General features: G+C 56.3%; 59 protein-coding genes (2 of these 59 cut by a window edge). 29 read left to right on the forward strand and 30 right to left on the reverse strand.

Annotated elements, in window-relative coordinates; translation table 11 throughout:
• The 3 genes from ACRBB0_RS09640 to deoD form a co-directional block, all read left to right on the forward strand.
• A protein-coding gene (locus tag ACRBB0_RS09640) for a methylmalonyl-CoA mutase family protein (RefSeq protein WP_431374221.1) crosses the window boundary here: on the forward strand, positions 1-1,306 show its 3' portion. Its footprint begins 659 nt before the window's first position; the window shows 1,306 of its 1,965 coding nt (coding positions 660-1,965); its start codon lies off the left edge, out of view; the stop codon is at positions 1,304-1,306.
• A 169-nt stretch (positions 1,307-1,475) separates the two neighbouring features.
• A complete protein-coding gene (locus tag ACRBB0_RS09645) occupies positions 1,476-1,784 on the forward strand; it encodes an H-NS family nucleoid-associated regulatory protein (protein ID WP_431374222.1) in 309 nt (102 codons plus the stop codon).
• A gap of 1 nt (position 1,785) precedes the next feature.
• On the forward strand, positions 1,786-2,496 hold the full coding sequence (gene deoD, locus ACRBB0_RS09650) for a purine-nucleoside phosphorylase (RefSeq protein ID WP_431374223.1): 711 nt from the start codon (positions 1,786-1,788) through the stop codon (positions 2,494-2,496).
• A 45-nt stretch (positions 2,497-2,541) separates the two neighbouring features.
• On the opposite strand, the gene ACRBB0_RS09655 is transcribed toward deoD, so the two are convergent.
• From ACRBB0_RS09655 to sdhC, 8 genes are all read right to left on the reverse strand, one after another.
• A complete protein-coding gene (locus tag ACRBB0_RS09655; RefSeq protein ID WP_431374224.1) occupies positions 2,542-3,399 on the reverse strand; it encodes an urea carboxylase-associated family protein in 858 nt (285 codons plus the stop codon).
• A 929-nt stretch (positions 3,400-4,328) separates the two neighbouring features.
• Entirely contained in the window at positions 4,329-5,111 is a 783-nt protein-coding gene (locus ACRBB0_RS09660) for a succinate dehydrogenase iron-sulfur subunit (protein WP_431374225.1), read from the reverse strand.
• Between the two features lie 3 nt (positions 5,112-5,114).
• Entirely contained in the window at positions 5,115-5,891 is a 777-nt protein-coding gene (locus ACRBB0_RS09665) for a suppressor of fused domain protein (protein ID WP_431374226.1), read from the reverse strand.
• Complete coding sequence (locus ACRBB0_RS09670; RefSeq protein ID WP_431374227.1) at positions 5,891-6,232, reverse strand: hypothetical protein; 342 nt, start codon at positions 6,230-6,232, stop codon at positions 5,891-5,893. Before ACRBB0_RS09670 ends, ACRBB0_RS09665 begins: the two co-directional genes overlap by 1 nt.
• A complete protein-coding gene (locus ACRBB0_RS09675) occupies positions 6,223-6,576 on the reverse strand; it encodes a hypothetical protein (protein ID WP_431374228.1) in 354 nt (117 codons plus the stop codon). Before ACRBB0_RS09675 ends, ACRBB0_RS09670 begins: the two co-directional genes overlap by 10 nt.
• Entirely contained in the window at positions 6,576-8,378 is a 1,803-nt protein-coding gene (sdhA, locus tag ACRBB0_RS09680; RefSeq protein WP_431374229.1) for a succinate dehydrogenase flavoprotein subunit, read from the reverse strand. Before sdhA ends, ACRBB0_RS09675 begins: the two co-directional genes overlap by 1 nt.
• An 11-nt stretch (positions 8,379-8,389) precedes the next feature.
• Positions 8,390-8,761: a succinate dehydrogenase, hydrophobic membrane anchor protein gene (sdhD, locus tag ACRBB0_RS09685; protein ID WP_431374230.1), complete on the reverse strand. Its 372-nt coding sequence runs from the start codon at positions 8,759-8,761 to the stop codon at positions 8,390-8,392.
• Positions 8,762-8,772: 11 nt separating this feature from the next.
• On the reverse strand, positions 8,773-9,156 hold the full coding sequence (gene sdhC / locus ACRBB0_RS09690) for a succinate dehydrogenase, cytochrome b556 subunit (RefSeq protein ID WP_431374231.1): 384 nt from the start codon (positions 9,154-9,156) through the stop codon (positions 8,773-8,775).
• Between the two features lie 646 nt (positions 9,157-9,802).
• On the opposite strand from sdhC, the gene ACRBB0_RS09695 reads away from it, so the two are divergent.
• The 4 genes from ACRBB0_RS09695 to ACRBB0_RS09710 are packed head-to-tail and all read left to right on the forward strand — an operon-like array spanning position 9,803 to position 13,522.
• Complete coding sequence (locus ACRBB0_RS09695) at positions 9,803-10,723, forward strand: ABC transporter substrate-binding protein (RefSeq protein ID WP_431374232.1); 921 nt, start codon at positions 9,803-9,805, stop codon at positions 10,721-10,723.
• Positions 10,720-11,724 carry a FecCD family ABC transporter permease gene (locus tag ACRBB0_RS09700; protein WP_431374233.1) on the forward strand — a complete coding sequence of 335 codons (1,005 nt, stop codon included), beginning with the start codon at positions 10,720-10,722 and terminating at the stop codon, positions 11,722-11,724. The genes ACRBB0_RS09695 and ACRBB0_RS09700 overlap by 4 nt, the downstream gene beginning before the upstream one ends.
• Positions 11,721-12,746 (forward strand): FecCD family ABC transporter permease, encoded by a 1,026-nt coding sequence (locus tag ACRBB0_RS09705; protein WP_431374234.1) that lies wholly within the window; start codon positions 11,721-11,723, stop codon positions 12,744-12,746. The genes ACRBB0_RS09700 and ACRBB0_RS09705 overlap by 4 nt, the downstream gene beginning before the upstream one ends.
• Complete coding sequence (locus ACRBB0_RS09710; RefSeq protein ID WP_431374235.1) at positions 12,743-13,522, forward strand: ABC transporter ATP-binding protein; 780 nt, start codon at positions 12,743-12,745, stop codon at positions 13,520-13,522. The genes ACRBB0_RS09705 and ACRBB0_RS09710 overlap by 4 nt, the downstream gene beginning before the upstream one ends.
• 172 nt (positions 13,523-13,694) lie before the next feature.
• Here ACRBB0_RS09710 and ACRBB0_RS09715 read toward each other — a convergent pair whose 3' ends face one another.
• From ACRBB0_RS09715 to ACRBB0_RS09730, 4 genes are all read right to left on the reverse strand, one after another.
• A complete protein-coding gene (locus tag ACRBB0_RS09715; protein ID WP_431374236.1) occupies positions 13,695-14,723 on the reverse strand; it encodes a MaoC family dehydratase in 1,029 nt (342 codons plus the stop codon).
• Positions 14,724-14,882: 159 nt separating this feature from the next.
• Positions 14,883-15,086 carry a DUF1737 domain-containing protein gene (locus ACRBB0_RS09720; protein ID WP_431374237.1) on the reverse strand — a complete coding sequence of 68 codons (204 nt, stop codon included), beginning with the start codon at positions 15,084-15,086 and terminating at the stop codon, positions 14,883-14,885.
• A gap of 12 nt (positions 15,087-15,098) precedes the next feature.
• Positions 15,099-15,644 carry an NnrU family protein gene (locus ACRBB0_RS09725; RefSeq protein WP_431374238.1) on the reverse strand — a complete coding sequence of 182 codons (546 nt, stop codon included), beginning with the start codon at positions 15,642-15,644 and terminating at the stop codon, positions 15,099-15,101.
• 36 nt (positions 15,645-15,680) lie between these two features.
• On the reverse strand, positions 15,681-16,529 hold the full coding sequence (locus tag ACRBB0_RS09730; RefSeq protein WP_431374239.1) for an HpcH/HpaI aldolase/citrate lyase family protein: 849 nt from the start codon (positions 16,527-16,529) through the stop codon (positions 15,681-15,683).
• Between the two features lie 322 nt (positions 16,530-16,851).
• On the opposite strand from ACRBB0_RS09730, the gene ACRBB0_RS09735 reads away from it, so the two are divergent.
• Positions 16,852-17,172: a hypothetical protein gene (locus ACRBB0_RS09735; protein ID WP_431374240.1), complete on the forward strand. Its 321-nt coding sequence runs from the start codon at positions 16,852-16,854 to the stop codon at positions 17,170-17,172.
• A 146-nt stretch (positions 17,173-17,318) separates the two neighbouring features.
• On the opposite strand, the gene ACRBB0_RS09740 is transcribed toward ACRBB0_RS09735, so the two are convergent.
• Positions 17,319-18,074, reverse strand: a complete 756-nt coding sequence (locus tag ACRBB0_RS09740; protein ID WP_431374241.1) for a sulfite exporter TauE/SafE family protein — start codon at positions 18,072-18,074, stop codon at positions 17,319-17,321.
• Positions 18,075-18,243: 169 nt separating this feature from the next.
• Between ACRBB0_RS09740 and mdh the strand changes: the two genes are divergently transcribed.
• The 3 genes from mdh to ACRBB0_RS09755 all read left to right on the forward strand — a co-directional run bounded on the left by mdh (position 18,244) and on the right by ACRBB0_RS09755 (position 20,821).
• The gene (mdh, locus tag ACRBB0_RS09745) at positions 18,244-19,206 is read left to right on the forward strand and encodes a malate dehydrogenase (RefSeq protein ID WP_431374242.1); all 963 of its coding nucleotides are present in this window, start codon (positions 18,244-18,246) and stop codon (positions 19,204-19,206) included.
• 142 nt (positions 19,207-19,348) lie between these two features.
• Positions 19,349-20,398, forward strand: coding sequence for a hypothetical protein (locus tag ACRBB0_RS09750; RefSeq protein WP_431374243.1), 1,050 nt, complete (start codon positions 19,349-19,351; stop codon positions 20,396-20,398).
• A gap of 12 nt (positions 20,399-20,410) precedes the next feature.
• Entirely contained in the window at positions 20,411-20,821 is a 411-nt protein-coding gene (locus tag ACRBB0_RS09755) for a hypothetical protein (RefSeq protein WP_431374244.1), read from the forward strand.
• An 18-nt stretch (positions 20,822-20,839) separates the two neighbouring features.
• On the opposite strand, the gene ACRBB0_RS09760 is transcribed toward ACRBB0_RS09755, so the two are convergent.
• Complete coding sequence (locus tag ACRBB0_RS09760; RefSeq protein ID WP_431374245.1) at positions 20,840-21,868, reverse strand: glycosyltransferase family 2 protein; 1,029 nt, start codon at positions 21,866-21,868, stop codon at positions 20,840-20,842.
• Between the two features lie 218 nt (positions 21,869-22,086).
• Between ACRBB0_RS09760 and sucC the strand changes: the two genes are divergently transcribed.
• From sucC to lpdA, 9 genes are all read left to right on the forward strand, one after another.
• Positions 22,087-23,280, forward strand: coding sequence for an ADP-forming succinate--CoA ligase subunit beta (gene sucC, locus ACRBB0_RS09765; protein ID WP_431374246.1), 1,194 nt, complete (start codon positions 22,087-22,089; stop codon positions 23,278-23,280).
• Between the two features lie 2 nt (positions 23,281-23,282).
• Positions 23,283-23,870 (forward strand): hypothetical protein, encoded by a 588-nt coding sequence (locus ACRBB0_RS09770; protein ID WP_431374247.1) that lies wholly within the window; start codon positions 23,283-23,285, stop codon positions 23,868-23,870.
• A 54-nt stretch (positions 23,871-23,924) separates the two neighbouring features.
• Positions 23,925-24,806 (forward strand): succinate--CoA ligase subunit alpha, encoded by an 882-nt coding sequence (gene sucD / locus ACRBB0_RS09775; protein WP_431374248.1) that lies wholly within the window; start codon positions 23,925-23,927, stop codon positions 24,804-24,806.
• Positions 24,807-24,930: 124 nt separating this feature from the next.
• Complete coding sequence (locus ACRBB0_RS09780) at positions 24,931-25,287, forward strand: hypothetical protein (RefSeq protein ID WP_431374249.1); 357 nt, start codon at positions 24,931-24,933, stop codon at positions 25,285-25,287.
• A gap of 17 nt (positions 25,288-25,304) precedes the next feature.
• Entirely contained in the window at positions 25,305-28,262 is a 2,958-nt protein-coding gene (locus ACRBB0_RS09785; protein ID WP_431374250.1) for a 2-oxoglutarate dehydrogenase E1 component, read from the forward strand.
• A gap of 89 nt (positions 28,263-28,351) precedes the next feature.
• Positions 28,352-29,845 (forward strand): 2-oxoglutarate dehydrogenase complex dihydrolipoyllysine-residue succinyltransferase, encoded by a 1,494-nt coding sequence (gene odhB / locus ACRBB0_RS09790; RefSeq protein ID WP_431374251.1) that lies wholly within the window; start codon positions 28,352-28,354, stop codon positions 29,843-29,845.
• A 246-nt stretch (positions 29,846-30,091) separates the two neighbouring features.
• Positions 30,092-31,075 carry a glycosyltransferase family 2 protein gene (locus ACRBB0_RS09795; protein WP_431374252.1) on the forward strand — a complete coding sequence of 328 codons (984 nt, stop codon included), beginning with the start codon at positions 30,092-30,094 and terminating at the stop codon, positions 31,073-31,075.
• A complete protein-coding gene (locus ACRBB0_RS09800; RefSeq protein WP_431374253.1) occupies positions 31,072-31,461 on the forward strand; it encodes an MAPEG family protein in 390 nt (129 codons plus the stop codon). The genes ACRBB0_RS09795 and ACRBB0_RS09800 overlap by 4 nt, the downstream gene beginning before the upstream one ends.
• Before the next feature lie 60 nt (positions 31,462-31,521).
• The gene (gene lpdA, locus ACRBB0_RS09805) at positions 31,522-32,910 is read left to right on the forward strand and encodes a dihydrolipoyl dehydrogenase (protein WP_431374254.1); all 1,389 of its coding nucleotides are present in this window, start codon (positions 31,522-31,524) and stop codon (positions 32,908-32,910) included.
• A gap of 105 nt (positions 32,911-33,015) precedes the next feature.
• Here the strand turns inward: lpdA and ACRBB0_RS09810 are convergent, their stop codons facing one another.
• From ACRBB0_RS09810 to ACRBB0_RS09825, 4 genes are read right to left on the reverse strand one after another with little or no spacing between them, the layout of a single operon-like run.
• Complete coding sequence (locus tag ACRBB0_RS09810) at positions 33,016-33,618, reverse strand: pyridoxamine 5'-phosphate oxidase family protein (protein ID WP_431374255.1); 603 nt, start codon at positions 33,616-33,618, stop codon at positions 33,016-33,018.
• Positions 33,575-34,324 (reverse strand): lysophospholipid acyltransferase family protein, encoded by a 750-nt coding sequence (locus ACRBB0_RS09815; protein ID WP_431374256.1) that lies wholly within the window; start codon positions 34,322-34,324, stop codon positions 33,575-33,577. Before ACRBB0_RS09815 ends, ACRBB0_RS09810 begins: the two co-directional genes overlap by 44 nt.
• Positions 34,324-35,229, reverse strand: a complete 906-nt coding sequence (locus tag ACRBB0_RS09820; RefSeq protein ID WP_431374257.1) for a cell division protein FtsX — start codon at positions 35,227-35,229, stop codon at positions 34,324-34,326. The genes ACRBB0_RS09815 and ACRBB0_RS09820 overlap by 1 nt, the downstream gene beginning before the upstream one ends.
• Complete coding sequence (locus tag ACRBB0_RS09825; RefSeq protein ID WP_431374258.1) at positions 35,226-35,903, reverse strand: cell division ATP-binding protein FtsE; 678 nt, start codon at positions 35,901-35,903, stop codon at positions 35,226-35,228. Before ACRBB0_RS09825 ends, ACRBB0_RS09820 begins: the two co-directional genes overlap by 4 nt.
• Positions 35,904-36,065: 162 nt before the next feature.
• Between ACRBB0_RS09825 and ACRBB0_RS09830 the strand changes: the two genes are divergently transcribed.
• Positions 36,066-36,974 (forward strand): zinc-ribbon domain-containing protein, encoded by a 909-nt coding sequence (locus tag ACRBB0_RS09830; RefSeq protein ID WP_431374259.1) that lies wholly within the window; start codon positions 36,066-36,068, stop codon positions 36,972-36,974.
• Positions 36,975-37,042: 68 nt separating this feature from the next.
• Here ACRBB0_RS09830 and ACRBB0_RS09835 read toward each other — a convergent pair whose 3' ends face one another.
• The 3 genes from ACRBB0_RS09835 to ACRBB0_RS09845 all read right to left on the reverse strand — a co-directional run bounded on the left by ACRBB0_RS09835 (position 37,043) and on the right by ACRBB0_RS09845 (position 40,237).
• Complete coding sequence (locus tag ACRBB0_RS09835; protein WP_431374260.1) at positions 37,043-38,308, reverse strand: ABC transporter permease; 1,266 nt, start codon at positions 38,306-38,308, stop codon at positions 37,043-37,045.
• Positions 38,305-39,111, reverse strand: coding sequence for a taurine ABC transporter ATP-binding protein (locus tag ACRBB0_RS09840; RefSeq protein ID WP_431374261.1), 807 nt, complete (start codon positions 39,109-39,111; stop codon positions 38,305-38,307). The genes ACRBB0_RS09835 and ACRBB0_RS09840 overlap by 4 nt, the downstream gene beginning before the upstream one ends.
• A 127-nt stretch (positions 39,112-39,238) precedes the next feature.
• Entirely contained in the window at positions 39,239-40,237 is a 999-nt protein-coding gene (locus ACRBB0_RS09845; RefSeq protein ID WP_431374262.1) for an ABC transporter substrate-binding protein, read from the reverse strand.
• Positions 40,238-40,609: 372 nt separating this feature from the next.
• Here ACRBB0_RS09845 and ACRBB0_RS09850 point away from each other — a divergent pair, with 372 nt between their 5' ends.
• From ACRBB0_RS09850 to yghX, 4 genes are all read left to right on the forward strand, one after another.
• A complete protein-coding gene (locus ACRBB0_RS09850) occupies positions 40,610-41,998 on the forward strand; it encodes an aspartate aminotransferase family protein (RefSeq protein WP_431374263.1) in 1,389 nt (462 codons plus the stop codon).
• Positions 41,985-42,686: a GNAT family N-acetyltransferase gene (locus ACRBB0_RS09855; RefSeq protein WP_431374264.1), complete on the forward strand. Its 702-nt coding sequence runs from the start codon at positions 41,985-41,987 to the stop codon at positions 42,684-42,686. The genes ACRBB0_RS09850 and ACRBB0_RS09855 overlap by 14 nt, the downstream gene beginning before the upstream one ends.
• Positions 42,687-42,781: 95 nt before the next feature.
• Entirely contained in the window at positions 42,782-43,813 is a 1,032-nt protein-coding gene (locus ACRBB0_RS09860) for an endonuclease/exonuclease/phosphatase family protein (protein ID WP_431374265.1), read from the forward strand.
• Positions 43,814-43,992: 179 nt separating this feature from the next.
• Positions 43,993-44,895, forward strand: coding sequence for a YghX family hydrolase (gene yghX, locus ACRBB0_RS09865; RefSeq protein WP_431374266.1), 903 nt, complete (start codon positions 43,993-43,995; stop codon positions 44,893-44,895).
• Positions 44,896-44,954: 59 nt separating this feature from the next.
• Here yghX and ACRBB0_RS09870 read toward each other — a convergent pair whose 3' ends face one another.
• Together ACRBB0_RS09870 and ACRBB0_RS09875 are read right to left on the reverse strand one after the other, a co-directional pair.
• Entirely contained in the window at positions 44,955-45,245 is a 291-nt protein-coding gene (locus ACRBB0_RS09870; protein WP_431374267.1) for an HU family DNA-binding protein, read from the reverse strand.
• A 132-nt stretch (positions 45,246-45,377) separates the two neighbouring features.
• Positions 45,378-46,862, reverse strand: a complete 1,485-nt coding sequence (locus tag ACRBB0_RS09875; protein WP_431374268.1) for an AMP nucleosidase — start codon at positions 46,860-46,862, stop codon at positions 45,378-45,380.
• A gap of 280 nt (positions 46,863-47,142) precedes the next feature.
• Between ACRBB0_RS09875 and ACRBB0_RS09880 the strand changes: the two genes are divergently transcribed.
• The gene (locus ACRBB0_RS09880; protein ID WP_431374269.1) at positions 47,143-47,631 is read left to right on the forward strand and encodes a hypothetical protein; all 489 of its coding nucleotides are present in this window, start codon (positions 47,143-47,145) and stop codon (positions 47,629-47,631) included.
• Positions 47,628-48,377: a class II aldolase and adducin N-terminal domain-containing protein gene (locus ACRBB0_RS09885; protein ID WP_431374270.1), complete on the forward strand. Its 750-nt coding sequence runs from the start codon at positions 47,628-47,630 to the stop codon at positions 48,375-48,377. Before ACRBB0_RS09880 ends, ACRBB0_RS09885 begins: the two co-directional genes overlap by 4 nt.
• Here the strand turns inward: ACRBB0_RS09885 and ACRBB0_RS09890 are convergent.
• The 6 genes from ACRBB0_RS09890 to paaA form a co-directional block, all read right to left on the reverse strand.
• Complete coding sequence (locus tag ACRBB0_RS09890) at positions 48,374-48,859, reverse strand: transglycosylase SLT domain-containing protein (protein WP_431374271.1); 486 nt, start codon at positions 48,857-48,859, stop codon at positions 48,374-48,376. The two genes, ACRBB0_RS09885 and ACRBB0_RS09890, sit on opposite strands and share 4 nt — an antisense overlap.
• A gap of 90 nt (positions 48,860-48,949) precedes the next feature.
• On the reverse strand, positions 48,950-49,993 hold the full coding sequence (locus ACRBB0_RS09895) for a 2Fe-2S iron-sulfur cluster-binding protein (RefSeq protein ID WP_431374272.1): 1,044 nt from the start codon (positions 49,991-49,993) through the stop codon (positions 48,950-48,952).
• A gap of 10 nt (positions 49,994-50,003) precedes the next feature.
• A complete protein-coding gene (gene paaD / locus ACRBB0_RS09900; protein WP_431374273.1) occupies positions 50,004-50,492 on the reverse strand; it encodes a 1,2-phenylacetyl-CoA epoxidase subunit PaaD in 489 nt (162 codons plus the stop codon).
• On the reverse strand, positions 50,486-51,220 hold the full coding sequence (gene paaC / locus ACRBB0_RS09905) for a 1,2-phenylacetyl-CoA epoxidase subunit PaaC (protein ID WP_431374274.1): 735 nt from the start codon (positions 51,218-51,220) through the stop codon (positions 50,486-50,488). Before paaC ends, paaD begins: the two co-directional genes overlap by 7 nt.
• Positions 51,220-51,504 carry a 1,2-phenylacetyl-CoA epoxidase subunit PaaB gene (gene paaB / locus ACRBB0_RS09910; RefSeq protein WP_431374275.1) on the reverse strand — a complete coding sequence of 95 codons (285 nt, stop codon included), beginning with the start codon at positions 51,502-51,504 and terminating at the stop codon, positions 51,220-51,222. Before paaB ends, paaC begins: the two co-directional genes overlap by 1 nt.
• Before the next feature lie 92 nt (positions 51,505-51,596).
• Entirely contained in the window at positions 51,597-52,580 is a 984-nt protein-coding gene (gene paaA / locus ACRBB0_RS09915) for a 1,2-phenylacetyl-CoA epoxidase subunit PaaA (protein ID WP_431374276.1), read from the reverse strand.
• A gap of 108 nt (positions 52,581-52,688) precedes the next feature.
• On the opposite strand from paaA, the gene ACRBB0_RS09920 reads away from it, so the two are divergent.
• Both ACRBB0_RS09920 and ACRBB0_RS09925 read left to right on the forward strand, forming a co-directional pair.
• Complete coding sequence (locus ACRBB0_RS09920) at positions 52,689-53,546, forward strand: SDR family oxidoreductase (protein ID WP_431374277.1); 858 nt, start codon at positions 52,689-52,691, stop codon at positions 53,544-53,546.
• Positions 53,543-53,863, forward strand: a complete 321-nt coding sequence (locus tag ACRBB0_RS09925) for a hypothetical protein (protein ID WP_431374278.1) — start codon at positions 53,543-53,545, stop codon at positions 53,861-53,863. Before ACRBB0_RS09920 ends, ACRBB0_RS09925 begins: the two co-directional genes overlap by 4 nt.
• Here the strand turns inward: ACRBB0_RS09925 and dxs are convergent.
• Positions 53,860-55,252: the 3' portion of a 1-deoxy-D-xylulose-5-phosphate synthase gene (dxs, locus tag ACRBB0_RS09930; protein WP_431374279.1), read on the reverse strand. It continues 533 nt past the right edge of the window; 1,393 of the gene's 1,926 nt are visible here — the last part of the coding sequence; its start codon lies beyond the right edge, outside the window — the gene reads right to left on this strand; its stop codon occupies positions 53,860-53,862. The genes ACRBB0_RS09925 and dxs overlap by 4 nt on opposite strands.

Here is a 55,252-nt window from a genome sequence, read left to right on the forward strand (position 1 = left end):
TCGGTTTGTCACCGAGATGTGCAAAATGCGCGCCTTTGTCGATCTGTGGGATGAGATCCTATTGGAGCGATATGGCGTCGAAAACCCAAAGTTCCGGCGTTTTCGCTATGGGGTTCAGGTGAACTCGCTCGGATTGACCGAGCAACAACCCGAAAATAACGTTTATCGCATTTTGATCGAAATGCTGGCGGTGACTTTGTCGAAAAAGGCACGGGCACGGGCGGTGCAATTGCCCGCTTGGAACGAAGCGCTCGGATTGCCCCGCCCATGGGATCAGCAATGGTCGATGCGGATGCAGCAGATTTTGGCCTATGAAACCGACTTGCTGGAATACGAAGATCTGTTCGAAGGCAACCCCGCCGTTGATCGCAAAGTCGAAGCGTTGAAAGACGGCGCGCGAGCAGAATTGGCCAATATTGAATCAATGAATGGGGCCATTGGATCGATCGACTATATGAAAGGTCGTCTGGTTGAATCCAATGCCGACCGGTTGAACCGTATTGAACGGAATGAAACTGTCGTTGTTGGTGTTAACAAATGGACCGACGGCGAGACCTCGCCTTTGGTTGGCGAAGATGGCGGGATCATGGTTGTTGATCCAGCGGTTGAGCAAGAACAGATCGCCCGTTTGCACGAATGGAAAAGCGCCCGCGATGGTGCGGCCGTGACTGCGGCCCTGGCGGATTTGCGCGCGGCGGCTGAGGCCGGTGAGAACGTCATGCCTGCGTCGATTGCCTGTGCCAAGGCCGGTGTCACCACGGGGGAATGGGCGGCACAAATGCGCGGTGTTCATGGCGAATACCGCGGCCCAACGGGGGTTTCCAAATCGGTCAGCAACAAAACCGAGGGCCTTGAGGATATCCGCGACGCTGTTGACGCCGTGAGCGATAAACTCGGGCGGCGTTTGCGGTTCCTGGTTGGGAAACCCGGTCTGGACGGGCATTCCAATGGTGCCGAGCAAATCGCCTTTCGCGCCCGCGATTGCGGTATGGACATCGACTATGAAGGCATTCGGCTAACCCCGGAACAAATCATCGAAGCCGCTAAAGAAGGCGCGCATGTGATCGGTCTGTCCATCCTATCCGGGAGCCATATTCCTTTGGTGGAAGACGTGATGAAACGCATGCGTGATGAAGGGTTGAGCCATATTCCCGTAACTGTCGGCGGAATTATTCCCGATGAAGACGCAGAACGCCTACGGGCAATGGGCGTCGCGCGGATCTATACGCCCAAGGATTTCGAGCTCAATTCCATTATGCGTGATATTGTGACACTGGTTGACACAAAATCAGTTGCCGCTGAATAGCATCAGCTAAAAATACCGTTTTACGGTATTAAAATCAAAAATCACTCAATTAAAAATTGGGTGATTTTCCTTTTTGTGATCAACAAATCGCTATTGACACAAATCCAGACTTGAGGGTTCTTTAGTTTTTACAGAGGTAGCGTCTTAGAAAATAAAAAGGAGAGCCAAAATGCAAGTCGAACTTGAAAGCCTTTCACGCGAAGAACTGACCAAACTGATTTCAGATGCCACCAAAGCCCTGAAGAGCGTTGACGCACGCCGCAAAGCCGAAGCCAAACTGGCCGCTGAAAAAGTTGCCAAAGAGTTTGGGTACTCTCTGGACGAAATCTTGTCCGCTGGCGGCAAGACCACAAAAGGCGCACCTAAATACGCCAACCCAGCCGATCCATCGCAGACATGGACAGGCCGTGGCCGTAAACCAAAATGGGTTGTCGACGCGCTGGCCTCTGGGAAATCCGTCGAAGACATGGAAATCTGAAATGACGGTCCATATCGGAGCTGAAAAAGGCCAAATCGCAGAAACCGTTTTAATGCCCGGCGATCCCTATCGTGCCGAATGGGCAGCAAATACGTTTCTCGATGACGTTGTGTGTGTAAACAAAGTGCGTGGCATGCTGGGTTTCACCGGAACATGGCGCGGCAATCGTGTAACGATTCATGGCTCGGGCATGGGCATGCCGTCATTGTCAATCTACGCCAATGAACTGATCCGCGATTACGGGGCAAAAACCCTGATCCGGATCGGATCCTGCGGCGGGATGCAAGACAGCGTCAAGGTGCGCGACGTGATCATAGCGATGACCGCATCGACCCTGTCGACCCCGTCACGCGGTCTTTTCAAGGAGCTTAGTTTCGCGCCCTGCGCCGATTACAGCCTGCTTGAATCCGCGGTGACTGCGGCCAAATCTCGGGATGTGCCTTACCATGTTGGTGGGATCTATTCGTCCGATGTGTTCTACGACGAACGCCCTGATTTGACCGAACAAATGGAGCGGCACGGCACCCTTGGGGTCGAAATGGAAGCGGCAGAGCTTTACATTTTGGCGGCCCGGTATGGGGTTCGTGGGCTTGCGGTTTTGACGGTGTCTGACCACCTAAAAACCGGCGAGGCATTGCCATCTGAGGATCGGGAACGCTCCTTTGGGGACATGGTTGAAATCGCCTTGGAAGCCGCTTTTCCCGCCACGTAACGTTTGGCGCTAAGATATTGTGAGGTGGGGGGAGAGCCCCCCACCTTATCCTTGGCTTAACCGGCCATGGCTGCGGTCATAGCCATTGCGCGCAGGGCGAACCCAGCCTGACAAGCTCCCCTCTGGTGGTGTCAGAACCTCAACCTTGAGCGGATAACAGGCGGCTTCATCCGAACTATGTTCCGACGAACAATCACCGCCCGGACACGCACTTAGGGCGCCAATCAACGGAATTTCAGCAAAGAATGTCAGGCTGTCCCCCGGACGCACCGGGCTGGCTTTCATGAAATACTGACCTGTATCGCGGGTAAAGCCAGTGCACATAAAGACATTCAGAACATCGTGAACATGCGGCTCGGCCTCGGCCAGCGAGGTCCCAAGGTGATCGGCCAAGGCACGGGTCAGATTGGAATGGCAGCAATAATGGTACTGCGACCCAGCGAGCAAATTGCCGGTATAGGGATCGCAACGGGTGCCAATCACGTCGTGCACCGAGCCACCGAATTCATCAATCCCATACCAATCGAGCGTATCATCCACGATGGTGGCCATGGGGCGCAAATGCGGAAAGCTTGTCCAGAGCCGCTCCCCTGTTGTGACATGGGTGCCGTGCAGGGCGCGGGTCTTGCCGGAGTAAAACCGTTCTGACAGGTCTTGGGCATTCCAGAGATTGAGGTCACCGACTTGCGCACCATCAACAGAGGTGATCCGAAAAAAGCCACCGGCAGGGACGTCAAAACAACAGGCGTCGCGCGGAGGAGCCTGAGTGGTAGACGTGACTGACGCGGCATCCAAAGCTTTGCGGTATAACGGTAAATCCGGCTTGGGCAGGGCATCATTTGGATAGCAGATCACCGGAGCAACGGCGCGGCGCGCATCTGCATCCGAAGGGGCTTGGCTCATTGCGCTCTCCTGTTTTTTGCTAGGAGACGCCGATCAGACAGAATTGGCAAGCCGTTAACTGCGCAGGCAGGTTTTGGGGGTGGTGGCGCGCGGGCCGGTGGTTTTCGCCCCGCATTGCAAACAGGTCCAATCGCTATGAGTGGCGCTGCGCCGTTCGCGCCAGCGGCAATCGCGGGTGCTGCGGTTAGCAAAGAGGCCGTAGAGCAGCACAAAGAGGATGAGAAGCGGCAAGAGATACATAGGCGTTGATTTACGCAGGATTGGTCTTGAGGGCCAGAAACCGAAAGGCCGCACCAGATGGCGCGGCCCCGAGTTGCGTGAGTGGTTTTTGTGATAAAGGAATTAGGGCGGTTGGGTTAAGCCGCAAGGGGCGTGTCATCATATGCTGGTGAGTTGAACGCGACTATTGGCTGGGGCGTGTAATATTCCCAAGCCTGATTCAATGCTTCAAGCGCCTGTTGTGCCTTGACTGCCTGGCTCTGAATCTGGGTCTGATTTTGGGTCTGGTCTTGCTGTGTCATCGGAGTGCCTTTCGGTTAATGGCAACCCCTCCCTGCCGATGAACCTAGTTGGCCCGGCCCCCATATACAGCCACCAATCTTGCAAAACCGCATTGCGCTTTTTGCATATGAGGGTTCAGGCCTTGCACGGGTGGCACCACCACCAGCATCGTCACAGACCCGCAGAGCGTGGTGAGGCGCGTTGCAATCGGTGACGATCTCGGGCGTTTTGCCATAGAGCACCGCATCACGGCACCTTTGGGCCGGCGCATTTGGGGTCACTGTCTTGGGGTCACTGTCTTGGGAGCGTGATTGGGGTTTGGGGACAAACTGGCGCAGTTCCAAACAGGTGCAGGCCAGCAGATAGCTGGCACAAAAAAGCCCCGGACACCAAAGGCTCCGGGGCTTTTCGCGTTGTCAAAGAGCGCCTTATACGTGGCGTTCGATCATCATCTTTTTGATTTCCACGATGGCCTGAGCTGGGTTCAAACCCTTTGGACAGGTCTTGGCGCAGTTCATAATCGTGTGGCAGCGATACAGTTTGAACGGATCTTCGAGATCGTCCAGACGTTCGCCGGTGGCCTCATCGCGACTGTCGATGATCCAGCGATACGCGTGCAAGAGCGCGGCTGGCCCGAGGTATTTGTCGCCATTCCACCAGTAGCTTGGGCAGGATGTTGAGCAAGACGCACACATGACGCATTCATAAAGGCCGTCGAGCTTTTTGCGGTCGTCAATCGACTGCTTCCACTCTTTGGCGGGACGGTTGGTTTTGGTTTCCAACCACGGCATGATGCTGGCATGCTGGGCGTAGAAGTGGGTCAGATCAGGGATCAAATCCTTAACCACCGGCATATGCGGCAGTGGGTAGATTTTGACCACATCATTTTCGACCTCATCCAGCCCGTAAATACAGGCCAGCGTGTTGATGCCATCGACGTTCATCGCGCAAGATCCGCAAATCCCTTCGCGACAGGAGCGACGGAAGGTCAGTGTCGGATCAATCTCATTCTTGATCTTGATCAGCGCGTCCAAAATCATGGGGCCGCAGCTGTCCATATCGATGAAATAGGTATCAACCTGAGGGTTTTTGCCATCATCCGGGTTCCAGCGGTAAATCTGAAACTGGCGGACATTGGTTGCGCCGTCGGGCTTGGGCCAAGTTTTACCCGTGCGAATTGTCGAGTTCTTAGGGAGGGTTAGTTCGACCATGGGCTAGGGTCCTTTCAACAAGCGAAGGATCGGGTTCGTGCGCACGACGGAACGGCGTGACAGATCCAGGATTTCAGGTTGGCCCTGTGCGTAGAGGCGCTCGAACAGTTCGTCCGCCCCTTTTTCAAGCTTCAGGTCCATTTCCCCGGGATGCAAAAACACCACCCCGAGAAAGCTTATATAATCGCCGCTCGGCAGACGCAGGCGGTCCATATCCAAGGGCAAGAACGGCGCATAAGATAAGATCACGCCATTGAAGAGCGTCGTGTCATCATAGGGCTGCGCATCGGGCCCATTAGGAATTGTGTGCCCCGCGCCAACCCAGGTGTTTGCCACATGTGGATAGCGAGCCAACCATTTCATGACAGATATCGGCCAAAAAACGTTGTCAGGGTCGGAAGCGCTGGAATCAAGTTTCGCAACCTTTTCACCCCACGCACGCGGCAAGGCCATGATCAGCTCGGTCCGGCCAAATTCGTCTTGCGACAAGCCCTCGGGCAAGGACATAGGAACATCGCTCATCCCTGAGGTCACATAGAGGTAGTAATCTCTGTCGCCCGCAGGGGGGTACACCAAAACATCCAGATGAACTTTGTCGGATAGGATTTCGTGGAAAACGTTATGGTCTTCGACGCCGAGCGCTTTGTGCAGAAAGGTTTCGATCTCCTCGATATTTTCTGCATGCGTTTCAGGGGCTTCCCAGTCCACATCACGGGTCTCACCCATGATGATTTCGCTGCCGCCCGGCGTGATTTCCCCGTCTGTCCACTGATCCTGCATCACAAAGCGCCGTTTAGCAGTGCTGGCAGGCCGTCAGCCGCCAGGCATGTGAGGGTCTCGGGCTTGGAGACGATTTGGGTTACAATTTCCACGGTGGAGGCAGTGGCACCGGCAACAGCATCAACGGCCAGCGCGCGAATTTGCGGCGCGGTGGCATTGTTGATGACGCAGTCCACGGCAGGCTGCACAGGAACACCGGGGAACTTATCTTGGATCACAGGGGTGATGGCGCTGCGCGCAGCTTGGCGGGCAATGTCATCTTGCGCTTGCGGGCTACAAGCGGCCACAGAGGCGGCCATGAGACCGGTCAGGGCCAGTTTATGTAGCGCGTTTAGTGGCAAATCAGCGTTCCCCGATACAAGCCACGGAAACCGGGTGGGCAGGAGGTGCCAAAGGCCCCATCCGCCAGCGTGATCGGCCCCTGAAAGCCCCAAGTGCGCGCTGCGCAGGAATTGATGTCGCGCGCTTGCCATTCATTGACAACACCACCAGGGATGACCCGAACAATCGGATGATCCTTGTTGAAGGTGGTTTCCATATGGGTTTCGGCCCCGGCAGGTGGCACGCCAAAGAGGCGATCTTGACAGGCCATCAAGACTTTGCGCTGTTCGTCCTCAACCGACCCGGCAAATGCCGGAGCCGCGCTGGCCAGAACGAGTGCCGCTATGGTTAAGCTGCGACGCATCAGAACGTCCTCGCTTTTGGGGCGATTTTGGCGACGGAGATGCCGCCCTCGTCCTCAGTTGTGAGGGGATCTTTGACGACAGGACGGTGCGAGAGTTCGACCGAAGTGCCATCAATGCGGCTAATGGTGTGAACGCGCCAGTTTTCATCATCACGCTCGGCGAAGTCTTCGTGAGCGTGGGCACCACGGCTTTCCTTACGGGCCTCGGCCCCGACGATGGTCGCCAGAGCGTTGGGCATCAGGTTGGTGAGTTCCAGCGTTTCCATCAAATCCGAGTTCCAGACCAGCGAGCGATCAGTGACCTTAAGGTCATCCATTTTGCCGGCGATTTCGGTCATGGCGGTGACGCCTTCGGCCATGGTTTTGGCGGTGCGGAAGACGGCGGCATCACGCTGCATGGTCTTTTGCATGTCCAAACGCAGATCGGCGGTTGGGATCGCTCCAGTGGCGTTGCGCAGCCCGTCAAAGCGATCAAACGCCTTGTCGATTTCGGATTTGGGCGCGGTCGGCACGGCGCTGTCGCGGTCGATCACCTTGCCAGCGCGGATCGCGGAGGCGCGGCCAAAGACCACAAGGTCGATCAGCGAGTTGGACCCGAGGCGGTTGGCCCCGTGCACCGAGGCACAGCCCGCTTCGCCCACAGCCATCAGGCCGGGAACAATCGCGTTGGCGTCATCGGCGGTTGGGTTGAGCACTTCGCCCCAATAGTTGGTTGGAATGCCGCCCATATTATAGTGAACCGTCGGGATAACCGGGATCGGCTCTTTGGTGACATCAACGCCCGCAAAGATTTTCGCCGATTCCGAAATGCCGGGGAGGCGTTCGGCCAGCGCTTCGGCAGGCAGGTGGCTGAGGTTGAGGTGGATGTGATCCCCCTCGGTGCCAACACCACGACCTTCGCGGATTTCCATCGTCATCGAGCGAGACACGTAGTCACGCGGCGCGAGGTCTTTGTAGGTTGGAGCGTAGCGTTCCATGAAACGTTCGCCTTCGGAGTTGGTCAGATACCCCCCCTCGCCGCGCGCGCCTTCGGTGATCAGGCAGCCCGAGCCGTAGATGCCGGTTGGGTGAAACTGAACGAACTCCATGTCCTGCATCGGCAGGCCCGCGCGCGCCACCATGCCGCCACCGTCGCCGGTGCAGGTGTGGGCCGAGGTTGCCGAGAAATAGGCGCGGCCATAACCGCCGGTCGCGAGGACTACGGTTTTGGCGTTGAAGACATGGAAAGTACCGTCGTCGAGTTTCCAGCACAGAACGCCTTTGCAAACGCCGTCTTCCATCAGGAGATCAAGCGCGAAGTATTCAATGTAGAATTCGGCGTTGTTCTTGAGCGACTGGCCATAGAGCGTGTGCAGAATGGCGTGGCCGGTCCGGTCGGCGGCGGCGCAGGTTCGTTGAACCGGAGGGCCTTCGCCAAATTCGGTGGTGTGGCCGCCGAATGGACGCTGGTAAATCTTGCCCTCTTCGGTACGTGAGAAAGGAACGCCGTAGTGCTCCAGCTCATAAACCGCTTTGGGGGCTTCGCGCGCTAGATATTCCATCGCGTCGGTGTCGCCGAGCCAATCGGAGCCTTTGACGGTGTCATACATATGCCACTGCCAGTTGTCGGGGCCCATGTTGGACAGGGACGCCGCGATGCCGCCCTGTGCCGCAACGGTATGCGACCGTGTTGGGAAAACCTTGGTCACACAGGCGGTGCGCAACCCTTGTTCGGCCATGCCGAGCGTGGCGCGCAAACCCGCGCCGCCAGCACCAACCACCACGACGTCATAGTCATGGGTTTCATATTGATATTCTGTCATAACTCAGTTCCTCACAGCGCGATCTTGGCGAGCGAAAACAGGCCAGCGCCCATCAGCGTGTAGCTGAGGCAGATTGTGAAAATGATGGCCGCTTTGCGGGCGGAGCCGCGCAGGTAATCTTCGATCATCATCTGCGCGCCCTTGCGAAAGTGCTGCAGACCGACAACCAGAACCAGAGCGGTCAGGATGGCAGGGAACGGACGCGAGAAGGTGGCAAGCACCTCTTCATGTGTGCTGCCCAGCGCAGAGCCGAAGTAGAAAACGAAGGTCGGTATCAGCAGAGCAAGGCCAACAGCCGAAACCTGCATATACCAATGATGTTCGGTGCCGGTGTGCGAGGCACCTTTGCCAACAGCGCGTTTGCGATCAGTTAGAAAACCCATGATAGCCCCCTTTAGACCACAACGATGGTGAACAGAGCCAGCAGAACCGAGACGATCACGATGATCCAGCCCAGGTTTTCGGCGGTCTTGATATCAAGACCTTTGCCAGCGTCGAAATAGAGATGCCGCAGACCGGCAAGATAGTGGTACCAGATAGCCCAAGCCGACAGCGTAAAGATCAGATCACCAAACCAAGAGGTGACGATGCCATTTACGGTGGCGTAGTATTCTGGAGATGTCGCGGCAGCGAGCAACCACCAAACCCCAAGGATCACAGCAACGATCAAAGCGTTGCCCGTAACACGGGTGAGGATGGATGTGATCGACGTCAGCTGCGGACGGTAGATCGTGAGGTGTGGCGAAAGCGGGCGGTTGCCCCGGTTCACGTCGGCCATGATGATGTCCTTTTCGTTCCCTTGGGTCTTTTCTACTGGTTTTTGAGCGTCTGTCACGCGCGTGACGGCGCAAAAGGCGCGGTTTTTTGGCGCAATTGGCGGGTTTTTGTTAATTTGTGATCACTGGATTAGGTCGTGTGATCACATATTGAGCGCTAACGGTGCTGCGATGCGGCGTTGATATTTCCGACTGATTTTATTGGGTATTTGCAAAGGATTCGGCCTGTGAGTGATGCAACCTTTGCGAAAGCTCTGGCTGTCATTTGGAACAGCACCTTAAGATCACACCACAACAATCGGGGCGTCGCCGCCGGGGTCGTGTGTCATCGTGCACTTGGGTTTCGGCGTCTGTAACAGCATCTTTGACAGGGCGCTGGCACCCGGTTGGAAGGTCGTAACCTCGCCTGGTGCCGATCACCCGCATTCTGATTTGGCTGGGTTTTCCAAAACGCTGTCGGCGCAAGACCCACAATGGCACCACTGCGACAGTGTCGCGACCGCTCATCGGGCCTTAGAGCAGCGGTTCATGACAGGAGGAGTTTCGACCGCACTCAATCTTGACAAATTAAATCAACTACTGCATTGCCGATACGCCAGCCAGTGCGCCGACCCGTGTGCGAGCCATTCAGACAATCAGGAGAGTCCGATGACCCGCAGATTAACTGCGGTACTGGCGTTTGCATTGACGTTGGTTGCCGCCCCCACCCTTGCCCGTGATGTTTCCCACGAATTGGGAACCACCACTGTACCGGATTTGCCAAAGCGAATTGTTGTGCTGGAATTCAGCTTTATCGACGCGCTGGCCTCGGTCGGGGTGGCCCCGGTGGGGATCGCTGACGACAACAAACGCGAGCGTGTTGTCCCCGCCTATACCGACATCATTGGCACTGACTGGGTGTCGGTTGGCACTCGCAAGACGCCGAGCCTTGAGGTGATTGCATCCTTGCAGCCAGATTTGATCATTGCGGACAAAAAGCGCCATTCGACCGCCTATGACACGCTGTCCGAGATCGCACCAACCGTCGTTTTCGACAGTCTGGGCGGTGATTACCATGGCTCGGTCGCGCAAATGAGCGCGATTGGGACAGCGATTGGCAAAGGCGCGGAAATGGACGCCCGTGTGGCGGCGCATCAGGAGAAGATGGCGGCCTATACGGATTTGATAAAACCCAAGGCCCAAGGCCTGTCGGCGCAATTTGGCGTGGCAAATGCCAAGGGGCTTTGGCTTCATTCACCGGCCTCTTACAACGGATCGTTGTTGGCGATGTTTGGCTTTTCGTCGAGAATGACACCGGATGGCGACGATGGCACATTTGCCAAAACCTATGTGCCCACGACGCTTGAACAGCTGTCGCAGGTCGACCCCGACATTCTTATTTTCGGCGAATACAGCGACCCGTCTTTTGTGGACGGCTGGGCCGGGGATGCGCTTTATACCGGCCTCAAGGCGGTGAATGAGGACAAGGTCTTTTATGTGACCGCGCATAACTGGTCGCGTTTGCGGGGCATGTTGGCGGCTGAATTGACGGCGTCGGACCTTGTTTCGATCCTGAGCGCATCTGAATGATCAGCCCGTCACGGGAACAGGGGCGCGCCGCTGTTCCGACCGGCCTGTCCGCAGTGGTGCTTGTTATAGCGCTTGTTGTGGGCGGGCTTTTGTCGATGTCGACAGGCGGCAGATCGGACGTAGGATTTACGGATCTGTTTGCGCATGATGACTTGGCCAGCATGGTGCTGATCGAGATCCGAGCCCCGCGCAGTATCGCGGCCGCCCTGCTGGGGGTAAACCTTGGGCTTGCGGGGTTGGTGCTTCAGGCCATCACGCGCAACCCTTTGGCATCACCTGCGATTTTGGGCATCAACCAAGGCGCAGCACTTGGGCTGGCGCTGGCTTTTGTGCTGCCGGGGCTGAGTGCGTTTCCCGACGTGATGGCGGTTGTTGGTGCCTTTCTGGCGGGCACTGCAAGTTTCGCCATTGCGGGTGGGTTTCAGGCGCGGATGGAACCGATGCGCCTGATGCTTGGCGGCATTGCCGTCGGTGCGTTTGCCTATGCGATGGTGCGTTTCACCTTTACGCTTGAGGATGACATCGCCCGCACGGTTGTGCGTTGGGTTGTAGGTGATATCACCGATATTCGCTGGCCCGCGGCGCTGCGGCTGGCGGCAATTGCGGTGCCCGGAGTGATTGCTGCGATGGCCTTGGCGCATCGGTTGAACCTGATGGCTCTGGGCGAAGATCAGGCTCAGGGCCTTGGCGGCGATCCGCGCGTGACCTTGTTTCTAGGTGCGGTTTTGGCAGCGGGTTTGACCGGAATTTGCGTCACTGTGGCGGGGCCGATTGGCTTTGCCGGATTGATCGTACCCAATCTAGCACGTGCCTTGTTCACCGGGGACCACCGGGTTTTGGTGCCGATGACGGCGCTGATTGGCGCGGCGCTGATGTTGGTCGCTGACGGTTTGTCCAAAATCCTCACCGCCCCGATCGAGGCCCCCATTGGCGTCATCGTCGCTCTGATCGGGGCACCGTGGTTTTTGTGGCTAACGCTGCGCACAAGAGATTTGCCATGAGACATACCCAACGCGTGACCACTGTTTTGATCCTGTTGCTGGTGGCCGTGAGCCTGGGGTTTGTTTGGAGCCTGGCCGCCGGGGCCGTTACCATTCCGGCGCAGGTGATTTTGAACACCTTGTTTGATCTCGACGGTTCCCAGCAAGGGTTTATCATCAACCGATCCCGCCTGCCGCGCAGCCTTTTGGCCATTGCGACCGGTGGGGCGTTGGCCCTGTCTGGAACAATCATCCAAGCCCTGCTGCGCAACCCACTGGCCAGCCCCAAGATCATCGGGATCAATTCGGGGGCTGCTTTTGCGGTCTTATTGATGTCGCTCCCCGGCACCGAGCTGGGGGCCCTGTTTGGTATCCAGCTTGAGCGCAACTGGCTGCCGCTGGTGGCGGCAACTGGCGGGTTGATAGCGGCCTTTGCGGTCTATGCCCTTGCCGAGCTGCGCTCGGTTTCTCCGACGCGCCTGATCCTGATTGGCATCGCCGTTGGCTTTACCGCCGATGCCGGGGTGGATTTCATACTTATCACCGCCGATACCTATGATGTTTCGGCCCCCATGGTCTGGCTGACCGGGTCCCTGTGGGCGCGTGGCTGGCAGCATCTGTCGGATGTCTGGTTGGGCATTGGTGGGCTGGCTTTGCTGTGCCTGTTGATGTCGCATCGGCTTGATCTCATTCGGCTTGGGACGGCGCAGGCCACAAGCCTTGGGATGAATGTGCGCGCCGAACGCGCCGTGCTGATGGCACTGGCGGCGATGCTGGCGGCACTGTCGGTCAGTCAGGTTGGGGTGATCGGGTTTATCGGCCTGATGAGCCCGCATATCGCCCGCCGTCTTGTCGGGGCACATCACCGATCGGTGTTGCCTGTGGCCATGCTGACCGGGGCCTTGTTGGTGTTGATCGCCGATGCGGCGGGTCGGGCCATATTACCGCCCATCGAAGTGTCCGCCGGCGTTTTGACCGCAGCTATTGGCGCGCCGTTCTTCATTTACTTGCTACTCACAACTTCACAGGAGACCGGTGAATGAGCATTTCCATGACCGATATTCGATCAGGCTATGACCGGTTTCGCCTGAACGGGATCACTGCCGAAATTCAGCAAGGGAGTTTGACGGCTTTGATCGGCCCGAATGGCTGCGGCAAATCAACCTTGTTAAAGACCATCGCCCGCCATCTGAACCCCGGTGGCGGGCGGGTCATGATCGCCGGGCGCGATATCGCCAGAATGCGCCCGCGCGACATCGCCAAGGTCATCGCCGTCATGCCACAACAGCCGATTGTGCCGGGCCAAATCACGGTTGATCGGCTGGTCGGGTATGGGCGCGCGCCCCATCAAAACTTTCTTGGTTTTGTCACGGCCAAGGATCGGCTGATGATTGACGCCGCGCTGGAGACCGTGGGCCTGAGAGAGCTACGCCATGACCCTGTGGCGAACCTATCCGGGGGGCAACGCCAGCGGGCGTTTATTGCCATGTGCATCGCCCAGGACACCCCGTATGTGCTGTTTGATGAGCCCACAAGCTTTCTCGACATTCGGTATCAATACGACGTGCTTGAGTTGTTGAAGCAGTTGCAGCAAAGCGGAAAAACCGTCGTGGCCGTGTTACATGACATCGCACAGGCGGCGCGCTATGCCACGGATTTGCTTGTCTTGAAGGACAGCAATTTGGCCCATATCGGCAACCCGGCTGAGGTGGTCACTGCGGATATGGTGTCACAGGTGTATGATCTGAAAGCGCATGTTTATCCCGACCCGGTAACCGGAACAAATGTCATCAGCCCCAAGACACGCATGGCGAATTAACCGGGCCGATCACTCGGGGCCCAAACAGATTCCGGGGGCACAAGCAGAGTGTCCCAACGCAAAATGGTCACCCCATCGGTCACCCCAGCATCGTGCGGACAGGGTGACCATCGCCCATTGGTTTTGCATTAGTTTTGCCCAGTCTTAGTGGCGCAAACGGCCACAAGGGGCCTTAGATCGGCATCAAAGCCCAGTAATCGAGATCCAGCAACACTTCTTTGTTATACTTGCCCTCTTCATGGCGCAGCTCAAACGGAGCGCCACCGTTTGTCGCAACGAGACGCAGGCGAATGGCACCGACGCCGGGGGCAGAGGTGGGCTGTTTGTCGAGCACTTCGGACCAGGCCTTAATCGTTTGACCCGCAAAGCAAGGGTTGGCATGGGCGCCACCATTGAGGCCAACAATCATCTGGGCATTGGCAAGTCCGTTAAACGACAGCGCACGCGCCATAGAGATGACATGCCCGCCATAAATCAGCCGGCCTTCGGGGCGGAAGGTCAGGTCGAAATGCACCTTGGCGGTGTTCTGCCAAAGGCGCGTGGCAATCATATGCTCGGCCTCTTCGATGGTCACACCGTCAACGTGATCAATGGTTTCGCCGATTTCATAGTCGCCCCAGCGATGCGGCTCCCCCGCGAGATGGAAGTCATAGTTGGAGAAATCGAGCCCCTCGGGGATCGACAGGTCATCGACGCTCAGCACCTTTTTCAGATCAGGCACAACCGTTTCAGGCGCAGGCGCATCAACGTCGCGTTTGAGCACCATAACCCAACGTACATAATCCAGCACCGCGACACCCATCTGATTGACACCGCGGGTGCGGACCCAAACAACGCCAGTTTTGCCGTTGGAGTTTTGTTTGAGACCGATGACTTCGGAGACCGAGCGCAATGTGTCACCGGCAAAGACCGGTTGAAGCCAACGCCCTTCGGCATAGCCCAGATTGGCCACCGCATTGAGTGAGACATCTGGCACGGTCTTGCCAAACACAACGTGAAAGGCCGCGAGATCATCAAGCGGGCTTTCTTCGAGCCCACAATCACGGGCGAACTCATCAGAGGAATAAAGCGCATGCCGAGCAGGATAGAGCGCGTGATATAGCGCGCGTTCCCCCTCGCCCACCGTGCGGGGCACAGCATGGGCAATGACCTGCCCGATTTTGTAGTCTTCGAAAAAGTGCCCCGAATTGGTCTTGGCCATGGCTCATGCTCTCTCTTTGTGCTGCCCTACCGCTACGCTGCTTGAGGGATGGTATTACGCCCTACCGCGTTGCTACTTGAGGGCTGATTTATGCCCTACCGCGTTGCTACTTGAGGGCTGGTGCGCCCCGCCGCACGTGTTGCAGCAGGGCAAAGGCGGCTAGTGCGCGCCCAGTTTCGTGTCGGGCGTATAGGTGCCCTCGACCTCTTTGATCACCGCCTGACCACATCGCATAACGCCATTGCCTGCGTCGAAAGCATAGGTCGGATCGCCATGCAGCTCCCAGCCTTTGTTCAAGGCATCAGTCACTTTGTGGCAAAAGGCCGATGTATCGTCGGCGGTGAGAAGGCGGTAAAGTTTCATGTCAGCGTCCAATCAACCAAATGGAACCGGGCCAAGCAGCCCATGGATGTAACCGATGATAGCCAGCAAAAGCACCGAGATCGCAAGAAACATACCGTCTTTGGCAATTTTGCCCTTGGCCGGTGGTGTCCAAGCAGGTTCGGATTTGTTGATGATAGCCATCTCGGCAAGCGCCCAAGCCAGCAAGCCACCAAAGAGAACAAAGGAGGCAACATCACCATTGACCAGAATATGCGACGCGGCCCAAAGCGCGAAGCCAAATAGCATGGGGTGACGCATTTTATAGAAAATCGCGCCCTTGGATGGCCCCGGGCTGGTGAAGTACAACGCAAAGATCATGATCAGGTTATTGATGCCAACGGTCGCCGGGTGGCGCCCCCAGAACACGGCCCCCTCCGCCATGCGATAACCCAGAACCATCAAAACAATAGACGCAACCAAAGCGAGGGCAATGATCCCCTTGCCTTTGTCTCCCATCGCAGCCCGTTTTTCCGGCATAAGCCGCTTGAAGAAATGCGCGCCAGCCCACAAAGCGACGCCAAGAATCAGCAAAAGCATGGTTACCCCCATATGTTAACCGGGTTCACATTTAGCTTATTGTGTTAGCGCTGCAATAGCCTCGGCCTTGGCAAGTGTCTTTTTCGCAGTTTCGACGTGCAGGTTCTCAACGATTTTACCATCGACAACGGCCACACCTTGGCCTTCTGCTTCGGCGGCGGTAAAGGCATCAATCTGGCGCTGCGCGAGGTCGATTTCCGCATCCGACGGAGCAAAGGCCGTGTTGGCAACATCAACCTGTGCCGGATGGATCAAGGTTTTTCCATCCATCCCCATGTCGCGCCCCTGCTCGCATTCCAACAACAGACCATCGGCATCTTTGAAGGCATTATAGACGCCGTCGACGATGATACAGTCGGTGGCCTTGGCAGCGAGAAGGCACAGGCCGAGGCCCGGCATCATCGGCAAACGATCGGCCCGAAAGCGCGAATTCAGCTCTTTGGCGAGGTCATTGGTGCCCATAACCATGCCGACCATTTTCGGATGTGCCCCGATTTCGGCCGCCGCGAGCATGCCGCGCGGAGTCTCCATCATCGACCAAATCGGTTTGTCACACAGTTTGGCCAACGCATCGAGCTGTGCAGTGCTTTCAACCTTGGGGAGCAGAATGGCGTCGCATTCCATCTCGTTGACAGCACGGGCATCGTCTTGGCCCCATTCGGTATCAAGGCCGTTGATCCGAACAATGCGGGTGCGATTGCCGTAGCTGGTCTCCAACGCGGTCTTGAGCGTGGCGCGGGCGGCGACCTTTTCACCGGGGGCAACCGCGTCTTCGAGGTCAAAGATGATCGCATCAATGGGCAGCGTGCGGGCCTTTTCCAACGCCCGCTCTTTTGAGCCTGGGATATAGAGAACGGAGCGGTAAGGGCGCGCGCGCAAGTCCATGAGAATCTCTCCTAAAGGATGGTCGGGTAATTTTCTTGCGTGCAGATGGCCTGTTTTGGCGGAAATGTTCAAGGGAAAATGTGCCGCAGTGCAGAAAAGTGACGCGAAGAAGCGCCTCAGAGGCAGCAATTGCATAACATTTGAAGCAACGCGCGCCCCGTTAACCTTTTTGAAGCGGCTGTTGGAGAAAGTTATCCAATGTCGAGAAAACCGGCATCGGCGGCTCCGCAATAGGACTGCCACCTTTGAAAGAGGGGACTTCAACCGGCATCGGGCAACGCCAAAGATGCGACTGCCCGGGGCCAAGCCGAAAGGTGAGACTATGACGGAGAAATTTGCAAAAGTAGCAATGCTGAGCGCAGGCATGGTTCTGGGTGCAGCAACATTGGTAGAAGCACAAGGCGCGCAAAACTGTGCCCCGCGTGACAAAGTCGTCGAACGATTGGCCGTTAAATACGGTGAAACCCGCCAAAGCATGGGTTTGGGCAGCAACAATGCCGTCATGGAAGTGTTCGCGTCACCGGATTCAGGCTCTTGGACCATCACTGTGACCATGGCGAACGGCGTAACCTGCCTTGTTGCCAGCGGCCAAGCCTTTGAAGAGCTTGCAGAAGCGCTTCCGCCTCTTGGCGACCCTGCCTAAGAAGCGCACCTTTCGGAAAGAGGGGCGCGGCCACGCGTCCTGCCCCACATTTCGAAATGCGCTATGGTACGGCCCCATGCCCAAACCCGCACACGCCAAAATCCGCACACTAGGATCGGCATGTTAGGGTCCATACGTTAGGGTCCCTAAGTTAAGGCATCAAAAACCAGTTTGGTCCCGGTGATTGTCAGGGCCACATAGGTTATCCCAAAAAAGACCCGGTCCGAGACATAATCATGGGCCCGGATTCCGATCCAAGTGCCCAGAAGGGCAAATGGGATCAAGGCGATATCCAGCAAAAGCGTCTCTCGGGTGAAGATCCCCATGCCAATGTAAAAGCCGGATTTAAAGAAGTTCACAGCCCAGAAAACCAGCACTGTGGTTGCTTGATAAATGTTTTTGCTAAGCCCTTGCCCAAGCAGAAAAACGGCGGCCGCCGGACCGCCCGCATGGCTCACAAAGCTGGTGAACCCCATGACGACGCCAGAGACCAAGCCGACTTTGGGGCCGAATCGCGCCTGACCAAGCTGGACGAGCCCATATTTGCGCGCCGCCTGCCAACCAACAAACAGAACGCAAACCAGCCCAATCACCATTCGGATCATATCCGCATCGGCCCGCGAAAAGAACAGCGCGCCCAAAAGCGTGCCAGGAACGGCCCCAAGCATTAAAACACGGGCCGCCGGCCAATCCCATTTGCGCCAATAGCTTGGCAAAGACGCAACATCGATCAGCATGAGCAACGGCAACATCAAGGCCATCGCGAGCGCTGGATCGATCAAAAGCGCCAGAATCGATGAGCTGGCAAAGGCGACACCAGAGCCAAATCCGCCCTTGGAGATGCCCGCAAAGACCACCGCCGGAATTGTGACTGCAAAAACCGACAAGCTAAAAAGCTCCACCGATATCTCCTCTAACTTGCGCTTTTACAGGGGTTTATCGCTAAAATGCGACAGATAACAGCCTGCAATATCGGCCGCCGCGCGCACGCGCCGCAGCGCAGCACCCTTGCGCGGAGCCGCGTAAAGGCTTACCCACTCGGCAAAATTCACGTAGGACCGGAGATTTTCCATGGCCAGACCCAAGATTGCCCTTATCGGCGCAGGTCAAATCGGTGGCACCCTTGCCCACCTTGCTGCAATGAAAGAACTGGGCGACGTCGTTTTGTTCGACATCGCCGAAGGCACGCCTGAGGGCAAAGCGCTCGACATCGCCGAATCTGGCCCGTCCGAAGGCTTTGACGCCAGCCTGAAAGGCACCCAGGACTATGCCGATATCGCAGGCGCAGACGTCTGCATCGTCACCGCCGGTGTTCCACGCAAGCCCGGCATGAGCCGCGATGACCTTTTGGGGATCAACCTCAAGGTTATGAAATCCGTTGGCGAAGGCATCCGCGACAACTGCCCCGATGCCTTTGTGATCTGCATCACCAACCCGCTGGATGCCATGGTTTGGGCGCTGCGCGAATTCTCGGGCCTGCCCCACGCCAAAGTCTGCGGCATGGCCGGTGTTCTGGACAGCGCACGCTTCCGTCACTTCCTCGCCGAAGAATTCAACGTGTCGATGAAAGACGTCACCGCGTTTGTTCTTGGCGGCCACGGCGACACCATGGTTCCTTCGGTGCGTTACTCAACCGTTGGCGGCATTCCTCTGCCTGATCTGGTCGACATGGGCTGGACCACGCAAGACAAAATGGACGCAATCGTTCAGCGCACCCGTGACGGTGGCGCAGAAATCGTTGGCCTTCTGAAGACCGGTTCGGCCTTCTACGCGCCTGCGACCTCGGCGATTGAAATGGCCGAAGCCTATCTCAAAGACCAAAAGCGCGTTCTGCCTTGTGCCGCCTATTGTGACGGCGACCTTGGCCTGGACGGCATGTATGTTGGCGTTCCAACCGTGATCGGTGCCGGTGGTGTTGAGCGTATCGTCAACATCAAGCTCAACAAAGAAGAGCAAGCGATGTTCGACACATCGGTCAAAGCTGTTCAAGGTCTGGTCGAAGCCTGCAAAGGCATCGACAACTCGCTGGCATAAGCCACAGAAACAGCAAACGAACACGGGGCGTGCCATCATCGGCGCGCCCCTTTTTTTGTGGCGGACACTCTTGTCAGGTTGTTTATTCTACACACGGCACAATCTTTTACGAACAATGTTCATTTTCTGTAGGGAGTTTTTGGTGTCCTCTTTCAAAACTTTGGTTTTTTCTATTGGGCTAGCGGCCGGTGCGACCACCGCAATTGCCGAACATAGCCCCAGCCTAACCACCCGCATTTCGCAGCTTCAGACGGCAGGTGCCTCGCACGGGTTTGAGCTGGGGATGCTGCAAACGCTGCGGGCGGTCGAAACCGCTTTGCAGGCGCGCTACACCTATGGTTTTGGCCGCTCAATCCGCACCCTTCCGGTTTTTCGGCTTGGCCTTCCCGAACAAAACCCAACACCGGAACAGGCTTTGCCAAACACGCTGGCGAACATCACCAAGACACTTGTTGATGACCTTGCAATAGCGCGGACGACATTGGAAAACGCCGACGCGCGGCCTTTTGACATGACAATCAATGAGCTTTGGCTCGACGTGAATGACAACGGACGACACGATCAGGGCGAAGGCGTTTTTGCATTGCTGGCCCCGGCGGTTTTGGGGCGCGGTGCGGATAGCATCCCGCAAGACGCGATCACCGTGCGTTTTGATGAGGCGGACGCAGAGTGGCTCTTGGCCTATACGCATCTTTTGTCCGGCGTCGGGAATGCCATATTGGCGTTTGATCCGAGCGATACCATTGCGGGGCTCGCAAAAGACCGGGCAGCGTTAGAAAATGCGCCTACGATTTCAGATTTCTATGATCCCGCAGTCGTGACAGCCGAGATCGGTACCCTTCAAGCCAAATTAAATGAGATTGAAGCGCAGCTTGCACCGTTGGAGGCACAAAGCACCACACTCAGCGACCAAATATCCGACTTGAGAAAGAAAATCCGGGCAAGCGAAAACCCAGAAGAAAAGGCAGACCTCAAACGCCAACAGGAAAGTTTTTCTGAAACCAAGTCGGAATTGTGGGAGCAAATTCGGCCTTTGCGCACATCTGGAAACATGCTGCGTCTCGAAATGAATTCGGCGCAAGCCAAGCTGGAGGACACGTCATCGGTGCGCTTTGACGCGTTTATCAGTGAGAACGAATGGGACGCGATCTATATCTTTCTGCACAGCCTGCGTCAGCAACCCGATGTGTAACGGGTTCACGCCGTGCGCGACCATTGGCGCGCGATGATTGCGCATAATACCAAGTTTTGGGAGGCTGTGGCGCAGGAAACCGATGATGACCGCGAATGGATTCCGAACCCCAAACAGACCTCGGCCTTAGGATTGACAGTCAGCGCCGAAACCGCGCGGGCGTGGCAACGTATTTTGGCGGATGCCGATGCGGTGATGAACGGGCAGCTTTTGGTCAACATGCCCAACCTACCGCGTGGGTTGAAACTCAATGTCGCAGCCTATTTTGATGATCCAGCTCCGTTGGATTTATTGGAATGGCTGCATGGGCGGGGCGCATATAAATATGCAGCAAGGGGCCCGGCGATCACCGATCAGAGCTGGCGCGCGTTTCAACGGTTGACGCAAGGGCGCGCAGGAAGTTTCGCGCTGTTTTTCAACTAAACAGCTAGTGCATTGACCTTAAACTTGATCTTCGATCAACTTGGCGAGTTTAGGATTGGCGGCGATCAAGTCGCGATCAAAGGGGGCCGGACTTAGGTCTGGCACCTCGCCCAACACATCGCGGATCACCGAACTGGGGTCAAATCGCTCTTCCAATAGCAACCCAAAGCCGCGCAGCCGATCAAGGCGCGCCGCATCAAATTCTTTCATCTCGGCGTGAAATTCCAAAATCGCTTGCGGATCTTTGGCGATGTCACACATGATTTCGATCTGGGCGCGGCGATGGGCGGCGATGGAGAGTTCGGACGGGTCGTAATCGGCATAGCGCAGCAACTTCATCAGCCAATTGAGCGGCGTCAGCCCATCAAAATGCAAGAGCCGCGTCGACGCGGAGTTGTACCGCACCGCGCGGTTGCGGTCTTTACCACGGTAAGCCCAATGGATGCCGATTTCGTAATCTTGCCCGCGCGGCACGGCGCATTTACCGGCGGAATGGCCAAGCATGCCATGCACAAGCAGTGGGAAATGATCGCCAAAGATGATTGCATCGTTGTTTACCCCATCCTGACGGCGGTTAAGCCCCTTGGTTGACGTTCGAAACAGCCCCGAGAAGAACGTCTCCTGCGCCTCCCCCGCCACAAAAATCCGCTCGGCTGGTGAAATGGATAGCTCGCATCCAAGTTCCGCCACATAGGCCAGCTCTTGCCCCAAGGGGCGCGATTGCACGAGGAATTCATCCGCATCCATATGGATCAACCAATCGCACTCACAACGTTTCAGCGCGTGGTTTGCATTCAGGGCCTGACGGCGTCGGATCGTCGCAGGCGCGCGTTTGATCGGCGCCACATCGCGCCAGTGCGCGGCATCACACCGGATCACCCGCAGGGCTGGCATCGCGTCTAGCTCAACCGCCAGCGGATCATCTGGATCGTCGAGATACACATGTATTTCCGACGCGCCGGTTCCCAAATGCCAAGCTAGGTTGGACAAAAGCAACGTGCGCGGCTCTTTGACGGTCATCACGATGCCCCATGTCAGCTCTTTCATCTCGCCTCCTACGTGCCTTGTGATCACACGCTAGACGCGCGTTGATTCCCTGCCAAGCGCTAACACCAAATTAACTTGTGATCACAGTTCCAAAATGTGTGATCACAAATGTCGAAAACTGGCCCAAAAAACCGCCCTGCGGCAAATTTTCGTTTAACTCCTACTGCTAGACAAGCCTAAACCGGTTCAAACCGCAGCAAAACGGGGGATACCATCCCATGAATATCCACGAGTATCAGGCCAAAGCGCTTTTGCGCAGCTACGGGGCGCCAGTCTCGGACGGCCGTGTTGTCCTAAAAGCCGACGAAGCCAAAACCGCCGCTGGCGAAATGGACGGCCCACTTTGGGTTGTCAAAGCGCAAATCCACGCAGGTGGTCGCGGCAAAGGGTCCTTCAAAGAAGCCGACGCTGGCGAAAAGGGCGGCGTTCGCCTTGCCTTCTCGGTCGAAGAAGCTGAGCAAGAAGCCAAGCGCATGCTGGGTCGCACTCTGGTCACGCATCAGACTGGTCCCGCAGGCAAGCAGGTGAACCGGATTTATATCGAAGACGGTTCGGACATCGAACGTGAGCTGTACCTTGCTCTGCTCGTTGATCGTCAGACATCGCGCGTGTCGTTCGTTTGCTCGACCGAAGGCGGCATGGACATCGAAGAGGTTGCGGCAAGCACCCCTGAGAAAATCCTGTCCTTCTCGGTTGATCCGGCCACCGGTTATCAGGCGTTCCACGGCCGCCGCGTTGCCTTCTCTCTGGGCCTCAAGGGCGCTCAGGTTAAGGAATGCGTCAAGCTGATGGGCATTCTCTACAAAGCCTTCATGGAAAAAGACATGGAGATGCTTGAGATCAACCCGCTGATCGTTATGGACAACGGCTCGCTCAAAGTGCTCGACGCCAAGGTTGGTTTTGACGGCAACGCGGTTTACCGCCACCCCGACATCGCCGAGTTGCGTGACGAAACCGAAGAAGACCCCAAAGAGCTTGAGGCGTCCAAGTACGACCTGAACTACATCGCTCTGGACGGTGAAATCGGTTGTATGGTGAACGGCGCTGGTCTGGCGATGGCCACCATGGACATCATCAAACTCTACGGTGCTGAGCCTGCGAACTTCCTTGATGTTGGCGGCGGTGCCACCAAAGAGAAAGTCACCGAAGCGTTCAAGATCATCACCTCTGACCCACAGGTCAAAGGCATCTTGGTCAACATCTTTGGCGGCATCATGCGTTGTGATGTGATTGCTGAGGGCGTTGTGGCCGCGGTCAAAGAAGTCGGCCTGCAGGTTCCGCTTGTTGTGCGTCTCGAGGGCACCAATGTTGACGAAGGCAAAGCCATCATCAACGGCTCCGGCTTGAACGTCATCGCCGCCGACAACCTGTCGGACGGTGCCGAGAAGATCGTTAAGGCGGTTAAGGGCTAAGGGTGATCGTGCAGATGCGTCTACATATTTCTTTGCTTTTAGCGGTTCTTTTGGCTGTTTCAGCCTGTGGGATTCCTCAAGTGGATTCGTCCACAATCAGCGGTTCCCCGGCCTCTGCCAAATACTTCACAAAAGCACAGAAGGCTGTGGAAATGTGCAGCCGTTTGCCAGATCGTGAAGCGGCAATCGCTGGTTTCAGATCCCTAGGATACAACACAAGTCATTGGGAATTTACGACCAGAAGTGGCAAAAAATCCACCTCTGGCATCTCCCTTCAGGAACATGATGATCAATTGTTCATCTACCTTTCTGAGACTAGTTGTATTGTCGGGCTAAAAAACATGACGCCTCAGCAAAGCTACCAGCTTGCTCAACCGTGGGTCAGAAAGTACCGAGCCATTGCCAACGAAAAGTTGGGGCAAGGCCTGTCTGATCATGCGGTGCAAGCTTGGCAGACGAAACCCGCGAATGGCGTGCGAGTACTGATTTCCGCTGGAAAAACATGGCATTGGGATAGCAACAGCATCCCCGAGACCTTTCGCAAATCACCAGGCGCATCCGTCCGGCTCATCTACCTTGACAAAAAGTAATCATCGAAAGCGTGACGACATTCTCGCCGCTGACAAAACATAGGAGACTGCCACATGGCAATCCTCGTAGACGAAAACACCAAAGTGATCTGTCAGGGCCTCACCGGCTCGCAGGGCACATTCCACTCTGAACAGGCCATCGCCTATGGCACCAAGATGGTCGGCGGCGTGACACCGGGCAAAGGCGGCAACTCCCATTTGGGTCTGCCGGTTTTTGATAGTGTGCACGAAGCCAAGCACGCGACCGAAGCCAATGCTTCTGTCATCTATGTGCCTCCTCCCTTCGCGGCGGATTCGATCCTCGAAGCGATTGATGCCAACATGGAGCTGATCATCTGCATCACCGAAGGCATCCCGGTGCTCGACATGATGCGTGTGAAACGCGCGCTGGAAAATTCCTCCAGCCGTCTGATCGGCCCCAACTGCCCCGGCATCATCACGCCAGATGCGTGCAAAATCGGCATCATGCCCGGCCACATCCACAAACGCGGCAGCGTTGGTGTTGTGTCGCGCTCCGGCACCCTGACATATGAAGCGGTCAAGCAGACAGCTGATATCGGTCTGGGCCAGTCGACAGCTGTTGGCATTGGCGGCGACCCGATCAAAGGCACCGAGCATATCGACGTTTTGGACATGTTCCTTGATGACGACGAAACTCAGTCGATGATCATGATCGGTGAAATCGGTGGCTCCGCAGAAGAAGAAGCCGCTGAGTTCCTTGCCGAGCAGAAGAAAAAAGGCCGTTGGAAACCAACTGCTGGCTTTATCGCTGGTCGCACGGCCCCTCCCGGCCGCCGAATGGGCCACGCTGGCGCGATTGTTGCCGGTGGCAAAGGTGGCGCCGAGGACAAGATCGAAGCGATGAAATCCGCCGGTATCGTCGTTGCCGACAGCCCCGCCACACTTGGCGAAGCTGTTCTTAAGGCGATCGGTTAAATAAACTCTCCGTGGCGGGCCTTGTTTGGCCCGCCCGGGTTTTCCACTTTGGAAGCGTCTTGATAGGCATCTTGCAAGCAGATGTCTTTCACGAAGCTTCTTGAACGCACTGGTAGGTGACGGAATGCGAAAATTGGAACTAGTGATCGCTGCCGCGTTGTTGGCAGGCTGTCCTCAAGTCAGCTTTGCTGAATCAGAGGTTGCTTTTGCATCTCAAGCCAGCCGTACTCGATTGGTGGTCGTTCTGAAGCCCACAAAGCCGACCAAAATTAAGTCCGTTACAATCCCTCAATACCTCGACACTTTCAAGCATCGCAAAACCTACTACTCGTTCCGCTGGAACAGCAAACAGATGAAGGAAGCTCAGCTTACGACTTTTGCTTCTGACGTCTGCAATGCCCAAAAGAAAACTCTTTCCCAACCGGACTGGAACCGAGGCGGGCCAATCCGAAACCAAAAAGCGGCCTTCACCTGCAACTAAAGGTCAGGAGATAAAACATGACTGATCAAAGCCCCAACGACCTCTTCCAAGCTTCCAGCTTTATGCAGGGGCATAATGCGGAATATCTGGAACAGATGTACGCCCGTTATGCCAATGACCCGAACGCGGTCGATCAGGCATGGCAGGAGTTTTTCCGCCAGCTTGGCGATGCCGAGTTGGACGTCAAAGCCGAGGCTCAAGGCCCGAGCTGGGCGCGCAACGACTGGCCCCAGCAGCCCAATGATGATCTGACCGCCGCGCTAACCGGCGAATGGGCACCGGCCCCTGAGGTCAAAGGTGCTGGCAAAAAGATTGCAGCCAAGGCCGAGGAAAAGGGTGTTGCCCTGACCGACGATCAAATCCAGCGCGCCGTGTTGGACAGTATCCGCGCCTTGATGATCATCCGCGCCTATCGTATTCGCGGGCACCTCGCCGCTGATCTTGATCCGCTGGGCCTGCACGGTCGTGACCCGCATCCTGAGCTGGACCCTAAAAGCTATGGGTTCACCGATGCCGACATGGATCGCCCGATCTTTATCGACAACGTTTTGGGCCTTCAGATCGCCTCGATGCGCCAAATTGTTGAGATTGTGAAACGCACCTATTGCGGCACCTTCGCGCTGCAATACATGCATATTTCCGATCCCGAACAGGCCGCTTGGCTCAAGGAACGCATCGAAGGGTTTGGCAAAGAGATCGCCTTTACCCGCGAGGGGCGCAAGGCGATCCTGAACAAAATGGTCGAAGCTGAAGGTTTCGAAAAATTCTTGCACGTCAAGTACATGGGCACCAAACGTTTTGGTCTGGATGGTGGTGAAAGCCTGATCCCAGCGATGGAACAAATCATCAAACGTGGCGGCAACCTTGGTGTGCGTGACATCGTGATCGGCATGCCGCACCGCGGACGTTTGTCGGTGCTCGCCAATGTGATGGCCAAACCCTACAAGGCAATCTTTAACGAATTCCAGGGTGGTAGCTTTAAGCCCGATGATGTTGATGGCTCTGGCGATGTGAAATACCACCTCGGTGCCTCCAGTGACCGCGAATTTGACGGCAACAGTGTTCACTTGTCTTTGACAGCCAACCCATCGCACCTTGAGGCGGTGAACCCGGTTGTCTTGGGCAAAGTGCGCGCAAAACAGGATCAGTTGGGCGACACAGAACGCACCAGCGTGATGCCAATCCTGTTGCACGGTGATGCGGCCTTTGCCGGTCAGGGTGTTGTGGCGGAATGTTTTGCCCTGTCTGGCCTGCGTGGTCACAAGACCGGCGGCACCATGCATATCGTTGTGAACAACCAAATCGGTTTCACCACGGCCCCGCATTTCAGCCGCTCCAGCCCCTATCCAACAGACAACGCGCTGGTGGTTGAGGCCCCGATTTTCCACGTCAATGGCGACGATCCCGAAGCGGTGGTCCATGCGGCCAAGGTCGCGACCGAGTTCCGCCAGAAGTTCCACAAAGACGTGGTCATCGACATTTTCTGTTATCGCCGGTTTGGTCACAACGAGGGCGATGAGCCCATGTTCACCAACCCGATCATGTACAAGCAGATCAAGAGCCACAAAACCACCCTGTCGCTTTATACCGAGCGGTTGGTCAAAGATGGCCTGATCCCTGAAGGTGAAATCGAAGACATGAAGGCCGCCTTCCAGGCGAAATTGAACGAAGAGTTCGAGGCCGGTAAAGTCTTTAAACCCAACAAAGCCGATTGGTTGGATGGGCGTTGGAGCCATTTGGACAAGATCAAAGAGGGTGACTATCAGCGCGGTAAAACCGCCATTTCCAGCGAAGCAGCCAAGGATATTGGCGCGGCGCTGACCCGCGCACCGGATGGTTTCCCGCTGCACAAAACCGTTGGTCGTCTGTTGGACAGCCGTTCCAAGATGTTTGAGACCGGCAAAGGGTTTGACTGGGCCACCGGTGAAGCGTTGGCCTTTGGGTCGCTGCAGCTTGAAGGGTATCCGATCCGTCTTGCCGGTCAGGATTCAACCCGTGGCACATTTAGCCAACGTCATTCTGGCCTTGTGAACCAAGAAACCGAAGAGCGTTACTATCCGCTGAACAATATCCGCGAAGGTCAGGCCCGCTATGAGGTCATTGACAGTGCCTTGTCTGAATATGCGGTTCTTGGGTTCGAATACGGCTATTCGCTGGCGGAACCGAACGCCTTGACCCTTTGGGAAGCGCAGTTTGGCGATTTCGCCAACGGTGCCCAGATTATGTTCGACCAATTCGTCAGCTCTGGTGAGAGCAAATGGCTACGGATGTCGGGCCTTGTTTGCCTGCTGCCACACGGTTTCGAAGGCCAAGGCCCTGAGCACAGCTCGGCCCGCCTTGAGCGCTTCTTGCAGATGTGTGGTCAGGACAACTGGATCGTGGCGAACTGCTCGACACCGGCGAACTACTTCCACATTTTGCGCCGCCAGTTGCACCGCTCCTTCCGTAAACCATTGATCATGGTGACCCCAAAATCGCTTCTTCGTCACAAATTGTGCACGTCAGCGATCGAAGACTTTGTTGAAGGTTCCTCTTTCCACCGCGTCCTTTGGGACGATGCGGAACGTGGGCAGTCCGACACCAAACTGGTCAGTGATGACAAGATCAAACGCGTCGTGATGTGTTCGGGCAAGGTGTACTACGATCTTCTCGAAGAACGGGATGCGCGTGGCATCGACGATATTTATCTGCTGCGGATCGAACAGTTTTACCCCTTCCCGGCGCTGGCTCTGGTCAAGGAATTGGAACGTTTCCCCGGTGCAGAAATGATTTGGTGTCAGGAAGAGCCCAAGAACCAAGGGGCGTGGACCTTTATTGAACCCAATATCGAATGGGTACTGGGGCGGATCAAAGCCACCCACCTGCGTCCTCGTTACGTGGGTCGCGCGACGTCGGCATCCCCGGCGACAGGTCTGGCCTCCATCCATAAATCACAGCAAGCCGCGCTCGTTAACGAAGCGCTGACCATCGAATAACGCCTGAGTGTCGCGACAGCGATTTGGCAAAACCGAACAAGGCCCGTCAGCCACCAAAGCGATAGGGCTATGAAGAAGGAAACGAAGACATGACCGAAGTGCGCGTCCCTACATTAGGTGAATCCGTGACCGAAGCCACGGTTGCGACCTGGTTCAAGAAACCCGGCGATGCCGTCGCGGTTGACGAAATGCTCTGTGAGCTGGAAACCGACAAAGTGACCGTCGAAGTGCCGTCACCCGTTGCGGGCACGCTGGGCGATATTGTTGCCGCCGAAGGGGAAACCGTGGGTGTTGACGCCCTGCTGGCCAACATCACCGAAGGGGCTGGCGCAGCGGCCACCCCTGCCGCCGCCCCTGCCCCAGCAACAGCAGCGCCAGAGGCAGCCTCCATTGTCGATGTGATGGTGCCAACGCTTGGCGAATCTGTGACCGAAGCGACCGTGTCGACATGGTTCAAAAAGGTCGGTGATCCCGTCGCCCAAGACGAAATGCTCTGCGAGCTGGAAACCGACAAAGTCTCTGTCGAAGTGCCTGCTCCTGCCGCTGGTGTTCTGGCTGAAATCGTTGCGGCTGAGGGCACAACCGTGGATGCCACAGCCAAACTTGCGGTGATTTCCAGCGGTGATGGCGCTGCGGCTCCGGCTCCAACAGCGGCCCCTGCATCTGCGGCAGCCCCCGCAGCGGCCCAGGACATCAAAGATGGCCCTGCCGCAGAAAAAGCCATGGCCGAAGCGGGTATTTCCCGTGATGCCGTGACCGGAACAGGCCGCGACGGTCGCGCCACCAAAGCCGATGTTGCAGCCGCCGTTGCCGCAGCAGCAGCGGCCCCCGCACCAGCCGCCGCGCCAGCAGCGCCACGTGCACCGGTTCCAGCGGATGATGCAGCCCGCGAAGAGCGTGTGAAAATGACCCGTCTGCGCCAAACCATCGCGCGCCGCCTGAAAGACAGCCAAAACACCGCCGCGATGCTCACCACCTACAACGAGGTGGACATGGGTGAAGTGATGGCGCTGCGCAGCCAATACAAAGACCAGTTCGAGAAAAAGCACGGCGTGCGTTTGGGCTTCATGTCCTTCTTCACCAAAGCCTGCTGCCACGCGCTGAAAGAAGTGCCTGAGGTCAACGCCGAAATCGACGGCACCGACATTGTGTACAAGAACTTTGTTCACATGGGTGTGGCCGCTGGGACGCCAACAGGCCTTGTTGTGCCTGTCATCCGCGACGCTGACAGCATGAGCTTTGCGGAAATCGAAAAAGCGATTTCTGAAAAAGGCAAACGCGCCCGTGACGGCAAGCTGTCGATGGCGGAAATGCAGGGCGGGACGTTCACCTTGTCTAACGGTGGTGTCTATGGCTCGCTGATGTCCTCGCCGATCCTGAACCCACCACAGTCCGGCATCCTTGGCATGCACAAGATTCAAGACCGCCCCATGGCGATCAACGGTGAAGTTGTGATCCGTCCGATGATGTATCTGGCTCTGTCTTACGACCACCGTATCGTTGACGGCAAAGGCGCGGTGACCTTCCTCGTGCGGGTCAAAGAAGCGCTTGAAGATCCCCGTCGCCTGTTGATGGATCTGTAATTGGCATACCTCGATCCGCGCAAGCTTACATGCCCCAATTGCGGGCTTACTGGTGAGGTTGTGTGGATCGTGGGGCTATCGCGCGCACACAAAAACGGAGACGGGCCGGCCTATATCAAGCTTCGCAAGGCAGGCCCGTTTCAGTCGCAGTGGTCCGACGGCAAGACCGACATCTTGTGTCCCGAAGACGGGAAAATTCTGAGCAGCCGTTAATTCACATTTGGCAATCTAGGTTACGTGCCCGACATGACACCTTCCTCTTCTCTCAAGACAGCGCTCGCCGCTTGTATGAAGAACGAAGGTATCTTTGTTTTGGAATGGCTCGCCTATCACCTGTGTCTGGGTTTTGATCCGATTATTGTGGTGACCAACGATTGCGACGATGGTTCGCCTGCCTTGTTAGATCGGCTCGCCGAGATGGGGCTGATAACCCATATTCAACAGGTCGTCCCCGAAGGCAAAGCGCCGCAAGACGCGGGGATGGATCACGTTCTTCGATTTTGCCGCGACAATGGTGTGTCGCATCTGCTCCATATCGACAGTGACGAGTTTTTGTTTTTGCCGCAATGGAGCTTGGAAAAACTGCGCAAGCGCAATCAAAAGGCTGATGTTGTTGCGATCCCTTGGATCAACTTTGGCGATGGCGGTGTGCGCGACTGGGTTCCCGGCGATCTGGTCACCGAGCGTAATACGATGTCAGAGCCTGACACCAATCCGGGCGTTACCAAGTTCAAAAGCCTGTTCAAAGTTGCCAGCTTTGCCCGCGCAACCGACCACAATCCGTTGGAACCGCTGATTGACACGCCCAAGGTCACCCGCCCCGATGGGCGTAAGCTTCGCAATGGAACACTGTATCAACCAAAATCGGCGCGTTACCGCCCGCTTGGTATGGCCTGCAATGTCAAGGATGCCTTCATTTTTCACTATGCGGTTCGATCGGAAGATCTCTTCTTGATGAAAAATGATCGCGGTGATGGGCAAGGTAAGAACAGCGAAGATGATACCAAATACCATCTCGGCTCGCATTGGCACGAACAGGCCAACCGCAACGATGTGGAAAACACCTTGATGGAGCGTCACCTCGCCGCGATTAAGGCGAAACTGGCTGAGCTCCGTCATGACCCAAAGGTTGCACAGACGGAGCAAGCTTGTCAGGACTGGTTCTTAGAGCGACGCGCGCAGGTTCTAACTCCGGAACGACGCGCGATATGGTCAAAGGAGCCGGCATGACAGCGGAACTGACATATCTGACTCTGGCGGCGCTGTGGCAGGTCGTGCATTTTGGGCTGTATGCAACGGCCGCAAGCTTTCAGCTTGGCTTGCCCTACACAACCGGATCGCGCGATGACCCCCGCCCCTTGTCTGGCAAACCGGGCCGGTTGCAGCGCGCCATGAACAACAATTTCGAAGCGCTGATCCTGTTTTCGATCGCCGTGTTCGTGATTACTTATTCAGACAAGGCAAACACCTTGACGGGTGCACTTGCCTTGCTGTTTCTCATCTCCCGCGTGGCCTATTTGCCCGCCTATTTTTGGGGGCTCGCCCCTTGGCGGACACTCGTTTGGTTCGTGGGTTTCGGTGCAACTGTGTCAATTCTGATATTGGCGCTCATATGACATCCGATTGCACAGGCCGACCCGGCTTTGTGCATCGGCCAAATTCGATAGGAGACTGAAATGGCCAATTATGACGTGATCGTAATCGGTGCGGGCCCTGGCGGTTATGTAGCGGCGATCCGCTGCGCGCAATTGGGTCTGAAAACCGCTTGCGTTGAAGGGCGTGACACCCTTGGGGGCACTTGCTTGAATGTTGGGTGTATCCCATCCAAGGCGTTGTTGCATGCCACGCATCAACTGCACGAAGCCGAGCATAATTTTGCCACCATGGGCCTGAAAGGCAAATCGCCGTCGGTCGATTGGGACCAGATGAAAACCTACAAGTCCGACGTTGTTGGTCAGAACACCAAGGGCATCGAGTTTCTTTTCAAAAAGAACAAAATCGACTGGCTGAAGGGTTGGGGGTCGATCCCGGCCGCAGGTAAAGTGCAGGTTGGTGATGAGGTCCATGAGGCCAAGAACATCATCGTGGCATCTGGTTCTGAGCCTTCAAGCATTCCAGGCGTTGAGATCGACGAAAACATCGTTGTGAGCTCAACCGGTGCGCTCGATTTGAAAAAGATCCCCAAGAAGCTGGCTGTTATTGGTGCCGGTGTGATTGGACTTGAGCTTGGATCGGTTTACGCGCGTCTGGGGTCTGAGGTTCAGGTGATCGAATTCTTGGATGTTATAACCCCCGGCATGGACGCGGAAGTGCAGCGCAACTTCCAGAAGCTGCTGAAAAAGCAGGGCATTAACTTTACCATGGGCGCGGCGGTTCAAAAGGTTGAAACCACCAAGACCAAGGCCAAGCTGACCTACAAGCTGCGCAAAGATGACAGCGAGCATACCATCGACGCCGATACGGTGCTGGTGGCGACGGGTCGCAAACCGTTCACCGATGGTTTGGGATTGGAAGCTCTGGGGGTTGAGATCAGCCCGCGCGGCCAGATCAAAACCGACAATCAGTGGCGCACAAATGTGCCCGGTATCTATGCGATCGGCGACGCGATTGATGGTCCGATGCTCGCCCACAAAGCCGAAGACGAAGGCATGGCTGCGGCAGAAGTTATCGCAGGTAAGCATGGTCACGTGAACTATGACGTGATCCCGGGTGTGATCTACACAGCGCCCGAAGTTGCGTCTGTCGGCAAGACCGAAGACCAGCTCAAAGAAGAGGGTCGCGCCTATAAGGTTGGCAAGTTTTCCTTCATGGGCAATGCGCGCGCCAAGGCCGTGTTCCAGGGGGACGGTTTTGTGAAACTGATCGCCGATAAAGACACCGATCGCGTGTTGGGTTGCCACATCATCGGCCCCGGTGCTGGCGATCTGATCCACGAGATCTGTGTGGCGATGGAATTCGGTGCATCAGCCGAGGATGTTGCTCTAACCTGCCACGCACACCCAACCTTCTCAGAAGCCGTTCGCGAAGCCGCGCTGGCCTGTGGAAGCGGTGCGATCCACATGTAACCAGACTAGGGGACAGCGAAAATTCGGCGAATTTTCGATCCGCGCCAAATGGGAAACGTCCAGATCAAATCTGGGCGTTTCCTTTTTTCTGCTGCTTACTCCAACTCACCACATCCGCGGTTTGGCATGTTCGTCATATCCCTGATCATACGGTTTGGCCGAAATATCGCCTTCCGTCATATCCTCGAGGATTTCGCCCACCGTTGGCACCTCAGCTGAATCGTCACGCGCCCATAGCCCAGAACGCATCAAAGCTTTGGCGCATTGGGTAAAGACCTCCTCAACCTCAATAACAATCACCGTCGATGGCTGAATCTTACCGCGCGCAAATCCTGCACGCAGCGCTGCATCATCGGTCAAAAACGCCCGACCATTCACACGGACCGTGGTATTGCTTCCCGGCACCAAAAACAGCAACGCCACGCGCCCATCACTGACGATATCACGCAGCGCATCAATGCGATTGTTCCCGCGCCAATCGGGCATATGGATGGTCTGCTCATCGACCACCCGCACCACAGGACCATCATCCCCGCGCGGGCTGCCATGCACGCCTTGTGGCCCAACGGTTGAGAGCACACAAAACCGGGCCCCCACGATCCACGCCTTGTACAAGGGTGTTATTCGGCCTGCGACCTTGCGCAGCGCCAATTCCATCGGTTCATCATACAGATCGCTTAGCGCTTTCAACGAGGTGACTTTCCGCATCGAATCCGAGCTCCTTCATCAGGGCATTTGATTTGGCCTCAACGGTTTTTTCCAGTCGGGCCATAAATTCGGCTTTCTCCACCCCCGGTGGAATGGGGTCAAGGAATTCAACCACGGCCACCCCCGGCTTGCGCAAAATACCCTTGCGTGGCCACAAGAGCCCGACATTGGTCGCAGCAGGCACACAGGGCATTCCAGTTTCGCGATAAATGGCGGCAGTCCCGATTTTGTAGGGTTTGTAATCGCCGGGGGCGACACGTGTGCCTTGGGAATAGATCACCAACTGCCCCGGTTGTGCAGCGCCCTTTTTGACGTCCGCAATCATCTTCGCAATCGCCTGCCCACGCTTGCCGCGATTGACCGGAACGCAGCCCAAACGCCATGCGTATTGGCCGATAAATGGCGTGTAAATCAGTTCGCGCTTCATGATGAATTTCGCGGCTGGAACGGCGCGGTAGATGATCATGATATCGAGAAAACTCTGGTGTTTGGCGGCAATCACCACCTCGTCGGTGGGGACAGGGCCGCGCACCTCTGAGCGAATGCCAAGCATCACCCGCGCCAACCAAATCACATGACCCGCATAGACGTTACAGACCCAGCGTGCGCCTTTGGGATGCAAGAGCAATGGAAAACAGACAATGCCCCAAACGGCCATAAACAGGTAGATATAGATCACAAAGATCAGCGACTTAAGCCATTGCATCAGGCCAATTCTCCTAAAACGCGCCGAGCGGCAGCTTGTGTTGCGGCAAAGGCCACCATCGCAGCCAAAGGCGGAACCGCCGCTGGCCAGAGCCAATGCCAGCCCTGAAACCTCAGCCCGGTGAGAAACCCACCCGCGTCCGATCCTCCGGGCATCAACAAGATCGCAACAAATCCGGCAACGGTGCCAACAGCCGCCCCCGCCAAAACACGCAGCGTATACCGGCGCACGAAAGCCGAGGCGATATAACCATCGGTCGCACCAACAAGACGCAACACTTCGATCACTTGGGCATTGGCCGCAAGCGATGCATTCGCGGCCAGCGTCACCATCGCCCCGGTTGTGGTCGTGATCAACAAAATCGACACCCAGCCCAGCAGCTTTAAGCGCCCTGCCGCCGCGACCAGCGGTTTGCGCCAGCGCGTGTGTTCATCCAAAACCGCACCGGGGGCTTCTGCCTGAAGTCGCAGTCGGAGGCCGTCCGCGTCAAACCCTTCGGATGTTTCTGAAATTTCAATCAATCGCGGCACAGGCAGCTGGTCAATCGGCAGGCCGGGGCCAAACCATGGCTCGAGCAGCGCTTGTTGTTCCTCGTCGCTCAACGCGCGGGCCGATTCCACACCCGGTGTCTGGGTCAAGACCTTGAGCGCCGCCTCGGTTTGGGCTGCCATTTGCCCTGCGGGGGCTGAAATTCGGATCGTAGACGACCGCGCCAGTTCATCCCCCCAGCTTTGCCCCAAACGCCCAGCCGCCAGTGACAAGGCCAACGCGAAGACCGTCAAAAATGCCATTGCCGCCGAGGTAAACACCGTCAGCCGAACGGTAAACCCTGATGGCGGTACAACACGGTCAGCCCCTGAATCCGGCTTCAAGAGCGGAGCAAAAAATTCCCAAATGCGCTTCATAGATCAACCCCGGCTGATTGCAGGGTGTTGTTGGAAATCCGCAGTACCCGTGCCGACACCAGCGCCTTGGCCGCGCGGATAAGGGCCATGTCATGGGTCGCGATCATCACCGTTTTGCCCATTTTGTTTAGCTCTACCAGAAGTCGCAGCAAACGCTGGGACATTTCCCAATCGACATTCCCTGTCGGTTCATCCGCCAGAATCACATCCGGCGACATGATCAAAGCCCGCGCCAGAGCCGCCCGTTGCCGTTCGCCCCCCGACAATTCGGGGGGAAGCGCGTCACCGCGCCCAACAAGACCAACCCAAGACATCAATTCCTGAAGGTTGGCAAATTGATCCGGTGTCGCCTGACCTGACACCGACAGCGGCAAAGCAATGTTTTCATTGATCGGCAGGTGGTCGAGAAATTTGCAATCTTGATGCACAACGCCGATCCTGCGCCGAGCATGGGCCACTTCATCACGCCCCATATCGCCCGCGGATTTGTCGAAGATGCGCACAACACCATCCGTCGGCAACAACGCCCCATAGCAGAGTTTCAAAAAGGTCGTCTTGCCAGACCCGGATGGGCCGGTCAGGAAATGAAAAGACCCGGGAGCAAGGCTGAACGTGATGTCGTTCAGCAAGGCGTCTCCGCCATAGCTATAGGCAACATTGTTCAGCTCAATCATGCCTGCACCACCTGTGACATTTCCAACGCACCTGTTTTGACGCACGGCGGGCATAGTTGCAACGCCGCACTGGTAAAATTGGACTTTTCCCGCCGATCCATGCAACCTATTGTCGCTAACAAAGGCCGTTAACGTTTTTGGGTCGTGGTAAGGGGACAAGAGGTGAGCAGAATTCGTTTGATCTGTCCAAATTGCGGGGCGCAATACGAAGTGCCTTCAGATGTGGTGCCCAAAGACGGGCGCGATGTGCAATGTTCAAATTGCGCGCATACGTGGTTTCAGCGCCATCCTGATCAGGAATTGGAACTGGCCCAAGACCCAATCCCTCCGGTTTCTGAGGCCATCCCAACGCCTGACACCGTACCTTCGTCATCGGAGCCCGAACCGCCCGCAAAGCCACGTTCGATTGACCCCGATATGGCAGAGCTGTTCCGTGAGGAGCGTGAGTATGAGGCCACTCAACGCGCTGCTGAAACGCTCGAAAGTCAGCCGGATTTGGGATTGCAGGACCCCGGTGAAGACGAATTAGCGCGTCGATCAAGAGAAGCGCGTGTCCGCATGTCACGCATGCGCGGTGAAGATACCGCGCCCCCGACAGCGCCCCCGACAGCGCCCCGGCCCGCCCCGACAGAGCCGCCAGCGGCTTCGCCCGAGCCTGAGGACCGTGATTATGCAGTTGCGCAGGCTGCTGCTGCGGCGGCGGCTGGATCACGTCGCGATTTGCTCCCTGATGTGGAGGAAATCAATCAAACCTTGCGATCAACGTCGGAAACAAGGGTGATTGACAATGCGCAGGGAGAAGAGCGGCCCCCTGAGCAGCCCAAGAAAAAAGGTGGGTTTGGCAGGGGCTTTTTGACCATGGTGGTTTTGGCTGGGATCGCGGTTGGGGTGTATGCCTATGCGCCGATGATCGAGGCTCAGGTGCCGCAGGCAAAGCCGATTTTAGCGACCTATGTCGCCAAAGTTGACGCCGGGCGCAGTTGGCTCGATGGGCAGGTGACCCATCTTTTGACAACGCTGGATGGGATGAGTTCGGAAGCCGCGAGCGATCCTGAAGCGTCCGATAGCTAAGACATTGGACCAGACATGAAAAAGGGCGGGGAATTTCCCGCCCTTTGGTTTTTTGCGATGATCCTGCTTTAGATTTTACCCTTCCACGGGACCAAAGCCTTTTCAGCCAGACGCATTAGAATATCGATGCCAAAGCCGATGATGCCGATCAGGATGATCCCCATGATCACAATGTCGGTCAGCTGGAACTTGGATGCGACCATGATCATCATCCCCGCGCCTTGTTCCGCAGCGACCAGTTCGGCGGCAACAACCGTGCCCCAACAGACCCCCATAGCCACCCGCGCTCCGGTGAAAATCTCCGGTAAGCTGTTGGGAACAATGACATGACGCATGATCTGCGCCTTGGATGCGCCAAGGCTATAGGCAGCATGAACCTTGGAGATCGCCACACCTGACACACCGGCCCGCGCAGCAATTGCCATGATCCAAAGCGCGGCTAGGAACAGCAAAATGACTTTGCCGGTTTCGCCGATACCCGCCCAAATAATCACCAACGGGATCAAGGCCAAAGGCGGAACAGGGCGCATGAATTCGACAATCGGGTCAAACCAGCCGCGGAACCAATCAGACAGCCCCATGGCGTAGCCCAATGGAATTCCAACCAAAGCCCCAAAGAAAAAGCCCAAGATGACCCGCTGTAGTGAGATGCCCAGATGCGCCCAAAGTGAGCTACCGCGATAGCCATTTGCGGCAATATCGCCAAACCGCGCAACCACGGCTTCGGGGGATGGCAGCCAGATCGGCTCCATCTGCCAGCCTTTGCTTGGTTCAAAATTTAGCGTGCCCTTGGGGCTCATCCCGACGCGGCCAAACTCGGTTTCAACGGACTGACCTGGCGCGATGGGTTGGCCATTGACCGCCGTGATGGTGTGGCCCTCTTTGCGGCCAAATTCGTCATTCTTATCAACACGCACCAGCCCGGACCGCCAAGCCCCGACAGTGTCTGAATCGTTCTTGGCCCACCCTTCGCCTGGCTCGACAACCGGTGTTTCCACATCGGTTCCAACTTCAAACACCCGAATGGTGACAGTTGCATCATCAGCGTCCTGCCCATCGGCGGTTGCGGTGTAGGTAAAGGTCGCATCGCCCATAAACGGGCCCGGCGCATGCAAAAAGCCCGGCACCCAGCTAGAGCCAGTAAAAGCCCCCCAGAGGAAAAAGATCGAGGCAATCGACACAAAGGACGCAATGCGATTGGGCCGTACCGCGCTTTCATCGCCAAAGGTGACCGTTTTGAGCGAAGTGTAGTCATTGCTGGCTTTTTGCACCACAAATTTGACCAAGAAATAAGAAGCCACAAAAATCGCGGCGTATATCAAAAAGACGATCATGCCGATTCCTCCGTGCGTCCCATAATTTCTTCTTCCATGTCCCAGATCATGCTGAGAATCTCTTCGCGTTTCACGGCAAAATCGGGGTGCTTTTTGACTTCGCGCAGATCTTGGCCAACGCCGAGATCAGCAAAGGGCAAACGGTATTCGCGATGAATACGCCCCGGTCGCGGGGCCATGACCAGCAGGCGTTCCCCAAGCAAAAGCGCTTCTTCGACCGAATGGGTGATCAGGATAATGGTCTTGCCGGTTTCTTTCCAAAGTTTAAGCACAAGGCTCTGCATCTTTTCGCGCGTCAACGCGTCAAGCGCCCCAAGCGGTTCATCCATCAAGATGACATCGGGGTGATTTGCCAGACAACGGGCCAAGGCCACACGTTGCTGCATCCCGCCTGACAGTTCGTAAATAGCCTTTTCTTTGAAATCTTTCAGGCCGACGATGTCGAGAAGGTGGTCAACCTCTTCACCATATTGCGCCTCGCGTTGGCCCGCCATGCGTGGGCCAAAACTGACATTTTCACGCACGCTCATCCATTCGAACAAGGCCCCCTTCTGAAAGACCATGCCGCGTTCGGCATCTGGCCCATGGACCTCATGGCCGTTCAGACGAATTGCGCCTTCGGTTGGGGCCAAAAAGCCCGCAGCGATGTTCAGCAATGTGGTTTTGCCACAGCCCGAGGGGCCGAGCACACTGAGCAGCTCGCCTTCGGCAAGTTGCAAAGAGACGTCCTTGAGCGCTTGAACAGACGAGCCGTTGGGCAGGTCAAAGCGCATAGACAGGTTTTCAATGGAAAGTCCGCTCATCCAAGCTGGCCTTTTGCTAATAGGGGTACGGGAACAAAAGTCATCAATGACTTTTGCAAAAATCGTCGACGATTTTTGGTCCCGAGGGACGACGCCAAAGCGCGCCCCTCGAGAACGAGATGGTCGTTTACTTGAGCGCTTCGAGCGGGCCCGCGTTGACATTGTCAGCATAGCTGTCCAATGCCCCGTCGATTGCACCGGCTGCAACAAAGACCTCTGCCACACCTTTCATGAAGTCTTGCGCACCGCCACCGAGCCACTTTTCGCTCAGTTGCTCATCCAGGGATGGGAATGTGAATGTCGCCAGCGAAGCCTGAGCCGCCTCTTCTTCCATGCCCGCATCTTTGGCGATCACCGGAAGCATTTCGGCGGTGTTGTCGCCAGAGTTCCACATTTCATTGGCTTTGGCCGTCACTTCAAGGAATTTGGCAACAGTGTCAGAGTTTTCAGCAACCCAACCCGATAGCGCAGACGTGACATCAAACACCAAGATACCCAACTCTTCTTTCTCGGCACCGGTCAAAAGTACATTGCCGTGGTCAAGCATACGGCGCAGACCGCCGCCCCAACCGCACGCCATGTCAACCGCGCCTTGCGACAGGGCCGCTGCGCCATCAACCGGCGCCATATCGACGATTTCCATGCCTGCCGGGTCTACACCAAAGTGACCCATCTGCTTGAGAAAACCGTAATGCGCGGCGGTGCCCAGTGGAACTGCAACCTTTTTACCAGCCAGCTCGCCAGCTGAGTCCGCATCAATTTCAAGGGCTTCGGCAACAACGCAGTTGTCATTGTCAGAATAGCTCACCGCGACATCAATGATCTGAAGATCCTGGCCCGCGCTTGTTGCGACAACAAATGGCGGCAATCCTTGGCTTACTGCGATCTGAACGTCGCCCGACGCCATCGCTGCGGACATGGCTGTCCCTGTGTCAAAGCTGACCCATTTCACTTCCATGCCCAGCGCTTCGTCATAGAGGCCCGTCGCCTTGGCATATTCAAACGGCATCGGCCATTCCAGGAAATAGGCAACGGTTATGCCATGGCCGTCCGCGAATGCGGCCTGCGACCCTGCCAAAACGGCCAAACCAGCAGCTGCGCCCTTCAAATATGTTTTGAGTGTCATGTCGTATTCTCCCTATTGGAACCGGCGTTTTTGATCCGGCAAAACTGTTGTCAGAGCCCAGTCGCCCAGCAACCTTGGCCCCACTTTGTGTGGTGCTCGTCTTGATCCGACCGGAAAACGGGCAACGGATCAATGTTTTTTCCGCAAGGAGTTTCGGATTTCAGCGCCCTTGGGCAGAATATTCCACAGGACAACCAGTTGATTTTAAATGAGTTTCAATTTTACAGGAAAACCATTTCGTCAATTAATGAGACTATTTGGACATACATCAATTCACTCACTGGCCCTATCGGCTGCCTTTCTTTCAGGCTCTTGTGCCCAAGTCCGGAGAAATCCGTCAGTTTCAATGAACCTAAACAGGAGGCCCCTACAATGGATGGAACCTATTCCCAGAACGATCTGAGCCACGTTGTTGCGGCCGATAAGGCCCATGTCTGGCACCACCTGACGCAGCACAAGCAATTTGAGACCAAGGATCCCAATATCATTGTCGAAGGCAAGGGTATGCGGGTCTGGAATCAAAGCGGCAAAGAGCATCTTGATGCTGTTTCTGGTGGCGTTTGGACCGTGAATGTTGGCTATGGCCGTGAAAGCATTGTCAAAGCAGTCGCCGATCAGTTGATCAAGCTCCCGTATTTTGCAGGTTCTGCTGGGTCGATTCCTGGGGCGCTTTACGCGGAAAAGCTCATCTCGAAAATGCCCGGACAAACGCGGGTTTACTATTGCAATTCAGGCTCTGAGGCGAACGAGAAAGCCTTCAAAATGGTGCGCCAGATTGCGCACAAACGCTATGGCGGCAAAAAGCACAAAGTTCTGTATCGCGACCGCGATTATCACGGCACCACTATTGCCTGCCTGAGCGCGGGTGGCCAGGACGAGCGCGGCGCGCAGTATGGCCCCTATACACCGGGCTTCGTGCGTGTACCTCATTGCCTTGAATACCGCGCCGGGGATCAAGGCGCGCCAGTCGAAAACTATGGTGAATGGGCGGCCAATCAGATCGAAGAGGTCATTCTTCGCGAAGGGCCGGACACTGTTGGCGCGCTCTGCCTTGAGCCGGTAACAGCAGGCGGCGGCGTCATCACTCCGCCCGAAGGCTATTGGCAGCGTGTTCAGGAAATCTGCAAGAAATACGATATCTTGCTGCATATCGACGAAGTCGTTTGCGGCGTTGGACGGACCGGAAAGTGGTTTGGTTACCAACAATACGGCATCGAACCCGACATGGTGACAATGGCCAAGGGCGTGGCCTCGGGCTATGCGGCGATTGCCTGTTTGACCACGTCGGAAAAAGTCTTTGACCTGTTCAAAGATGATTCTGACGATCCGCTGAACTACTTCCGCGACATCTCGACCTTTGGCGGCTGCACGGCTGGCCCAGCGGCGGCGATGGAAAACATGCGCATTATCGAAGATGAAAACCTGCTGCAAAACTGCACCGATATGGGCGACTACATGCTCGACCAGCTTTCGGTTCTTCAGGACAAGCACAAGGTTATCGGCGATGTGCGCGGCAAGGGGTTGTTCCTTGGGGCCGAGTTGGTCACCGACCATGATACCCGCGCCCCTATGGATGAGAAGAAAGTCCAAGCTGTGGTGGGCGATTGCATGGCCCAAGGCGTCATCATCGGGGCCACCAACCGGTCTTTGCCCGGCTTTAATAACACCCTGTGTTTCTCACCAGCCTTGATCGCCACCAAGGATGATATCGACGAAATCATCACAGCGGTCGACGGGGCCTTGGGGCGTGTCTTTGGATAAAACATCTTCCACCGGGCAACCGGTGGGGCATCAGGTGGAGGGGGTCTTCCCTTGTCCCGTTCCACCTCATCGTCCCCTTTTGGGGCGCTTCGGCCAGCTCGTCCCGCTGGTCGAAAGTCATGCAGACGGCTTGTTTGATGCCTTTGCCACCGATGAAACCGGTAGCGGTTGGACCTATTTGCCCGATGACCCCTGGGCAGATCGCACTGAGGCGCGCGCATGGTGTGCCAATGCCGAGCATAGCAAAGACCCGCAGTTTTACACGATCATGGATTTGGACGGGCGGGCCCTTGGGTTTTGTTCATTCCTGCGGATCATGCCGGGGATCGGCAGTATTGAGGTCGGATATATCCACTTTTCAAAACGAATGCAGAAACGCCCGGTCGCGACCGACGTTATGTATTTGATGATGAAACACGTTTTTGAGCTTGGCTATCGTCGGTATGAATGGAAATGCGACGACTTGAACGCCGGGTCACGTCGGGCGGCGGCACGGTTGGGTTTTCGCTACGAAGGCACGTTCCGACAGGCCACCATTTACAAGGGCCGCAATCGCGACACCGCTTGGTTCTCGATCATCGACAGCGAATGGCCCGATGCAAAAAACAAGTTCGAACACTGGCTAGCCCCTTCCAATTTCGATGCATCCGGTCAGCAAAGACAAAGCCTGCAAGATTTCGCCATGTAACCGGGGCGCGCCACGCTGTTTCAATCCAATCGTTTAAACCTTTGGTTGAATGTGGTACACTCCTATCATTCTTTTACGATTATTGGGAGGGGACCATGGCGGCCCGCGACATTTCTTTTGCAAGCTTCAACCTGTACAATCTGCACCTGCCCGGAGAGCCAATTTATAGCGGCGCTGGCTGGAGCGACGAAGTCTATCGCCGAAAATTACAATGGTCTGGATCAACCTTGGCGCGGCTCGATGCCGATGTCTGCGGGTTTCAGGAACTCTGGGCCAAACAGGCCCTCCTTGACGTGCTGGACACCGCCGACTTGCAAGACAGTCACATGGCGCTGGTACCACCGGATCACAACGACAAACGCATCGTTTGCGCCGCGACCGTCCGGCGAGATATTCTGGTCGGTGAGCCGGAATGGATCACAGATTTCCCCGATGAATGCGTGTTACAGAGCGATGGTGATGATCCGCAAACGCCTGATATTGCGGTAAACCTTAACGGATTCTCGCGCCCGGTTTTGCATTTCACCGTGCAACCCCGTGATGATGTTCCCTTAATTCATGTGTTTGTCTGTCATTTCAAATCGCGCCGCCCGACACAGGTCTGGCGTAACGCGTGGTATGATCGCGATATACATGGTCCGCATGCTACGGCACTTGGCTATACGCTTTCGACGATTCGTCGATCTGCCGAAGCCGCTGCGTTGCGCGTTTTGATCACCCAGAAAGCCGAAGGTCCAAAGACACCAATTGTCGTGATCGGCGACATGAATGACGGCAAAAACAGCAACACATTGAACATCTTAACAGAGCAACCGACCTATCTGTCGCCCCTGTCTGTCGGCGGCGGGGACCGGGCGCTTTATACGGCGCAAACTTTGCAGGAATACAGATCCACCAAGGATGTCTATTACACCCATGTCTACAAGTCCCAGCGTGAAAGCCTGGACCACATCTTGTTCAGCGAAGAGTTCTACGACCATTCCAGTGATCGGTTGTGGGCGTTCGATGAAATGTTGGTGGCGAATGATCATCTGAACTACGACGATCACAAAACCACCGGCACCGGCGATCACGGGGTTATCCGGGCTGAGTTTCGTTGGAAACCTCTTCAGACGGCTGGCGCTTGATCGCCTGACTTTGATCGCCTGAATGGGATGGCGGGTGGGGCGAGGTTGGGGCGAGCTTGCCTCGACCTCAACAAGCGTCCCCGTCGTCCTCACCATTCCGTGACCCCCAAAGGCAATTCTGCGTGTTAACATCCATGTCGGCGCGTGCCGCCAGACCCGCGACATTCTCGGAGATTCTCATGACGACGACCCCGACACACCGCAAACAAGCCAAAGACTTCGATCAGCGCATTCTGGAAATATTCGACGGATATGTGCATGGCAAAATCACCAAACGAGACTTCATAACCCAGGCCGGTAAATATGCGGCCGTTGGCGTGACAGGCGCAATGCTCTTGGAACAGCTGCAACCCAATTATGCTTGGGCCCAGCAGGTCGCTCCTGATGATCCTGAGATTGTGACAGAGGTTACCGAGTACCCAAGCCCGAACGGTCACGGCACGATGCGCGGCCTGATGGCGCGCCCCGCAAATGCCAGCGGAAAACTCCCTGCGGTGCTTGTTGTCCATGAAAACCGCGGCTTAAACCCTTATATCGAAGACGTTGTGCGCCGCACGGCCAAGGCCGGGTATCTCGCCTTTGGCCCCGACGGGTTGACCCCTTTGGGTGGCTATCCCGGCACCGATGAAGAAGGCCGCACCATGCAACGCGAACTGGACCGCGCCAAGTTGATGGAAGATTTCTTTGCCGCCTTTGAATTTTTGCGCGACCACCCCGACAGCACAGGCAAAACCGGTGCCGTCGGATTTTGTTATGGCGGTGGAGTCTGTAATGCTTTGGCCGTCGCCTATCCCGACCTCGCGGCATCGGTCCCGTTTTACGGTCGACAACCTTCGGCAAGCGACGTGCCTGCGATCAAAGCACCGTTGATGATTCATTATGCCGGGCTTGATAACCGGATCAACGAAGGCTGGGATGCCTATTCCGATGCGTTGAAAGAGCATCAAAAACAGTTCAGCGTGCACTTTTACCCAGACGTCAATCATGGCTTCCATAATGACACCACCCCGCGCTACGACGAAGCCGCCGCTGCTTTGGCCTGGACGCGGACGTTAAACTTTTTCGAGGCCAATCTGACCTAAACCGAGCAAATAAAAAGGGCCGCAAACGCGACCCTTTCTTTGTTCCTATGGAACCAGACTTAGGCGTTAACGCTGTCTTTCAACGCTTTGGCAATGGTCATTTTGACCTGCTTGTCTGCTTCTTTCTTGAACTGTTCGCCGGTAGCGGGGTTGCGCACCATACGCTCGGGGCGCTCGCGGCAATAGATTTTGCCAACGCCCGGAAGGGTCACTGCGCCACCGCCTGCAACTTCGGAGGTGATGATGTCGACAACAGCATCCAAGGCCACACCAGCGGTCTTTTTATCTGCGTCCATTTTTTCAGCCAGTGCAGCAACCAGCTGAGTCTTTGTCATGGGTTTATTCGCCATTTGAATGGTCTCCTTCACTGCCCAACTCTTTGGGCCCCTGAGCCGGGAATAAACAGGATGTAGCTGGAAAACACAACAATTGGCGTGCAGAAATCCTTTAAAACATGGCGCATCGGCGCAATTTCCTTGGCGTCAAAGGAACGCCGTCTCCTCAAAACTACGCAACTTCCGGCTGTGGATACGCTCAAGTGGCATCTCGCGCAGTTTTTCCATTGCGCGAATCCCTATCATCAAGTGCCGCGCGACCTGCGTTTTATAGAAATCTGACGCCATTCCGGGCAATTTCAGCTCCCCGTGCAGCGGTTTATCCGACACACACAGCAATGTGCCATAGGGCACACGGAATCGAAAACCGTTGGCGGCAATTGTGGCGCTCTCCATATCAAGTGCAATCGCGCGCGACTGCGACAGGCGCTGAACCGGGCCGCTTTGTTCTCGCAATTCCCAATTTCGGTTGTCGACGGTGGCCACGGTGCCCGTCCGCATCACCCGTTTAAGATCGTAACCTTCAAGCTGGGTTTCCTGCGCCACGGCTTGCTCCAAAGCGATCTGGATTTCCGCCAGAGCAGGGATCGGCACCCAGACCGGAAGATCGTCATCCAGAACCTTGTCTTCACGCAAATAGGCATGGGCCAGAACAAAATCCCCAAGGCTTTGAGAATTTCGCAACCCGGCGCAGTGCCCAACCATCAACCAAGCATGTGGACGCAAAACGGCGATGTGATCGGTCGCGGTTTTCGCATTCGAAGGCCCAACTCCGATATTCACCAGAGTGATCCCTGCCCCACCGTCCCGTTTCAAGTGATACGTCGGCATTTGCGGCATACGAGGGGCGTCGGGCAATTGGCCATCTGCCGTTGTGATTTCAGCATTCCCAGTGCTGACAAAACTGGTGTAACCGCTCTTTGGGTCGGCCAATTGCTCACGCGCATAGGCTTCGAACTCCGAGACATAGAACTGGTAGTTGGTGAACAACACATGGTTCTGAAAATGCTCGGGGTCGGTCGCGGTGTAATGTGCAAGACGCGCCAGCGAGTAATCCACCCTTTGTGCGGTGAACGGCGCGAGCGGCGCAGGCTCACCCGGCGCGGCATCGGCAACCCCATTGACGATGTCGTCATTGGTGGTTTCAAGATCGGGTACGTCAAAGACATCACGCAAAACAAAGGCCCCTGCCCCTTCTTGCGGCACAGTGGTGTCAGGGAAATTCGCCACGGCAAAATGCACGGGCATTGGCGTATCAGACACCCCAACCCGCACTTTGACCCCGTGATTGTGAAACAGCAGGCCAATTTGCTGTTCAAGGTAATGACGGAACATTTTCGGCCGCGTCACCGTCGCCGCATAACACCCCGGCGCGGTCACATGACCAAAACTTAGCCGGCTATCGACCTTGGCAAAGCTGGTCGTGGTAATACTAATCTCAGGATAATAGGCACGATAGCGCACACCGGGATGCCCTTGGGCCATGGCAGACATAAAATGATCGCGCAAAAACACAGAGGCCGCTTCGTACAACTCAACCAGCCGATCAACGGCGGCACTCGGATCTTCGAAGGTTTCGGCCATTGGGACCAAAGGTGACACGATCTGTAATTCTGCGGCTTTATCCTGCATTGTTTTTCCTTTTGTTTTTATGGCGCGGGGCGGGTGGCTGGCGGATCTTGCGGGCACACAAGCCCAAGATCAAAATGCAGCGGCCGTTCCGCTTTAATTGAGTGAACCTGACAGGTTGTCGCGGTGGGATCAAGCCTATCTGAGCCATCAGAACATGAAGGTTTGACAACAAAAAATACAAACATCACAGTCTGTTCATGCAAAATTCAATCCCAAGGGAAAAGCGATCTCCTGCTTTGGCGACGCACAAACACCCCTCGCTCTGGTCAAGGGCTTTAATTTGATCACATATCGCCTTGGCATTTTAGCTCTGATCTCAATCTGCCTGCTTGCTTTTGAAGCAGCTGCTAACACACGCGCATCTCGGTTCGACGCGTTTGGAGATTGGTCATTCTTTGACGATGGCAGCCAATGTTGGATCGCGACCAATCGCCGGACGAAAAACGGCCTTGAGTTCTTTCTAACACTAGATTCCGCGGGAGAAATGGCCATACCTGTGGATGGCCCCAAGCGTCTTGAATTTGTGAAAGACCGAGATCAAATCATGCGCATGGCCGGAACCGATGTTGCCTTCAAAGCCGAGGGGAGCTGGGCCAGGCCAAAGGCGCGCAATCGTGCCACCTTGCTCCGGAAATTGCTCCAGACAGACCAAGTTGCCCCCACGGCTCATTTGCGACATGGCGGGGCACGTTGGAACAAAAGAGTTACTTTTCGAACTTGGGGCCGGGCCCAAGCCTATGCCGCACTCAAAGAAGGATTCCAGAAATGAACGCACCCAAAGCAAACATCGAACATTGGTCTGAACGGGTTGATATGGCTGCGGCTTTTCGTTGGACCGAGCGGCTCAACATGCACGAAGGCGTCGCCAATCACTTCAGCCTCGCCATCAATGAAGAGGGTACGCGGTTCTTGATGAACCCCAACCAGATGCATTTTGCCCGCATTCGTGCCTCGGATCTCATTGTGGTCGATGCCAATGATCCTGAAACGCTTCAGGGGCCAAATGCGCCGGATCCAACGGCCTGGGGCTTGCATGGTGGCATCCACCGTCATTGCCCACATGCCCGTTGCGCGATGCATGTTCATTCGATCCATGCGACGGTTTTGGCCTGTCTCAAAGACAAGCGCCTGCCTCCGATTGATCAAAACCGTGCGACCTTCTTTAATCGCGTGGTGATAGATGAGCATTACGGTGGCTTGGCGTTCGAAGAAGAAGGCGAACGCTGTGCCTCTTTGCTGACGGACCCCAAGCAAAAGGTCATGATCATGGGCAATCACGGTGTCATGGTGATCGGCGACACCGTGGCCGACACCTTTAACAGGCTCTTTTATTTCGAACGCTCTGCCGAAACCTATATCCGAGCCCTCCAAACCGGGAGGGAGCTTGATGTTCTAAGCGATGAAATCGCTGAGAAAACCGCCCAAGAGCTTGAGGAATATCCTGAGCAAGACATCCGACATCTGGCCGAACTCAAGGCGATTTTGGACGATGAAGGAAGCACGTACGCCACTTAACCGGGGCGCAAACCTGTTTCCACCAACAAGCCTTTGCGCTTGGCCTCGTAATAATAGCCCTTGGCATACCACATGATGGCGGCGTCGGGGTCGCCATCAGCCACCAAATAGGCCCCCTTGAGGTATTTCAGCGCGAATTCCAAATTCGCTTCGGCATCCAGCAAGCCCTCCGCCGTGCCTTGATACCCCATGGTGCGTGCGGTTTGCGGAAGGATTTGAAACAACCCGTAATACGGCCCGTTGCGCGCCCATGGCCGATGCGTGCTTTCGCGGATTGCCAAGCGGTGGACCAAGCTGCGCGGCAACTCATAGTGATCCGCCCACCTGTTGATTTGCGCGCGAAGTTCCGGTGTTTCATTGGGATACAAAGGTGGGTCAAACGGTTTTGAAACAGACACGGAGGCCGCAGGTTGATCCTGCGACCGAGCAGAGGAACAGCCCGCCAAAGCAAAGGCCCCAAGAATGAAAAAACGGCGATCCATGCGCCCATCAATAGGCCATGTCTCGCCGCAGATCATCCAGCGGATTTTGGCTCAGCCAATCCCCGCCGAAGTATGGCTTTCAATGCGCATTTATGCAGCGTCGAAATCCAGAACCAGTTTTTCCGTTGTTGGCCGTGCCTGACAGGCGAGGGTAAAGCCTGCCTCCATTTCCCAGGGCTCCAGCGAATAGTTGGTCGCCATTTCCGCAGCCCCTTCGACCACCTTGCAGCGACAGGTACAGCACATGCCGCCTTTGCAGGAAAACGGAAGTTCGAGCCCTTGGCGGGCTGCTGCGGCGACAACATCGTCATCGCCGACCTCAACCTGAAACGCACGGCGGGTGCCATCCAGCACCACCTCGACGGTCACACCAGCTTGGGCCGCAGCCGTCGCAGCAGCCGAGCGTTCCGGGCGGGGGCCGTCTTCGGTGTAGAAAAGTTCAAAATGCACTTTGTCTTGGGGGACAGTGCCATTCAAAGCGGCTGTTACGTCTTCGATCATCCCGCCCGGACCACACAGGAAGACACCCTCGGCTCCCGCCAAATCAACCGCGCCAGCCTGTGCCAGCGCCGTGACCTTGCCGCCATCAATCCGACCATTGAGCAGCGCCACATCCTGCGGCTCCCGGCTTAGAACGTGAACCAGGGTGAACCGATCAAGATAGCGGTCCTTGAGGTCATCCAACGCCTCGCGGAACATGATCGTCCCGCTGTTACGGTTGCCATAGATAAGGGCAACCTCGGCCCCTTGGGCCAGAGCCTGCGCCGCAATCGATACCATTGGTGTGATGCCTGACCCGGATGCGATCAGAACGATCTTGCTCTCACCCTGATAGGTGAACCGCCCCTCGGGCTGCATGACCTGCAGGCTCTCGCCCGGCGTAAGCCTCTGGGCAAAGGTGGAAAACACCCCGCCATCGACTTGCTTGATCCCAACGGTCAACGGGTCACCCGGTGCCGAGGCGATCGAATAGCTGCGCCGGATATCCGCCCCGTCAATGTCCGCACGCAGGGTCAGGTATTGGCCCGGCGCAAACTTGAACGCCTCTTGGGCTGCCTCTGGAACGTCAAAAGTAAGCGCCACCGCGCCGTCACCCTCAGGGCGAATGGCGGAAATTTTCAGGTCATGAAACATGCATCTCTCCTCAGATACATTTGAAATAGTCGAAGGGTTCGGCGCAGGCTTTGCACTGGTAATGTGCTTTGCAGGCGGTCGATCCGAACTCGCTGATGCGGCTTGTATTGTCGCTGCCGCAGCGCGGGCATGTGACGTCGGGCGCAGCAAACATTGCAGCCTTGCCTTGGCCCGGTTCGGGGGGCGCGATGCCAAACTTGCGCAGCTTTTCCCGGCCTTCAGTGCTGATCCAATCGGTGGTCCAAGCCGGGGACAACACCCGTTCGATCCGCGCGTCAAACCCGGCATCGCGCAAGGCCGCCTCGATGGACAGCTCGATAGCAAGGGTTGCCGGGCAGCCTGAATAGGTTGGCGTGACTTGCGCCACGGCTACACCGTCCAACATTTGCACATCACGCAAAATGCCCAGATCGGCCACAGTCACACAGGGCACTTCCGGGTCCGGCACTGCGGCCGCGGCCTCCCAGGCCCGTTGTTTGGCACGTGCCACGGTCACCAAACTGCGCCCGGATGCGCCCGTGCCAAGACCTGCATTTCAGCCAACATATGGCCCAATGCCTCGCCGTGAATCCCATCGCGCCCACCAGTTTGCGGATAGGACACTTGCGGTGTTTCAAGGCCAGCCTCGGCAAAGACACCTGCAACGGTTGCCTCCCAATCGGGCCTGATTGCTGCCCGGCTGGGCAAGGCATCCTGCCCCTCTGCCGCACCTTCTTCAAACAATTCGCCCGTATAACGATGCAATTCATCGACCGCATCACGCATCTTGGCCGCGCTTTCAGCCGTGCCATCCCCCAATCGGATCACCCATTCGCCAGCATGACGAATGTGATAAGCCATTTCCTTGACCGCCTTGCCAGCAACCCCGGCAATGACCTCATCGGAACTGGTCACAGCGGCCCGCCAATAGGGTTCCATAAACGCGGCAAAATAAAACTGGCGAAGCATGGTGACAGCGAAATCGCCATTTTCACGCTCAACCAACAGGCAATTGCGATACTCACGCTCGCCCCGCAAATAGGCCAATGCGTCTTCGCTCCTGCCTGCATTTTCCAACTTGCCCGCATGATCATACAACACCCGCGCGGTCCCAATCAGATCAAGCGCCATGTTCGGCATTGCAAGATCTTCCTCAAGCATCGGCGCATGGCCACACCATTCTGACACCCGGTGCCCAAGCACAAGATGATCATCAGCCAGCTCTAAAACAGCATCAAACAAGGCCATCACATGTGCCCCACTTCGTCGGGGATGTCGTAGAAGGTCGGGTGGCGATAGATTTTGTCACCGGTTGGCTCAAAGTTTTCTTCCGCCTGATTTGGGTCGCTGGCCACAATCTGCGACGACCGCACCACCCAAATCGACGTGCCTTCGTTTCGGCGCGTATACACGTCACGGGCAGCATTCAGCGCCAAGACCTCATCCGCCGCATGGAGCGAGCCGACATGTTTATGGCTCAGCCCGTTGCGCGGCCGAATGAACACTTCCCAAAGCGGCGTTTCATTTGCCATGGTCTCAATCCTCTTTCTAAATTCTATGTCGCGGCTGTGGGATGGCGGGTGGGGCGACGAGCCAAAGGCTCAAGCGTCCACCCAGACATCACTCACTCAGCCGCCTGTTTGCGAGCGTCGCGTTTGGCCGCATGGGCCAGTGCAGCATCACGCACCCAAGCCCCGTCATCCCATGCTTTTTTGCGCGCCTTCACCCGGTCGCGGTTCATCACACCGTCCCCTTTGACAACGCGCCAAAATTCATCCCAATCAATCGGGCCATGGTCATAACCGCCCTTGTCATCATTCCATTTCAAGTCCGGATCGGGGAGTGTCAGCCCAAGGAATTCCGCTTGCGGAACGGTCGCATCGATAAACTTCTGGCGCAGCGCATCATTCGAGAACCGCTTGATTTTCCATTCCATCGACTGTTCGGAATGCGCACTGTCGGCGTCATGTGGGCCAAACATCATCAATGATGGCCACCACCAGCGGTTCAACGACTCTTGCGCCATCTCGCGCTGCGCTTCGGTGCCGCGCGCCAAATACATGACGATCTCATAACCTTGACGCTGGTGGAAACTCTCTTCCTTGCAAACCCGGATCATCGCTCGCGCATATGGCCCAAACGAACACCGGCACAGCGGAATCTGGTTCATGATCGCCGCACCATCAACCAGCCAACCGATGGTGCCCATATCCGCCCAGCTCAGTGTCGGATAATTGAAGATCGAAGAGTATTTGGCTTTGCCACTCAACAATTCCTCCGTCATCTGCTCCCGGCTGACGCCCAAAGTTTCGGCCGCGGAGTAAAGATAGAGCCCATGCCCGCCCTCATCTTGCACCTTTGCCAGCAGCGCAGCCTTGCGCCGCAGCGAAGGAGCACGCGTGATCCAATTGCCCTCGGGCAACATCCCGACGATCTCGGAATGGGCGTGCTGACCAATCTGGCGCACCAATGTCCGCCGGTACCCTTCGGGCATCGGATCATTAGGCTCAATTTTCTCTTCTGCATCAATACGTTTCTGGAAAGCGTCCAAAAACTCTTGTGTCTCTTCGGTGCGTCCATCGGCACCAATCAATCCCTGGGAGTACATGCGCCTCTCCTCCAAAAGCCTCACTGCAAACATATGTTACAAAAAATAGATTCGAAAGAGTTTTTTGTAACACTTGCAACGAAATCCACTTCGAGGCACCTATGTCCTATGACCAAAACACTTTTTTCTTTGGGCCATGGATATACCGCCAGCGCCTTAGCCAGCCGTTTGATCCCTCAAGGCTGGCATGTTCTCGGCACAATCCGCGACGCGGCCAAGGCCGATTCTCTGCGCGCCCAAGGTGTTGAACCTGTATTGTGGTCCTCTGATGCGATGAGCGCTGCCCTTGAAACCGCCAGCCACCTTTTGATCTCAGTCGGGGCCAACGACACAGGTGATCCGACACTCAATATCATCGGTAACCAAATCCAAGCGCGCGCCACCGCTTTCGATTGGGTGGGCTATTTGTCCACCACAGGCGTCTACGGAGATCATGACGGCGCGTGGGTTGACGAAACCGCGCCGCTCACCCCAGCAACCCATCGCGGTGAAATCCGTGTGGCGGCGGAAAACGCGTGGAAGGCCATTCCAGACTTGCCTCTGCACATCTTCCGCTTGGCTGGAATTTACGGCCCTGGCCGCGGCCCCTTTGCCAAGGTCCGCGCTGGCACCGCCCGTCGTGTTATCAAAAAGGGGCAGGTGTTTTCGCGCATCCACGTTGACGACATCGCTCAGGTCTTAGAGGCCTCAATCAACGCCCCAAACCCCGGCGGTGTCTATAATGTCTGCGACAATGATCCTGCCCCCCCGCAAGATGTGATCGCCTATGCGGCTAATCTCCTTGGGATGACGCTTCCGCCTGAGGTCGATTTTGAATCGGCCAATCTTTCCCCTATGGCGCGCAGTTTTTATGCCGAGAATAAGAAAGTCGCGAATGCGCGGATCAAGACAGAGTTGGGGGTTAAGCTTCTTTACCCAGACTACAAATCCGGCCTCAGGGCTTTGCTCCAGGACGAGCTCCCATGAGCCTGATCAACGGGCTTTTGTCACTGTTCCACTTTTTTACATTGTGGCGACTGCGTCGTTACCTCAGGAAACACTACCCAGAGGCTTTGGCCCCCATAATGGCCAACCGAAACATGTCGGAGCGCATGGATAGTTGGCTCTTTCCTACGTGGTTTTGTGAAATGACTCAGCTGCAATGGCTGAGCCTCTGTGACCCCAAGCGGTTTCCCGTTTACATTCTTGGTGATGATTTTGTTCTAAATCGCGTCAAGCGCCTGCGCAGCAGTGTCATGCTGGCACTTTATGCCATGCTTGGAGTCGCTGTGATGAGCTTCTAGGCGCGTTTATCCAGCAGGTCGACACCCAAAACGCTCAGCACTTTTGCCTCAATATGCTCAGCATTCATCGCCGCCACATCATACATCGCCTTTGGGCTGGCCTGATCGATAAACGTATCCGGCAGCACCATTGAACGGAACTTCAATCCCCGATCAAACACGCCTTCATCCGCCAAAAGCTGTGCCACATGGGAGCCAAAGCCACCGACCGCGCCCTCTTCGATGGTGATGAGCGCTTCATGCTCACGCGCAAGGCTCAGGATCATGTCGCGGTCCAGCGGTTTGGCAAACCGGGCATCGGCCACAGTGGGTTTGATGCCGCGCGCTTCCAGCGCTTCGCAGGCCTTAAGCGTTTCGCCCAAGCGGGTACCAAAGCTAAGGATCGCCACACGCGCGCCCTCGCGTATCATCCGGCCTTTGCCGATTTCCAGCACCTCGCCGCGCTCTGGCATATCGACGCCTTCGCCTTCGCCACGCGGATAACGGAACGCAATTGGCCCTTCGTCATGCGCGGCAGCGGTGGCCACCATATGGCACAACTCGGCCTCATCCGCCGCGGCCATGACCACCATGCCCGGCAAATTTGCCATGTATCCAATGTCATAAGACCCCGCATGGGTTGCGCCATCGGCCCCAACCAATCCTGCGCGATCAATCGCAAATCGCACCGGAAGACGCTGAATAGCGACGTCATGCACGACCTGGTCATACCCGCGCTGCAAAAACGTCGAATACATCGCGCAAAACGGTTTCATTCCACCTGCCGCCAAAGCAGCGCAGAAGGTCACGCCATGTTGCTCGGCAATCCCCACGTCAAAACAACGGCTTGGGTAGCGCTCGGCGAACAGGTCAAGCCCAGTGCCATCAGGCATCGCCGCCGTGATCGCACAGATACGCGGATCATCCGCCGCCTGTTTGATCAACTGATCTGCGAACACCTTGGTGTAACTCGGGGCGTTTGAGGGCGATTTGTGCTGTTTGCCTGACACCACATCAAACTTGGCCCGAGCATGGCCTTTGTCGGGTGCGCTCTCCGCATGGACATAACCCTTGCCCTTTTTGGTCACCACATGCAGCAGCACAGGCCCGGTGGCGCGGGCATGTAGGGTGCGCAGGATCGGCAATAGCTGGTCCATGTCGTGGCCATCAATCGGCCCAACATAGCTAAACCCCAGTTCTTCGAACAACGTGCCGCCCAAAGCCATGCCCTTGAGCATCTCTTTGGCGCGCTTCGCCCCTTCGCGGAACGGTTCCGGCAGAAGGCTCACTGCGCCTTTGGCAGCGGCTTTGAAATCTTGCAGCGGTGCTTCGGTATAGAGGCGGTTCAAATATGTCGACAGCGCGCCTGTGGGTTGACCAATCGACATTTCATTGTCGTTGAGCACCACA

It is taken from the genome of Pelagimonas sp. (assembly GCF_050633425.1).
Taxonomy (GTDB): domain Bacteria; phylum Pseudomonadota; class Alphaproteobacteria; order Rhodobacterales; family Rhodobacteraceae; genus Pelagimonas.

What these genes read in the sequence shown, in the direction of transcription:
- ACRBB0_RS09715 (WP_431374236.1), bottom strand. Translation starts at nt 14,723, where the DNA reads ATGGCCAAGACCAATTCGGGGCACTTTTTCGAAGACTACAAAATCGGG.
- ACRBB0_RS09705 (WP_431374234.1), top strand. Translation starts at nt 11,721, where the DNA reads ATGAGACATACCCAACGCGTGACCACTGTTTTGATCCTGTTGCTGGTG.
- ACRBB0_RS09885 (WP_431374270.1), top strand. Translation starts at nt 47,628, where the DNA reads ATGAACGCACCCAAAGCAAACATCGAACATTGGTCTGAACGGGTTGAT.
- paaA (WP_431374276.1), bottom strand. Translation starts at nt 52,580, where the DNA reads ATGTACTCCCAGGGATTGATTGGTGCCGATGGACGCACCGAAGAGACA.
- ACRBB0_RS09695 (WP_431374232.1), top strand. Translation starts at nt 9,803, where the DNA reads ATGACCCGCAGATTAACTGCGGTACTGGCGTTTGCATTGACGTTGGTT.
- lpdA (WP_431374254.1), top strand. Translation starts at nt 31,522, where the DNA reads ATGGCCAATTATGACGTGATCGTAATCGGTGCGGGCCCTGGCGGTTAT.
- ACRBB0_RS09850 (WP_431374263.1), top strand. Translation starts at nt 40,610, where the DNA reads ATGGATGGAACCTATTCCCAGAACGATCTGAGCCACGTTGTTGCGGCC.
- ACRBB0_RS09875 (WP_431374268.1), bottom strand. Translation starts at nt 46,862, where the DNA reads ATGCAGGATAAAGCCGCAGAATTACAGATCGTGTCACCTTTGGTCCCA.
- ACRBB0_RS09815 (WP_431374256.1), bottom strand. Translation starts at nt 34,324, where the DNA reads ATGCAATGGCTTAAGTCGCTGATCTTTGTGATCTATATCTACCTGTTT.
- ACRBB0_RS09720 (WP_431374237.1), bottom strand. Translation starts at nt 15,086, where the DNA reads ATGAAACTTTACCGCCTTCTCACCGCCGACGATACATCGGCCTTTTGC.
- deoD (WP_431374223.1), top strand. Translation starts at nt 1,786, where the DNA reads ATGACGGTCCATATCGGAGCTGAAAAAGGCCAAATCGCAGAAACCGTT.
- ACRBB0_RS09700 (WP_431374233.1), top strand. Translation starts at nt 10,720, where the DNA reads ATGATCAGCCCGTCACGGGAACAGGGGCGCGCCGCTGTTCCGACCGGC.
- ACRBB0_RS09920 (WP_431374277.1), top strand. Translation starts at nt 52,689, where the DNA reads ATGACCAAAACACTTTTTTCTTTGGGCCATGGATATACCGCCAGCGCC.
- ACRBB0_RS09760 (WP_431374245.1), bottom strand. Translation starts at nt 21,868, where the DNA reads ATGAAAGAGCTGACATGGGGCATCGTGATGACCGTCAAAGAGCCGCGC.
- ACRBB0_RS09835 (WP_431374260.1), bottom strand. Translation starts at nt 38,308, where the DNA reads ATGATCGTCTTTTTGATATACGCCGCGATTTTTGTGGCTTCTTATTTC.
- odhB (WP_431374251.1), top strand. Translation starts at nt 28,352, where the DNA reads ATGACCGAAGTGCGCGTCCCTACATTAGGTGAATCCGTGACCGAAGCC.
- ACRBB0_RS09780 (WP_431374249.1), top strand. Translation starts at nt 24,931, where the DNA reads ATGCGAAAATTGGAACTAGTGATCGCTGCCGCGTTGTTGGCAGGCTGT.
- yghX (WP_431374266.1), top strand. Translation starts at nt 43,993, where the DNA reads ATGACGACGACCCCGACACACCGCAAACAAGCCAAAGACTTCGATCAG.
- ACRBB0_RS09800 (WP_431374253.1), top strand. Translation starts at nt 31,072, where the DNA reads ATGACAGCGGAACTGACATATCTGACTCTGGCGGCGCTGTGGCAGGTC.
- ACRBB0_RS09895 (WP_431374272.1), bottom strand. Translation starts at nt 49,993, where the DNA reads ATGTTTCATGACCTGAAAATTTCCGCCATTCGCCCTGAGGGTGACGGC.
- ACRBB0_RS09840 (WP_431374261.1), bottom strand. Translation starts at nt 39,111, where the DNA reads ATGAGCGGACTTTCCATTGAAAACCTGTCTATGCGCTTTGACCTGCCC.
- ACRBB0_RS09845 (WP_431374262.1), bottom strand. Translation starts at nt 40,237, where the DNA reads ATGACACTCAAAACATATTTGAAGGGCGCAGCTGCTGGTTTGGCCGTT.
- sucD (WP_431374248.1), top strand. Translation starts at nt 23,925, where the DNA reads ATGGCAATCCTCGTAGACGAAAACACCAAAGTGATCTGTCAGGGCCTC.
- ACRBB0_RS09825 (WP_431374258.1), bottom strand. Translation starts at nt 35,903, where the DNA reads ATGATTGAGCTGAACAATGTTGCCTATAGCTATGGCGGAGACGCCTTG.
- ACRBB0_RS09735 (WP_431374240.1), top strand. Translation starts at nt 16,852, where the DNA reads ATGACGGAGAAATTTGCAAAAGTAGCAATGCTGAGCGCAGGCATGGTT.
- ACRBB0_RS09925 (WP_431374278.1), top strand. Translation starts at nt 53,543, where the DNA reads ATGAGCCTGATCAACGGGCTTTTGTCACTGTTCCACTTTTTTACATTG.
- ACRBB0_RS09795 (WP_431374252.1), top strand. Translation starts at nt 30,092, where the DNA reads ATGACACCTTCCTCTTCTCTCAAGACAGCGCTCGCCGCTTGTATGAAG.
- sdhD (WP_431374230.1), bottom strand. Translation starts at nt 8,761, where the DNA reads ATGGGTTTTCTAACTGATCGCAAACGCGCTGTTGGCAAAGGTGCCTCG.
- ACRBB0_RS09645 (WP_431374222.1), top strand. Translation starts at nt 1,476, where the DNA reads ATGCAAGTCGAACTTGAAAGCCTTTCACGCGAAGAACTGACCAAACTG.
- sucC (WP_431374246.1), top strand. Translation starts at nt 22,087, where the DNA reads ATGAATATCCACGAGTATCAGGCCAAAGCGCTTTTGCGCAGCTACGGG.
- ACRBB0_RS09725 (WP_431374238.1), bottom strand. Translation starts at nt 15,644, where the DNA reads ATGCTTTTGCTGATTCTTGGCGTCGCTTTGTGGGCTGGCGCGCATTTC.
- sdhA (WP_431374229.1), bottom strand. Translation starts at nt 8,378, where the DNA reads ATGACAGAATATCAATATGAAACCCATGACTATGACGTCGTGGTGGTT.
- mdh (WP_431374242.1), top strand. Translation starts at nt 18,244, where the DNA reads ATGGCCAGACCCAAGATTGCCCTTATCGGCGCAGGTCAAATCGGTGGC.
- ACRBB0_RS09675 (WP_431374228.1), bottom strand. Translation starts at nt 6,576, where the DNA reads ATGCGTCGCAGCTTAACCATAGCGGCACTCGTTCTGGCCAGCGCGGCT.
- paaB (WP_431374275.1), bottom strand. Translation starts at nt 51,504, where the DNA reads ATGGCAAATGAAACGCCGCTTTGGGAAGTGTTCATTCGGCCGCGCAAC.
- ACRBB0_RS09810 (WP_431374255.1), bottom strand. Translation starts at nt 33,618, where the DNA reads ATGCGGAAAGTCACCTCGTTGAAAGCGCTAAGCGATCTGTATGATGAA.
- paaC (WP_431374274.1), bottom strand. Translation starts at nt 51,220, where the DNA reads ATGGCCTTGTTTGATGCTGTTTTAGAGCTGGCTGATGATCATCTTGTG.
- ACRBB0_RS09660 (WP_431374225.1), bottom strand. Translation starts at nt 5,111, where the DNA reads ATGGTCGAACTAACCCTCCCTAAGAACTCGACAATTCGCACGGGTAAA.
- ACRBB0_RS09730 (WP_431374239.1), bottom strand. Translation starts at nt 16,529, where the DNA reads ATGGACTTGCGCGCGCGCCCTTACCGCTCCGTTCTCTATATCCCAGGC.
- ACRBB0_RS09665 (WP_431374226.1), bottom strand. Translation starts at nt 5,891, where the DNA reads ATGCAGGATCAGTGGACAGACGGGGAAATCACGCCGGGCGGCAGCGAA.
- sdhC (WP_431374231.1), bottom strand. Translation starts at nt 9,156, where the DNA reads ATGGCCGACGTGAACCGGGGCAACCGCCCGCTTTCGCCACACCTCACG.
- ACRBB0_RS09655 (WP_431374224.1), bottom strand. Translation starts at nt 3,399, where the DNA reads ATGAGCCAAGCCCCTTCGGATGCAGATGCGCGCCGCGCCGTTGCTCCG.
- ACRBB0_RS09710 (WP_431374235.1), top strand. Translation starts at nt 12,743, where the DNA reads ATGAGCATTTCCATGACCGATATTCGATCAGGCTATGACCGGTTTCGC.
- ACRBB0_RS09820 (WP_431374257.1), bottom strand. Translation starts at nt 35,229, where the DNA reads ATGAAGCGCATTTGGGAATTTTTTGCTCCGCTCTTGAAGCCGGATTCA.
- ACRBB0_RS09890 (WP_431374271.1), bottom strand. Translation starts at nt 48,859, where the DNA reads ATGGATCGCCGTTTTTTCATTCTTGGGGCCTTTGCTTTGGCGGGCTGT.
- ACRBB0_RS09860 (WP_431374265.1), top strand. Translation starts at nt 42,782, where the DNA reads ATGGCGGCCCGCGACATTTCTTTTGCAAGCTTCAACCTGTACAATCTG.
- ACRBB0_RS09870 (WP_431374267.1), bottom strand. Translation starts at nt 45,245, where the DNA reads ATGGCGAATAAACCCATGACAAAGACTCAGCTGGTTGCTGCACTGGCT.
- ACRBB0_RS09785 (WP_431374250.1), top strand. Translation starts at nt 25,305, where the DNA reads ATGACTGATCAAAGCCCCAACGACCTCTTCCAAGCTTCCAGCTTTATG.